The organism is Hydrogenophaga aquatica, assembly GCF_054780915.1.
In genome coordinates, this window is sequence record NZ_BAAGVK010000024.1 from 1 (window position 1) to 54604 (window position 54604).

General features: G+C 66.1%; 53 protein-coding genes (1 of these 53 cut by a window edge). 41 read left to right on the top strand and 12 right to left on the bottom strand.

All coding sequences use genetic code 11. The features are described 5' to 3' along the window. The first annotated feature begins 90 nt into the window (after window positions 1-90). The 3 genes from ACYVHH_RS16215 (at window position 91) to ACYVHH_RS16225 (ending at window position 3736) form a co-directional block, all read left to right on the top strand. Window positions 91-1350, top strand: a complete 1260-nt coding sequence (locus ACYVHH_RS16215) for a YbfB/YjiJ family MFS transporter (protein WP_460566210.1) — start codon at window positions 91-93, stop codon at window positions 1348-1350. 136 nt (window positions 1351-1486) lie between these two features. Continuing rightward, entirely contained in the window at window positions 1487-2410 is a 924-nt protein-coding gene (gene speB / locus ACYVHH_RS16220; RefSeq protein WP_460566211.1) for an agmatinase, read from the top strand. Between the two features lie 3 nt (window positions 2411-2413). Further along, on the top strand, window positions 2414-3736 hold the full coding sequence (locus tag ACYVHH_RS16225) for an NAD(P)/FAD-dependent oxidoreductase (protein WP_460566212.1): 1323 nt from the start codon (window positions 2414-2416) through the stop codon (window positions 3734-3736). A 16-nt stretch (window positions 3737-3752) separates the two neighbouring features. On the opposite strand, the gene ACYVHH_RS16230 is transcribed toward ACYVHH_RS16225, so the two are convergent. The 3 genes from ACYVHH_RS16230 to pdxR form a co-directional block, all read right to left on the bottom strand. After that, window positions 3753-4523 (bottom strand): DUF2182 domain-containing protein, encoded by a 771-nt coding sequence (locus ACYVHH_RS16230; protein ID WP_460566213.1) that lies wholly within the window; start codon window positions 4521-4523, stop codon window positions 3753-3755. Between the two features lie 36 nt (window positions 4524-4559). Continuing rightward, window positions 4560-5192 carry a DUF1326 domain-containing protein gene (locus ACYVHH_RS16235; RefSeq protein ID WP_460566214.1) on the bottom strand — a complete coding sequence of 211 codons (633 nt, stop codon included), beginning with the start codon at window positions 5190-5192 and terminating at the stop codon, window positions 4560-4562. A 103-nt stretch (window positions 5193-5295) separates the two neighbouring features. Further along, window positions 5296-6780, bottom strand: coding sequence for a MocR-like pyridoxine biosynthesis transcription factor PdxR (gene pdxR / locus ACYVHH_RS16240; protein WP_460566215.1), 1485 nt, complete (start codon window positions 6778-6780; stop codon window positions 5296-5298). A 125-nt stretch (window positions 6781-6905) separates the two neighbouring features. Here pdxR and ACYVHH_RS16245 point away from each other — a divergent pair, with 125 nt between their 5' ends. The 7 genes from ACYVHH_RS16245 to ACYVHH_RS16275 all read left to right on the top strand — a co-directional run bounded on the left by ACYVHH_RS16245 (window position 6906) and on the right by ACYVHH_RS16275 (window position 14884). Then, entirely contained in the window at window positions 6906-7712 is an 807-nt protein-coding gene (locus tag ACYVHH_RS16245) for a gamma-glutamyl-gamma-aminobutyrate hydrolase family protein (protein ID WP_460566216.1), read from the top strand. A gap of 99 nt (window positions 7713-7811) precedes the next feature. Continuing rightward, the gene (locus tag ACYVHH_RS16250; RefSeq protein ID WP_460566217.1) at window positions 7812-9191 is read left to right on the top strand and encodes a glutamine synthetase family protein; all 1380 of its coding nucleotides are present in this window, start codon (window positions 7812-7814) and stop codon (window positions 9189-9191) included. Between the two features lie 40 nt (window positions 9192-9231). After that, a complete protein-coding gene (locus ACYVHH_RS16255) occupies window positions 9232-10641 on the top strand; it encodes an aspartate aminotransferase family protein (RefSeq protein WP_460566218.1) in 1410 nt (469 codons plus the stop codon). Window positions 10642-10736: 95 nt separating this feature from the next. Then, window positions 10737-11882, top strand: coding sequence for an extracellular solute-binding protein (locus ACYVHH_RS16260; RefSeq protein ID WP_460566219.1), 1146 nt, complete (start codon window positions 10737-10739; stop codon window positions 11880-11882). 93 nt (window positions 11883-11975) lie between these two features. Then, window positions 11976-13079: an ABC transporter ATP-binding protein gene (locus tag ACYVHH_RS16265; protein ID WP_460566220.1), complete on the top strand. Its 1104-nt coding sequence runs from the start codon at window positions 11976-11978 to the stop codon at window positions 13077-13079. A gap of 27 nt (window positions 13080-13106) precedes the next feature. After that, window positions 13107-14021, top strand: a complete 915-nt coding sequence (locus ACYVHH_RS16270) for an ABC transporter permease (protein ID WP_460566221.1) — start codon at window positions 13107-13109, stop codon at window positions 14019-14021. Between the two features lie 11 nt (window positions 14022-14032). After that, window positions 14033-14884 carry an ABC transporter permease gene (locus ACYVHH_RS16275; protein WP_460566222.1) on the top strand — a complete coding sequence of 284 codons (852 nt, stop codon included), beginning with the start codon at window positions 14033-14035 and terminating at the stop codon, window positions 14882-14884. Window positions 14885-14905: 21 nt separating this feature from the next. On the opposite strand, the gene ACYVHH_RS16280 is transcribed toward ACYVHH_RS16275, so the two are convergent. Then, the gene (locus ACYVHH_RS16280; RefSeq protein WP_460566223.1) at window positions 14906-15889 is read right to left on the bottom strand and encodes a LysR substrate-binding domain-containing protein; all 984 of its coding nucleotides are present in this window, start codon (window positions 15887-15889) and stop codon (window positions 14906-14908) included. Window positions 15890-16002: 113 nt separating this feature from the next. On the opposite strand from ACYVHH_RS16280, the gene ACYVHH_RS16285 reads away from it, so the two are divergent. Continuing rightward, window positions 16003-16356: a DUF2917 domain-containing protein gene (locus ACYVHH_RS16285; RefSeq protein WP_460566224.1), complete on the top strand. Its 354-nt coding sequence runs from the start codon at window positions 16003-16005 to the stop codon at window positions 16354-16356. A gap of 9 nt (window positions 16357-16365) precedes the next feature. Here the strand turns inward: ACYVHH_RS16285 and ACYVHH_RS16290 are convergent, their stop codons facing one another. Beyond that, the gene (locus ACYVHH_RS16290; protein WP_460566225.1) at window positions 16366-17427 is read right to left on the bottom strand and encodes a S8 family peptidase; all 1062 of its coding nucleotides are present in this window, start codon (window positions 17425-17427) and stop codon (window positions 16366-16368) included. Between the two features lie 215 nt (window positions 17428-17642). On the opposite strand from ACYVHH_RS16290, the gene ACYVHH_RS16295 reads away from it, so the two are divergent. From ACYVHH_RS16295 to ACYVHH_RS16305, 3 genes are all read left to right on the top strand, one after another. Continuing rightward, the gene (locus tag ACYVHH_RS16295; protein WP_460566226.1) at window positions 17643-19124 is read left to right on the top strand and encodes an aldehyde dehydrogenase; all 1482 of its coding nucleotides are present in this window, start codon (window positions 17643-17645) and stop codon (window positions 19122-19124) included. 7 nt (window positions 19125-19131) lie between these two features. Then, window positions 19132-19842: a Crp/Fnr family transcriptional regulator gene (locus ACYVHH_RS16300; RefSeq protein ID WP_460566227.1), complete on the top strand. Its 711-nt coding sequence runs from the start codon at window positions 19132-19134 to the stop codon at window positions 19840-19842. A gap of 189 nt (window positions 19843-20031) precedes the next feature. Beyond that, entirely contained in the window at window positions 20032-21816 is a 1785-nt protein-coding gene (locus ACYVHH_RS16305; protein WP_460566228.1) for a putative bifunctional diguanylate cyclase/phosphodiesterase, read from the top strand. Here the strand turns inward: ACYVHH_RS16305 and ACYVHH_RS16310 are convergent. After that, window positions 21798-22934: an alkene reductase gene (locus tag ACYVHH_RS16310; RefSeq protein WP_460566229.1), complete on the bottom strand. Its 1137-nt coding sequence runs from the start codon at window positions 22932-22934 to the stop codon at window positions 21798-21800. The two genes, ACYVHH_RS16305 and ACYVHH_RS16310, sit on opposite strands and share 19 nt — an antisense overlap. A 97-nt stretch (window positions 22935-23031) precedes the next feature. On the opposite strand from ACYVHH_RS16310, the gene ACYVHH_RS16315 reads away from it, so the two are divergent. Further along, entirely contained in the window at window positions 23032-23781 is a 750-nt protein-coding gene (locus ACYVHH_RS16315) for a BUD32 family EKC/KEOPS complex subunit (protein ID WP_460566230.1), read from the top strand. Between the two features lie 19 nt (window positions 23782-23800). Here ACYVHH_RS16315 and ACYVHH_RS16320 read toward each other — a convergent pair whose 3' ends face one another. Both ACYVHH_RS16320 and ACYVHH_RS16325 read right to left on the bottom strand, forming a co-directional pair. After that, on the bottom strand, window positions 23801-23992 hold the full coding sequence (locus tag ACYVHH_RS16320) for a YgaP family membrane protein (protein WP_460566231.1): 192 nt from the start codon (window positions 23990-23992) through the stop codon (window positions 23801-23803). A 77-nt stretch (window positions 23993-24069) separates the two neighbouring features. After that, window positions 24070-24753: a Crp/Fnr family transcriptional regulator gene (locus tag ACYVHH_RS16325; RefSeq protein ID WP_460566232.1), complete on the bottom strand. Its 684-nt coding sequence runs from the start codon at window positions 24751-24753 to the stop codon at window positions 24070-24072. Between the two features lie 151 nt (window positions 24754-24904). Here ACYVHH_RS16325 and ACYVHH_RS16330 point away from each other — a divergent pair, with 151 nt between their 5' ends. From ACYVHH_RS16330 to ACYVHH_RS16345, 4 genes are read left to right on the top strand one after another with little or no spacing between them, the layout of a single operon-like run. Further along, a complete protein-coding gene (locus ACYVHH_RS16330; RefSeq protein ID WP_460566233.1) occupies window positions 24905-25468 on the top strand; it encodes a cytochrome b in 564 nt (187 codons plus the stop codon). Window positions 25469-25503: 35 nt separating this feature from the next. Beyond that, entirely contained in the window at window positions 25504-26079 is a 576-nt protein-coding gene (locus ACYVHH_RS16335; protein ID WP_460566234.1) for a YceI family protein, read from the top strand. A 42-nt stretch (window positions 26080-26121) separates the two neighbouring features. Next, a complete protein-coding gene (locus tag ACYVHH_RS16340; RefSeq protein ID WP_460566235.1) occupies window positions 26122-26688 on the top strand; it encodes a YceI family protein in 567 nt (188 codons plus the stop codon). A gap of 21 nt (window positions 26689-26709) precedes the next feature. Further along, window positions 26710-27021: a hypothetical protein gene (locus ACYVHH_RS16345; RefSeq protein ID WP_460566236.1), complete on the top strand. Its 312-nt coding sequence runs from the start codon at window positions 26710-26712 to the stop codon at window positions 27019-27021. Between the two features lie 3 nt (window positions 27022-27024). On the opposite strand, the gene ACYVHH_RS16350 is transcribed toward ACYVHH_RS16345, so the two are convergent. After that, a complete protein-coding gene (locus tag ACYVHH_RS16350) occupies window positions 27025-27330 on the bottom strand; it encodes a YkgJ family cysteine cluster protein (protein WP_460566237.1) in 306 nt (101 codons plus the stop codon). Window positions 27331-27438: 108 nt separating this feature from the next. Between ACYVHH_RS16350 and mnmG the strand changes: the two genes are divergently transcribed. From mnmG to ACYVHH_RS16385, 7 genes are all read left to right on the top strand, one after another. Next, window positions 27439-29445: a tRNA uridine-5-carboxymethylaminomethyl(34) synthesis enzyme MnmG gene (gene mnmG / locus ACYVHH_RS16355; RefSeq protein ID WP_460566238.1), complete on the top strand. Its 2007-nt coding sequence runs from the start codon at window positions 27439-27441 to the stop codon at window positions 29443-29445. Beyond that, the gene (rsmG, locus tag ACYVHH_RS16360) at window positions 29442-30113 is read left to right on the top strand and encodes a 16S rRNA (guanine(527)-N(7))-methyltransferase RsmG (protein ID WP_460566239.1); all 672 of its coding nucleotides are present in this window, start codon (window positions 29442-29444) and stop codon (window positions 30111-30113) included. The genes mnmG and rsmG overlap by 4 nt, the downstream gene beginning before the upstream one ends. 712 nt (window positions 30114-30825) lie before the next feature. Next, window positions 30826-31440: a LysE family transporter gene (locus ACYVHH_RS16365; protein ID WP_460566240.1), complete on the top strand. Its 615-nt coding sequence runs from the start codon at window positions 30826-30828 to the stop codon at window positions 31438-31440. A gap of 18 nt (window positions 31441-31458) precedes the next feature. After that, a complete protein-coding gene (locus tag ACYVHH_RS16370; RefSeq protein WP_460566241.1) occupies window positions 31459-32229 on the top strand; it encodes a ParA family protein in 771 nt (256 codons plus the stop codon). Window positions 32230-32236: 7 nt separating this feature from the next. Continuing rightward, on the top strand, window positions 32237-32782 hold the full coding sequence (locus ACYVHH_RS16375) for an RBBP9/YdeN family alpha/beta hydrolase (RefSeq protein ID WP_460566242.1): 546 nt from the start codon (window positions 32237-32239) through the stop codon (window positions 32780-32782). Window positions 32783-32817: 35 nt separating this feature from the next. Beyond that, on the top strand, window positions 32818-33801 hold the full coding sequence (locus ACYVHH_RS16380) for a ParB/RepB/Spo0J family partition protein (protein ID WP_460566243.1): 984 nt from the start codon (window positions 32818-32820) through the stop codon (window positions 33799-33801). Between the two features lie 19 nt (window positions 33802-33820). Beyond that, window positions 33821-34573: a class I SAM-dependent methyltransferase gene (locus tag ACYVHH_RS16385; RefSeq protein ID WP_460566244.1), complete on the top strand. Its 753-nt coding sequence runs from the start codon at window positions 33821-33823 to the stop codon at window positions 34571-34573. On the opposite strand, the gene ACYVHH_RS16390 is transcribed toward ACYVHH_RS16385, so the two are convergent. Beyond that, window positions 34564-37962, bottom strand: coding sequence for a putative bifunctional diguanylate cyclase/phosphodiesterase (locus tag ACYVHH_RS16390; RefSeq protein ID WP_460566245.1), 3399 nt, complete (start codon window positions 37960-37962; stop codon window positions 34564-34566). The two genes, ACYVHH_RS16385 and ACYVHH_RS16390, sit on opposite strands and share 10 nt — an antisense overlap. A gap of 25 nt (window positions 37963-37987) precedes the next feature. After that, a complete protein-coding gene (locus tag ACYVHH_RS16395; protein ID WP_460566246.1) occupies window positions 37988-39412 on the bottom strand; it encodes an FAD-binding oxidoreductase in 1425 nt (474 codons plus the stop codon). Between the two features lie 70 nt (window positions 39413-39482). Here ACYVHH_RS16395 and ACYVHH_RS16400 point away from each other — a divergent pair, with 70 nt between their 5' ends. Together ACYVHH_RS16400 and ACYVHH_RS16405 are read left to right on the top strand one after the other, a co-directional pair. Then, window positions 39483-40070 (top strand): cob(I)yrinic acid a,c-diamide adenosyltransferase, encoded by a 588-nt coding sequence (locus ACYVHH_RS16400; RefSeq protein ID WP_460566247.1) that lies wholly within the window; start codon window positions 39483-39485, stop codon window positions 40068-40070. Continuing rightward, on the top strand, window positions 40063-40611 hold the full coding sequence (locus ACYVHH_RS16405) for an ABC transporter ATP-binding protein (RefSeq protein WP_460566248.1): 549 nt from the start codon (window positions 40063-40065) through the stop codon (window positions 40609-40611). Before ACYVHH_RS16400 ends, ACYVHH_RS16405 begins: the two co-directional genes overlap by 8 nt. A 411-nt stretch (window positions 40612-41022) precedes the next feature. Here ACYVHH_RS16405 and ACYVHH_RS16410 read toward each other — a convergent pair whose 3' ends face one another. Next, complete coding sequence (locus tag ACYVHH_RS16410; RefSeq protein ID WP_460566249.1) at window positions 41023-42582, bottom strand: anti-phage dCTP deaminase; 1560 nt, start codon at window positions 42580-42582, stop codon at window positions 41023-41025. 320 nt (window positions 42583-42902) lie between these two features. Here ACYVHH_RS16410 and ACYVHH_RS16415 point away from each other — a divergent pair, with 320 nt between their 5' ends. From ACYVHH_RS16415 to paaE, 13 genes are all read left to right on the top strand, one after another. Continuing rightward, entirely contained in the window at window positions 42903-43238 is a 336-nt protein-coding gene (locus ACYVHH_RS16415) for a helix-turn-helix domain-containing protein (protein ID WP_460566250.1), read from the top strand. After that, window positions 43235-44497 (top strand): type II toxin-antitoxin system HipA family toxin, encoded by a 1263-nt coding sequence (locus ACYVHH_RS16420; protein ID WP_460566251.1) that lies wholly within the window; start codon window positions 43235-43237, stop codon window positions 44495-44497. The genes ACYVHH_RS16415 and ACYVHH_RS16420 overlap by 4 nt, the downstream gene beginning before the upstream one ends. Window positions 44498-44618: 121 nt before the next feature. Next, window positions 44619-44990, top strand: coding sequence for a flagellar transcriptional regulator FlhD (flhD, locus tag ACYVHH_RS16425; RefSeq protein ID WP_460566252.1), 372 nt, complete (start codon window positions 44619-44621; stop codon window positions 44988-44990). 43 nt (window positions 44991-45033) lie between these two features. Then, a complete protein-coding gene (gene paaX, locus ACYVHH_RS16430; protein ID WP_460566253.1) occupies window positions 45034-46002 on the top strand; it encodes a phenylacetic acid degradation operon negative regulatory protein PaaX in 969 nt (322 codons plus the stop codon). 174 nt (window positions 46003-46176) lie between these two features. Continuing rightward, on the top strand, window positions 46177-47844 hold the full coding sequence (gene paaN / locus ACYVHH_RS16435; RefSeq protein WP_460566254.1) for a phenylacetic acid degradation protein PaaN: 1668 nt from the start codon (window positions 46177-46179) through the stop codon (window positions 47842-47844). Between the two features lie 20 nt (window positions 47845-47864). Continuing rightward, window positions 47865-48329, top strand: a complete 465-nt coding sequence (gene paaI, locus ACYVHH_RS16440; RefSeq protein WP_460566255.1) for a hydroxyphenylacetyl-CoA thioesterase PaaI — start codon at window positions 47865-47867, stop codon at window positions 48327-48329. Between the two features lie 32 nt (window positions 48330-48361). Then, entirely contained in the window at window positions 48362-49687 is a 1326-nt protein-coding gene (paaK, locus tag ACYVHH_RS16445) for a phenylacetate--CoA ligase PaaK (protein WP_460566256.1), read from the top strand. Window positions 49688-49699: 12 nt separating this feature from the next. Continuing rightward, window positions 49700-50905, top strand: a complete 1206-nt coding sequence (gene pcaF / locus ACYVHH_RS16450; protein ID WP_460566257.1) for a 3-oxoadipyl-CoA thiolase — start codon at window positions 49700-49702, stop codon at window positions 50903-50905. Window positions 50906-50937: 32 nt separating this feature from the next. Further along, window positions 50938-51951 (top strand): 1,2-phenylacetyl-CoA epoxidase subunit PaaA, encoded by a 1014-nt coding sequence (gene paaA, locus ACYVHH_RS16455; protein WP_460566258.1) that lies wholly within the window; start codon window positions 50938-50940, stop codon window positions 51949-51951. After that, window positions 51948-52244, top strand: a complete 297-nt coding sequence (gene paaB / locus ACYVHH_RS16460; RefSeq protein ID WP_460566259.1) for a 1,2-phenylacetyl-CoA epoxidase subunit PaaB — start codon at window positions 51948-51950, stop codon at window positions 52242-52244. The genes paaA and paaB overlap by 4 nt, the downstream gene beginning before the upstream one ends. Next, window positions 52244-53041 (top strand): 1,2-phenylacetyl-CoA epoxidase subunit PaaC, encoded by a 798-nt coding sequence (gene paaC, locus ACYVHH_RS16465; protein ID WP_460566260.1) that lies wholly within the window; start codon window positions 52244-52246, stop codon window positions 53039-53041. The genes paaB and paaC overlap by 1 nt, the downstream gene beginning before the upstream one ends. Before the next feature lie 8 nt (window positions 53042-53049). Beyond that, window positions 53050-53592 carry a 1,2-phenylacetyl-CoA epoxidase subunit PaaD gene (gene paaD / locus ACYVHH_RS16470; RefSeq protein WP_460566261.1) on the top strand — a complete coding sequence of 181 codons (543 nt, stop codon included), beginning with the start codon at window positions 53050-53052 and terminating at the stop codon, window positions 53590-53592. A gap of 32 nt (window positions 53593-53624) precedes the next feature. After that, window positions 53625-54604, top strand: the 5' portion of a protein-coding gene (paaE, locus tag ACYVHH_RS16475; RefSeq protein WP_460566262.1) for a 1,2-phenylacetyl-CoA epoxidase subunit PaaE. It continues 118 nt past the right edge of the window; only the first 980 of its 1098 coding nucleotides appear in the window; the start codon lies at window positions 53625-53627; its stop codon lies off the right edge, out of view.

Genomic DNA, 54604 nt, shown 5'->3' on the forward strand with positions numbered 1-54604 from the left:
CGGCCAGTCCGTTCGCGCCAGCCATGCCGACATGACGCGAAGCGTTTCCACACAAAACGGCATAGAGCCCTTGCCGCAGAATGCGGAACCATGTCCACCTTGCCCGACAGGTCCGCTTTGACCCCCTCTTCCACCGCTGAACGTGGCGGCCTGTGGCTGGCCTTGGTGCTGTCGCTGGGGGCGGCCGTGTCGCTGGGTGTGACGCGGTTTGCCTACGGGCTGCTGCTGCCGCCCATGCGCGAGGACCTGGGCTGGAGCTACACCCTGGCCGGTGCCATGAACACCTTCAACGCCATGGGTTACCTGCTGGGCGCGCTGAGCACACCGTGGCTGATGCGCCGACTGGGCCCGGGGCGGTTGCTGCTGTGGGGCGCAGCGCTGGCCAGCGTGTTCATGGCGGGCAGCGGCTTTTTTGTGGATGCCACGCCCCTGATGGCGCAGCGTCTGTTGGCTGGGCTGGCCAGCGCCTGGGTGTTCATTGCCGGGGGCTTGCTGGCCGCGCGGCTGGGGGCGCACTGGCCACGGCGCAGCGGTTTGCTGCTGGGCTTGTATTACGGGGGCACGGGCTGGGGCATTGTGGCGTCGGCCGTGTCGGTGCCTTGGGTGCTGCAGGCCATGGCCGGGCGGCCCCACGCCTGGGCCTGGGCCTGGTGGTGGCTGGCCGGGCTGTGTGTGCTGGCCACGGTTGCGCTGGCCTGGGTGGCGGGTGCCTTGCAGCGGCATGAAACGGGGGTGACGAGTTCGTCTGCACCCGGCGGCGCGGCTGGCCTGGCCAGTGCTGCCGTTGACGCGGCTGCGCCTTCGTTGTGGCGCTTGAGCCCGGCGCTGGCGGGTTACAGCCTGTTCGGTGTGGGTTACATCGGGTACATGACTTTTGTGATCGCGTTGCTGCGCGATCAAGGCAATTCGGGCGGTGCCATCACTTTCTTCTACAGCCTCTTGGGCTTGGCGGTGGTGGCGTCGTCGCGCATCTGGGCGGGCCTGCTGGACCGGCACAAGGACGGCCAGCCCCTGGCCCGCCTGAACGCCCTGCTGGGTGTGGCCACGGTGCTGCCCGCGCTTACCTCGGCCTGGCCGGTGCTGTTGCTGTCGGGGGTGATGTTCGGCGGGGTGTTCCTGTCGGTGGTGGCGTCCACCACGGCGCTGGTGCGCCACAACCTGCCCGCGGCGCGCTGGGCGGCGGGCATCAGCGCCTTCACCATCGTGTTTGCGGCGGGGCAGATCGTTGGGCCCACGGTGGTGGGTTTCATTGCCGACGGCCCGGGCGGGCTGGAGCGCGGGTTGCTGTTTTCTGCGGTGGCCTTGTGGGTGGGCGCGGCGCTGGCCTGGCGGCAGAAGGCGCTGGGCTGAATCCCGTCTGCATCAAGCCATGGTGCTCAGTGGCCGCCACACGGATGGCGCCAATGGCACCATTCATGCGGCGATTGAGGGGGTAAGGTACGGGTCCATTCAGCCCGAATCCCAAACTGACTCAAGAGGAACCCCCATGGCCCTGGGTGAATTTGCCTACGCGCAGAACAGCAACCGCTTCCTGGCTGCTGCGCCGCTGACCGACCAACCCTTCGCCGTGGTGGGCGTGCCCTACGACGGCGCCGTGACCAACCGCCCTGGCGCCCGCTTCGGGCCGCAGGCCATGCGTGCGGCCAGCCTGATGCTGTGCGACGGCATCCACCCCGTGTTCGACGTGTCACCCCTGCCCCATCTGGGTGACGCGGGCGACATGCGCCTGCCCAACGCCTCGCCCCTGGCGGAAGTGCGTACCCACATTCAACACCAGGCCGCAGCGCTGATGGCCCGCCACCACTGCGTGTTCCTGGGGGGTGACCATTCGGTGACGCTGGCCCTGTTGCGCGCAGCCCGCCAACAGTACGGCGAACCGCTGGCGCTGGTGCACTTCGACGCCCATTGCGACACCTGGGAAGACCACTTCGGCGAGCCTTCCGGCCACGGCACCTGGACTTACGAGGCGCTGCAGGAAGGGCTGGTGAGCCCGGCGCACACGGTGCAGATCGGCATCCGCTCCAGCGGGGTGCGTGCCGCGAGGGACTACGTGCAGGACCAGGGCGGGCAGATTTTCACGGCGCGTGCGCTGCGCGGGCTGGAAGGTGCCGGGCTGGCACCCATGCTGCAGGCCATACGCGAACGCATCGGCCAGCGGCCGGTTTACCTGACGCTGGACATCGATTGCCTGGACCCTGCCTTTGCCCCCGGCACGGGCACGCCGGAGCCCGGCGGCATGACCAGTTCGCAAGTGCTTACTTTCCTGGAAGAGCTTGCTGGGCTGAACTGGGTGGGCATGGACTGCGTGGAGGTGGCCCCGGCCTACGACCACGCGGAACTGACCAGCAATGCCGCCGCCACCTTTGTGTGGACCTACCTGAGCGGGCAAGTGGCGCGGCGGGGGGGCTGAGCCATGGTGTTCAAGCCCTCGCTGCTCAAGTCCGACACACAGCTCAACCAGCGCAGCTATTACGAGGCCAGCGCAGCGCGGGGCCCTGCCCTGCCCCCTTTGCAGGGCGACACCCAGGCCGACGTGCTGGTGGTGGGCGCGGGCTTTGCGGGCCTGAGCGCGGCACTGGAACTGGCGCAGCGCGGCCTGCGCGTGGTGGTGCTGGAGGCCGACCGCATCTGCTCCGGCGCCAGCGGGCGCAACGGGGGGCAGGCCATCGTGGGCTTTGCCTCGGGCCAGGGGCCGTTCGAGCAGCAACTGGGCCGCGACGACGCCCGCCGCGCCTGGGACATGTCGCTGCAGGCGCTGGACCTTATCGACCAGCGCATTGCGCAGCACAGCATCGATTGCGACCAGGTGAAGGGCTACCTCTACGTGGCCGATTCGCCGGGCAAGGCCAAGACCCTGCTGGCCGACCTGGAGGCGCAGGAGCGAGACTACGGCCTGCGTTGCGAGGTGGCCACCGGGGCCGAGGTGCAGCGTTTCATCGGTTCAAAGCGTTATCACGCCGCGGGGTACGAACGGCTGTCGGGCCACCTGCACCCGCTCAAGTACGGCCTGGGGCTGGCGCGCGCGGCGCAGGGCCTGGGGGTGACCATCCACGAACACACGCCGGTGCGATCGCTGGCGCAGACCAGCGGCGGCGTGGTGGCGCACACGGCGCAAGGCACGGTGCGCGCCAGCCACGCGGTGGTGGCGGGCAACTGCACCCTGGCCGAACACGGGCCCGGCGTGCTGCCGCAAGTCCATCCGCGCATCATGCCGGTGGGCACCTACATCATCGGCACGGCGCCGCTGGCGCCCGAGCTGTGCCAGCGGCTCATCCCCAACCGTGCGGCGGTGTGTGACAACAACTTCGTGCTGGACTACTTCCGCTTCAGCGCCGACTTGCGGCTGCTGTTTGGCGGCCGCGTGAGCTACACCACCATGACGCCGCCGCGCCTGCCGGCGGTGATGCAGCAGCGCATGGCGGCCATCTTCCCGGAACTGGCGAGCGTGCCGGTGGAGTTTGTTTGGGGTGGCTTCGTGGACATCAGCATGAACCGCGCGCCAGACTTCGGGCGCGTGGGCAACAACATCTATTACCTGCAAGGCTTCAGCGGCCACGGTGTGGCGCTCACGGGCCTGGCGGGCCAGCTGGTGGCCGAGGCCGTGGCGGGCCAGGCCGGGCGTTTCGACGTGTTCGCGCGGCTGAAGCACCACAACTTTCCCGGCGGGCCCATGCTGCGCACGCCCGTGCTGGCGCTGGGCATGCTGTGGCACCGGCTGCGCGACGTGATGGGTTGAAGGGGTGTATGGCGCGTCAGGCAAACCCGGGCCACCACAGCAGTGCCATGCCCCACAGCAGCAAACCCGTACCAGCGGCCCGGCGGACCCAGGGCTGGTTAGGGCCGACTTTTTCGGCAAGCACGTACAGCGCGATTCCTGCTACCCAGGCCAGGTTCATCAAGCCGCCGACAAAGAGCAGCAGCATCAGCACCCAACAGCAGCCCAGGCAGTAACCGCCATGGCGCCAGCCCATCCAAAGCGCACCACGCGGGCCGTTGCGCCAGTGCGTCAGCACGAACGCCAGTGGCTCGTGGCAATGCTCCAGGCACGCACGTTTCAGCGGGGTCCACTGGTACACCCCCGCTGCGGCGAAGACGGCGGCGGCCAGGCCCACACTGGTCAGCTCCATCATGGGAGACAGCAGGGCCATGCGCTCCAAGGCGAACTGAAGCGCCGTGGCGGCGATGCCGAAGCCGCCCCACGCCAGCAGATACCCCGCAGTGAATGCCGCCGTTGCCAGCCCGGCCCGGGGTTGGCGGCCCGCAATGCCGGCATGGATCAGGATCACCGGCAGCGCGCCCGGCAGCATCATGGCCACCATCATCACCCACCACATGGCGAGCATGACCAAGGCGTGCGTCAGCGTCCAGGGGCCGCTGCTCATGGGCATCAGCATGCCGCCCATGTCCTCCAGGGTGCCGGCGCCGTTCCAGAGGTAGGCCCAGGCCCCGCCTTCCACCAGCAGCAGGCCGACCAGGACCAGGGCGCGCTCATGCCTGGAGACGTGCCGGAGCAGGCTGTCCACTTGTGCCGCCTGTAGAGGGCGTGGATAGCGGGCGCGTCAGGCGACGACGCCTTCGGGTGTCTGCGTCACGTGGGCCAGGGTGCTGTGGCTGCCGTGGGTTTCGAAGGGAATGGCGCCGGTGCTGCGGATGTCGGCCGAAGCCATCTCTCCCTCAATGTGTTCGAACCCCTCCGGCAGCACCACCTTGGCGCGGTGGGGCGCCCCCGTGACCGGGTTGCGTATCGGTTCGACCTCGGTTTCCAGCCAGCCGGGGATGCGAACACGGGCAAGGCGCGCTTCCTTGTCGAACTCGAAGGAGATGGGTGCGAACACGGGCTCGTGGTGCTTGGACACAATGAGGCTGAAGATGTGAAACAGCGTGCCTTCCGCCGAGTTCTGTCCGGAAAGGATGGCAAACAGAGCTTCGCGCTGTTCGCTGGTAGCGGTTTCATCGACGATCAATTGGGCCTCGCCGTTGCCCTCATGCAGTGGGCCGGGGAAGGCCACGGTGACGAAAAAGCTCAACCCGTCGAGTCGCACGTTGTTGACGTGGCCTTGGGTGATGCGCATCCCCACCAGGCCCTTGCACCAGCCGTGGGTAGGCGGTGCGTTGAAGTCACAGGGGCAGCCGTACGCGCAGCTGCAGTTCTTGATCCATTCGCCTTCCAGGCGCCAGTCAGCGTGAGCCATGGCGACTTCTCCTTCGATGGGAAGTTTCGGCCTTGGGCCGAGAACCGGCCAACCCGTTGAATCGACCGGGGGGCCCATCATTCTGAACTTTCGGCAGGTGAAGTCAAGTTGCGCGGACGGCGCCTTCTGGCAGGGCTGTCTGCACCACCCGCGCCAGGACGGGGCCATGCCGCTTGATGGTCTCTGGCGCGGCGTACCCGTAGCCGATGGCCAGCCCGCGCAAGTCCTGCCGCTGCAGGCAGTAGGCTGACAGCGGCCGCACGGTCAGGCCCTCGCGGGCGGCCTGCGCGGCAATGGCCCGGTCATCCGCATGCCCAGGCAGCCGCAGGCACAGGTGCAACCCCTGCGCCGCGCCGTGGATGCGCCCCACCCCGCTGCTCAGCACGGGGGCCAGCGCATCCACCAGCAGCTGGCGGCGTTCGGCGTAGGTCTGGCGGGCGCGGCGCAGGGCGCTGGCAAAGTGGCCCATCTCAATGAATTCAGCCAGCGCTGCCTGCAGCGGCATCTGACCCGGTCGGTTCAGGTCGTAGTGCGCCTGCTTGAAGGCGTGTATCAGCGTCTTGGGCACCACCAGGTAACCCAGTTTCAGCCCCGGGTACAGCACTTTCGAGAACGTGCCCATGTAGAGCACCCTGCCCTCCTCGTCCAGCCCTTCCAGCGACGAGATGGGCGGCCCGCTGAAGCGGAACTCGCTGTCATAGTCGTCTTCCAGCACCCAGGCGTTGCAGCGGCTCGCGCTGGCCAGCAACTGTTGCCGCCGCGCCAGCGACATCACCGCGCCCGTGGGGTACTGGTGTGAAGGTGTCACGTAGATGAGCCGGGGCGGCTGCTGTTCGTCTGCCTCGCCGGGGGCGATGCCTTCGTCGTCCACCGCCACGGGGTGGATGGCCAGGCCCGTGGCCGTGAAGGCCTTGACCGCACCCCAGTAGGCCGGGTCTTCCAGCCACACCGTGTCGCCATGGTCGGCCAGCAGGTGCGCACACAACTCCAGCGACTGCTGCGTGCCGCTGGTGATGAGGACCTGATCGGCGTCCAGCCGCACGCTGCGGAAGACGCGCAGGTAATCGGCCACCGCGCGGCGCAGCGGGCCGTAGCCACCCGAGTCGTTGTAGTCCAGCATCTCGGGGTAGGCCGCGCGCCAGTGCTTGTTCTGCAGGCGCTGCCACAGGGCCACGGGGAAGGCGCTGAAGTCCGCCGCGCCCGGCACGAAAGGCTGGATTTCGAGGTCGCTGGCCCGGTGGCGTTGGGTGAGTGCCTCGCCCCGGGCCGACAGGCGTGCCGCAGGCACCGCCATGGGCGCCCACTGGCGCGTGGCGCGCTGGGGCACGTGGTCGTGCACGTAGGTGCCGCTGCCCACATGGCTCACCAGATAGCCTTCCACCGTCAACTGGCCCAGGGCGGCTACCACCGTGTTGCGCGACAGCGCCAGGTCGTGCGCCAGGTCGCGGCTGGAGGGCAGCCGGTCGCCCGCCACCAGCTTGCCGTCGAGCAGCGCATGCCGCAGCGCCTCGTACAGGCGGCGGTGCAAGGGCAGCTCGCCGGTTTCGCCCAGTCGGGCCATCTCGGCCAGGAGGTATTCGGACAGCATGGCGCGTTTCCTGCGTGGGTGGTGGGGCCAGTTGGTGTCTGATTGGCACCATGGTCTTGCCCCAAATGGCCCCCATTTTGAACCAATTTAACCGGCAGAATGGTTTTCAACACATGGAGACCCGAATGACTACCCACCCGTGCATGGTCTGGCTGCCCGCCGACCACCGCCTCCTGGGCGACCACGGTCACCAGATGCCCTACTTGCTGCTTGGCGACAAATACGCGCGTGCAGTGAAAGTGGGCGCTCACGCACAGCCAGTCATGTTCCCGCTGGCCGACGCCGCCCAGGTGCCGCAACTGCTGTCCCTGGTCGATGGCGTGATGCTCACCGGCTCGCCCTCCAACGTGCACCCCTCGCACTTCGACGAGGAGGTGCACAACCCTGCCCTGCCGCTCGACCCCGAGCGCGATTCGCTCACCCTCACCCTGGTGCGGGCCTGCGTTGAAGGCGGTGTGCCGTTGCTCGGCATCTGCCGGGGCTTCCAGGAAATCAACGTGGCCATGGGCGGCAGCCTGCACCAGACGGTGCACGCCGTGCCTGGCCTGATGGACCACCGCGAGCCCGACGGCGTGCCGCCCGACCAGCAGTACGCTCCCAGCCACGAGATCAACATCGTGCCCGGCAGTGCCATGGAACAGTGGGCCGGTGGTACCCGGGTCATGGTCAATTCCCTGCACGGCCAGGGAGTGGGCCGCCTGGCGCCGGGCTTGCGTGCTCTGGCGCATGCACCCGACGGCCTGGTGGAAGCCTTCGAGGTGGAAGGTGCGCGCACTTTCGCCTGCGCCGTGCAGTGGCACCCCGAGTGGCGCTGCTGGGAAAACCCCTTCTACAGCGCCATCTTCCGTGCCTTCGGCGACGCCGTGCGGCAGCGCCAGCAGGTGCGCATGCGCGACGACCGCAACTACGCCACCGCTCCCGACAAACCCTGACCGCCTGGACGTGCCCCCGGCGGCAAGGCCGCGCGGGGGGAGACAACACCCAGGGATTCGTCACAGAATCCCCCCAGGACACCACCAAAGGGATACCGTATGAGCGACAGCAGCAACTCCCCCATTCCGCAGAACTTCAACGAACTGGAACACTGGCTCAACCAACGCCGCGTCACCGAAATCGAATGCCTGGTGCCCGACCTCACGGGCGTGGCGCGCGGCAAGATCCTGCCGCGCGAGAAGTTCACCGAAGACCGCGGCATGCGCCTGCCCCAGGCCATCGTGGGCATGGGCGTGACCGGCGAATTCCCCGAGAGCGGCCCCTACTACGACGTGGTGGACCCCACCGACCGCGACATGCAGCTGCGCCCCGACCCCACCACGGTGCGCATCGTGCCTTGGGCGGCTGACCCCACGGCGCAGGTCATCCACGACTGTTTCGACCACAGCGGCAAGCTGGTGCCATTTGCGCCGCGCAGCGTGCTGCGCCACGTTTGCGACCTGTACGCCCAGATGGGCCTGGAGCCCGTGGTGGCGCCAGAGCTGGAGTTCTACCTCACGGCGCGCAACACCGACAGCAACATCCCGCTCAAGCCGCCCATCGGCCGCAGCGGCCGTGCCGAAACGTCGCGCCAGGCCTACTCCATCGACGCCGTCAACGAGTTCGACCCCCTGTTCGAGGACATCTACGACTTCTGCGACAAGATGGAGCTGAACGTGGACACGCTGATCCACGAGGTCGGCGCGGGCCAGATGGAGATCAACTTCTTCCACGCTCACCCGCTCGGCCTGGCCGACGAGGTCTTCTTCTTCAAGCGCACCGTGCGCGAAGTGGCCCTGCGCCACGACATGTACGCCACCTTCATGGCCAAGCCCATCGCCGGTGAGCCGGGCAGCGCCATGCACATCCACCAGAGCATCGTGGACAAGGAAACCGGGCGCAACATCTTCAGCAACCCGGACGGCACGCCCTCCGAGGCCTTCTTCCACTTCATTGGCGGCCTGCAGCGCTACGTGCCCGCGGCCATGGCCCTGGTGGCGCCTTATGTGAACAGCTACCGCCGCCTCACGCGCCACACCGCCGCGCCCATCAACATCGAATGGGGGCACGACAACCGCACGGTCGGCATCCGCTCGCCCATCGCCAGCCCGCAGGCGCGCCGCATCGAGAACCGCGTCATCGGCGCCGACGCCAACCCCTACGTTGCCCTGTCCATGACGCTGGCCTGCGGCTACCTGGGCCTGAAGAACAAGATCAAGCCCAAGCCCGAGATGAAGGGCGACGCCTACCTCTCGCCCTACAGCCTGCCGCGCAGCCTGGGCGAGGCGCTGGACTGGCTGCGCCGCGAGACCGACCTCCACGAAGTGCTGGGCGAAGCCTTCGTGACCATCTACACCGAGATCAAGGAACTCGAATTCGAGGAGTTCATGAAAGTGATCTCGCCCTGGGAGCGCGAGCACCTGCTGCTGCACGTGTGACCGCGCCGCCCCATCAGCCCCTGACCGAACGGAGACCCGCATGAATGCACCCACCGACCCCAAGCACCTGAGCACCGCGGAGCTGCAGGCCCTGGACAGCGCCCATTTCATCCACCCGTTCACCGACCACCAGGGGCTGGCGGCCAAGGGTGCGCGTGTCATCACCCACGCCGACGGCATCTACGTGTGGGACAGCGAGGACAAGAAGATCCTGGACGCCATGAGCGGGCTGTGGTGCGTGAACGCCGGTTATGGGCGCAAGGCCCTGGCCGATGCTGCCTACCAGCAGATGATGAAGCTGCCTTTCTACAACAGCTTCTTCCAGACCACCAACGAACCCGCCGTGCGCCTGGCGGCCAGGCTCGCTTCGCTGGCCCCCAGTGTGGACGGCCGCAAGTTCGAGCACGTGTTCTTCAGCTCCAGCGGCTCCGAAAGCAACGACACCAACGTGCGCATGGTGCGCCGTTACTGGGACCTGCTCGGCCAGCCACAGCGCAAGGTCATCATCAGCCGGCACAACGCCTACCACGGCTCCACCATGGCTGGCGCATCGCTGGGCGGCATGAGTGGCATGCACGCCCAGGGGGACTTGCCCATCCCCAACATCGTGCACATTGACCAGCCCTACTATTACGAAAAGGCCTTGCCCGGTGAAACGCCCGAGGCCTTCGGCGTGCGCGCCGCTCGCTGGCTGGAAGAGGAAATCCTGGCCATCGGCCCCGAGAAGGTGGCCGCCTTCATCGCCGAGCCGGTGCAGGGTGCGGGCGGCGTGATCATCCCCCCCGCCACCTACTGGCCCGAAATCCAGCGCATCGTCGACAAGTACGGCATCCTGCTCATCAGTGACGAGGTCATCTGCGCCTTCGGCCGGCTGGGCCACTGGTTCGCCTACGAGAAGTTCGGCTACAAGCCCGACCTGATCACCTTTGCCAAGGCGGTGACCAGCGGCTACATCCCCCTGGGCGGCGTGATGGTGGGCGACCGCGTGGCCCAGGTGCTGATTGAAAAAGGCGGCGAGTTCAACCACGGCTACACCTACAGCGGCCACCCCGTGGCCTGCGCGGTGGCACTGGCCAACCTGGACGTGATGGAGCAGGAGAACCTGCCCGGCCGCGTGCGCGACGACATCGGCCCCTACCTGGCGCAGCGTTTTGCCGAGCTCAAGGAGCACCCCCTGGTGGGCGATGCTGAAACCTGCGGCTTCGTGGCCGGGTTGGTGCTGGTGAAGGACAAGGCCACCCGCCAGCACTTCCCCGAGGAGCTGGCCGTGGGCATGATCTGCCGTGGCCACTGCTTCGGCAACGGGCTCATCATGCGCGCCGTGGGCGACCGCATGATCATCGCGCCGCCGCTGACCATGACCCGCGCGCAGGTGGACGAGATGATGGGGCTGATCCGTCAGGCGCTGGATCTGACGCTGGCCGATCTGAAGCGGCTTGGTCATTGCTGACGCGCTTGAATACAATCGACCGTGGTCTGGAAATTGCTAAGTTTCCACCGCGTACTTCCAACTTTTTTCAACCCAACATTGGAGTGTCGAGGATCATGAAAAAGCAGGTTTTGGTTTTGGCAGTGTCGGCCATGCTGCTGGCCGCATGCGGCAAGAAAGAGGAGCCGGTTGCTGCAGCACCGGAGCCCGCTCCCGCGCCTACAGCCCCGGCTGAGGAAAAGGTCCTCAACATCTACAACTGGCCGGACTACATCCCCGAGGGCATGATCGCCGCCTTCGAGCAGGAGACCGGCATCAAGGTCAACTACGACACCTTCGAGACCAACGAGGCCCTGCACGCCAAGCTGGTGGCAGGCAACTCGGGCTATGACATCGTCGTGCCCGGCACGGTGTTCGCCAAGCCGCAGATCGAAGGCGGCCTGCTGCAGCCCCTGGACAAGGCCAAGATCCCCAACCTGGCCAACCTGGACGGCGAGTTCATGAAGACCATGTCCAAGGCCGACCCGGACAACAAGCACCTGGTGCCGTGGGCCTGGGGCTTCACCACCGTGGGCGTCAACAAGACCAAGGTGGAAAAGGCCCTGGGCAAGACCCCCATGCCTGAAAACGCCTGGGATCTCGTGTTCAAGCCCGAGTACACGAGCAAGCTGAAGTCCTGCGGCATCGCCTACCTGGACTCCCCCACCGAGATCATGCCGGTGGCGCTGCACTACATCGGCAAGGACGCCTACTCCAACGACCCGGCCGACTACAAGGCCGCCAACGAGATGCTGGCCAAGGTGCGCAAGGACATCCGCCTGTTCAGCTCCACCATGATCGACGACATCGCTGGCGGCAAGGCCTGCGTGGCGATCGGCTGGTCCGGTGACATCAACATCGCCGCCGAGCGCGCCAAGGAGAACGGCTCCAAGGACGTGATCGAAGCGCTGCTGCCCAGCACCGGCGCGCTGATCTTCATCGACGCCATGGGCATCACCAAGGACGCCAAGCACCCCGGCAACGCGCACGCCTTTATCGACTTCTACCTGCGTGCCGAGAACGCCGCCGCCATGGCCAACGAGATGAGCTACCCCACCGGGAACAAGGCTGCGCTTGACAAGATCAACCCCGAGATCGCTGGCAACAAGACCATCTTCGTCGAGAGCGATTACATGGGCAAGATGATCCCGCCGAGCAGCTTCACCAACGAAGCGCGCGAAGCCCTGGCTTCTGCCTACAACACCTTCAAGCAGGGCAAGTAAGTCCAGTCCGGCTTGATCACCACCGGGGGCTGTTTGTACGCACCGTATGAACAGCCCCTTTTTGTTACCTGTGCACACTGACAAGGACCGACCATGACTGAGGCGGGCGTGAAAGAGGGTTACCTGGTCACCGAGAAGCTGGTCAAGCGCTTCGACGAGGCGCTGGCCGTGGACGAGGTGTCCCTCTCCATCGGGCGGGGCGAGATTTTTGCCCTGCTGGGCAGTTCCGGTTGTGGCAAGTCCACCTTGCTGCGCATGCTGGCCGGGTTCGAAACGCCGACCTCCGGCCGCATCATGCTCGGCGGCCAGGATGTGGCTGGCCTGCCGCCCTACGAGCGCCCCATCAACATGATGTTCCAGTCCTACGCGCTGTTCCCGCACCTGGACATCTGGGAGAACATTGCCTTCGGCCTCAAGCGCGAAGGCTTGCCCAAGGCCGAGATCCAGCAGCGCGTGGGCGAGATGCTGGACCTGGTGCAGCTGGGCCAGTTTGCCAAGCGCAAGCCGCACCAGCTCTCGGGCGGCCAGCAGCAGCGCGTGGCCCTGGCGCGCAGCCTGGCCAAGAAACCCAAGCTGCTGCTGCTCGACGAGCCCCTGGGCGCGCTCGACAAGAAGTTGCGCGAGCAGACCCAGTTCGAACTGGTCAACATCATCGAGAAGGTGGGTGTGACCTGCGTGATGGTGACGCACGACCAGGAAGAGGCCATGACCATGGCCAGCCGCATTGCCGTCATGAGCAAGGGGCGCGTGCTGCAGGTGGGCTCGCCCGAGGAAGTCTACGAGCACCCCTCCAGCCGGTTCGTGGCAGATTTCATCGGCAACGTCAACCTGTTCGATGGCAAGCTCACCACCGACGAGCCTGACCACTGCGCCGTCACCACCGCCATCGGCGAGATGCACGTGGGCCATGGCGTGAGCGGGGCGCTGAACATGCCGGTGGCGCTGGCCGTGCGCCCGGAGAAGATCGAAATCTCCAAGGAGCGGCCCCGCGACGTGAACTGCAACCTGTTCACCGGCCGTGTGAAGGAAATCGCCTACTTCGGCTCCTACAACACCTACATCGTGGTCGCGGCCGACGGCAAGCGCGTCAAGATCACCGAGGCCAACACCTCCCGCCACGAGCTGTCGGACATCACCTGGGAAGACAACGTCTTCTTCTGGTGGCACGACAAGGCCGGCATCGTGCTGCGCGACTGAATGCCCCCGGCAACCTAGGAGCACAGCATGGCCATCACCAGACTTTCCATGCCCGGCAGGCGCTTCGTGATCGGGGTGCCCTACGCCTGGCTGTTCGTCTTTTTCTTCCTGCCCTTCCTGATCCTGCTGTACATCAGCTTCGTGGACATGGGCAACGACATCCACCCCTTCAAGCCGCTGTGGGACCCGGATACCGGCGTGCTCAAGCTGAAGTACGAGAACTACTGGACCATCTTCCGCCGCGAGGGCGGGGAGCTGTTCCAGACGCTCTACGTCGACGCCTACCTGCGCTCCATCTGGTACGCGCTGTGCACGGCGCTGCTGTGCCTGCTGCTGGGCTATCCGTTCGCGTACTTCATTGCACGCTCGCCCGCCAGCATTCGCCCCGCGCTGCTGCTGATGGTGATGCTGCCGTTCTGGACGTCCTTCCTGCTGCGTGTGTATGCGTGGAAGGGCATCCTGGCCGACCAGGGCGTGCTCAACCGCGCCCTGATGGCGGTGGGGCTGGTGAGCGAGCCGGTGCACATGCTCTACACCAACGTGTCCATGCTGGTGGGCATGACCTACGTGTACCTGCCCTTCATGGTGCTGCCGCTGTACGCCAACCTGGTGAAGATGGATTTCCGTCTGCTGGAGGCCGCCTACGACCTGGGCGCCTCGCCGTTCAAGGCCTTCTGGCTGGTCACGGTGCCGCTGTCCAAGGCGGGCATCATCGCTGGCTTCATGCTGGTGTTCATTCCGTCGCTGGGTGAGTTCGTCATCCCGTCGCTGCTGGGCGGGCCCGAGAACCTGATGATCGGCCGCGTGGTGTGGGACGAGATGTTCACCAGCAACAACTGGCCCCGCGCCACCGCGCTGGCGGTGGTGATGATCGCGCTCATCGTGGTGCCGCTGTCGCTGTACTACCACTACAGCGGCAGACAGGCCGAAGCCCGTTCCTGAAAGCTGACACCATGAAATCTTTCCTGGAAAAGCACTTCGGCAAGTTGTGGATGGCGGTGGTCTTCCTGTTCCTGTACCTGCCGCTGTTCTTCATGATCCTGTTCTCGTTCAACAGCACGCGGCAGGATGCGCGCTTCACCGGCTTCTCGCTGCGCTGGTACGAAGCCCTGATGCGCGACACCAAGATCGTCGAGGGCTTCTGGCTTTCGCTCAAGGTGGCGGCTGTCACCGGGGTGATGTCCGCCGTGCTGGGCACCTTCGCGGCCTTCGTGCTGGTGCGTTACCGCCGCTTCATCGGACGCACGGTGTTCTCTGGCATGGTCAACGCGCCGCTGGTCATGCCCGAGGTGATCATCGGTCTGTCGCTGCTGCTGCTGATGGTGGGGGCGCAGAACGTGTTCGGCTGGCCGCAGCGGGGCATGCTGACCATCATCCTGGGCCACACGCTGCTGGGCATGGCCTACGGCATGGTGGTGGTGCAAAGCCGCCTGCTGGAGATGGACCGCCGCATCGAGGAAGCCGCCATGGACCTGGGTGCCCGCCCGCACCAGGTGTTCTTCCTGGTCACGCTGCCCAACATCTTTCAGGCCATCCTGGCGGCGTTCCTGCTGTCGTTCACGCTGTCGTTCGACGACGTGGTGATCTCGGAATTCCTCTCGGGCCCAGGTGTCAACACGCTGCCGCAGGTCATCTTCGGCTACGCGCGGCGGGGCATCAACCCCACCATCTACGCGGCGGCCACCATCCTCATCGTCACCGTCACGGTGGTCATCGTCAGCTACGCGGTGTGGGTGGCGCGCACCACGCGCAAGCGCGAGCGCGAGATGGCGGCGGCGGCGCGGCAGGAGCTTAAGGCGCTTTAAATGCCGCTTCAACCCGTGTCGTCAGCCCGCGTCGCCAATGGCGGCCCGGGTGCGTTCGGCCTCGCGCAGAAGCCAGTCGCAAAAGGCTTTCACCTCCGGGCGGGGAGGGCTGTTGGGTGCGGGCACCAGCCAGTAGGCAAAGGGTGAATCCAGCCGCGCGCCGGGCAGGGGCTCCACCAGGTCCCCGCTGGCCAGGCTTTCTGCCACCAGCGGCAGGCGGGCCAGCGCCACGCCCTGGCCGGTAAGCGCAGCCTGCACGATCTGGTTGGCGTAGTTGAAGTACAGCCAGCGCTGGGGCGCCAGGCCTTGGCGCGCGTTGCTCGTGCTGGCATCGGTGGGCTGGCCGTACTGGTCCAGCCAGCGTTGCCAGCTCAACCATTCCTGGTGCACGGGGTGCGTGTCGCCTGCATCAATCAAGGTCACATGTTCCAGGTCTTGGGCCGACGCCAGCGGGTGTTCCCGCAGCAGCCAGGGGCTGGCTACGGGGGTGAGCTGCTCGCCAAAGAGCCTCACCGCGCCGGTGGGCGCGGAGGTGGGCACGGTGTAGCGCAGCGCCAGGTCCACGTCAGACGTGGCCAGGTCCAGCGTCGCGTCGCTGGCGTCAATGCGGATGTCGATGTCCGGGTGCTCGCGCTGAAAAGCCTCCAGCCGGGGAATGAGCCACATCGACGCGAATGACGCCCAGGTGGTGATGGCCACCGTGCGTCGGCCTGCGCGCTGGCGTATCTGCCGCACCGCGCCGTCGATGCGCTCCAGCGCAGCGCCGGTGGCGCGCAGCAGCGTCAGCCCTGCACCCGTCAGCTCCACGGCACGTGTGTGACGCAGGAACAGTGGGCTGCCCACGTCCTCCTCCAGTGCCTGGATCTGGCGGCTCACCGCGCTTTGCGTGAGGAACAGCTCTTCGGCAGCGGCGCGAAAGTTCAGGTGCCGGGCCACCGCCTCGAAGGCGCGCAGGTGGCCCACCGGGATGGGGCGGGAGCGGACTGAGCGCGGACCAGTGGACATGCCACAACCTCCAATTGATGCGTATATGGAATCAATAGATTACCGCAGTTTCATTGGACTCAGAGGCAAGAGCGATAGATCATTCCTCTACGTTGTCATCACTGGAGAGCGCCATGTTCAACCCGTCCTTCGATCCGGTCCCGGTCGTTTCCTCGCTGTGGGGCCGCGCGCTGCGCGCGCAGGCATCGCACAAGTCCCGCGTGACGGCGGGGTGTTTTCGCCTGGAGCCAGGCCGCGCCATCACCCTGGCGCCCACGCGCCCCGGCCGCCTGCGCATTGCCCAGGGTAGCGTTTGGGCGACACTGGGTGGCCCGTACGACGGGTCGCTCAACGACCGGGGCGACCTGTTCCTGGCGCCCGGCGAAACGCTGAACGTGCCCGCCGGGGCCCGGCTGGTGATGGAGCCGCTGGTTCTGCGGGGCGAGGGTGGGCCAGTGTGGTTTGACTGGAGCTTTGAGGTGTCTTGAGCGCGCGCCTCACAGGCTGCCGTCATCAAACCGCCCGTAGGCCGGATTTTCCTTGCGCATGTTGCCCGCCGCAGGCAAGTCTGCCGACAGCAGGGCGGGGATGTCCAGCACACCCCGCCCGTATTTGCCGGTGATGTGGCCGGGCCAGCTGCCCGGCTTGGCGGTGTTCATGGCCAGGTACTTGAACGCCTTGGGTATTTGCCAGAGCCCTGCCAGGCCATAGCGTTGCTTCAGCGTGGCCAGACCATGCCAGGCCAGCCAAAGCGCGGCCGCACCCGAGCAGCACGCCGTGGCGTAGGACGTGCCATCCCCGGTGCCCGGCGCCATCCTGGTGGCGGTCTGGCCAGGGGGCAGATTCTCCGCACGCACGCGGCGTATCTTGTCGGCCGGGCCGCACAGGTCAACGTAGATGCCTGTCGCGGCACTTCGCCAAGGTTTCAACCCTGGCCCGACACCCCCCATGGTGACGCAGCGGTTGAAGCGCCCGGGGTAGGGGACCTCTTTCCACACCTGCCCTGCGGCACACACCACAATCAAGCCCGCTTCGTAGGCGTCGTCCAGCGCTGCAGCCAGCGATCTGGAAGGGCGCAATGCGCCCAAGGCGATGTTGACCACATGGCAGTCTGATGCAATCGCTTCGCGGATGGCATCGCGGATGTGGTGCTGCACGTGGTCGGCGATCACCGAATCGGTGACGCGGTAGGGAATGATCTGCACCCCTGGCGCCACCCCATAGAAGGGGCCGCCGGGGGCCTCGGGGTAGAACCCGGCAATCGTCGCGCTGATGCGGGTGCCGTGTCCCGGGAAGCCGGGCAGGAACGGGTCGCGCGGGCCGTCCTGGTCGTGGGCACCGCTCCAGAAGTCCTTCCCCTGGCTGGGGAACACGTACGTGCTGCTGCCGTTGTCCCACCCCAGCGCCGCGTGTTCGGTGTAGCCGGTGTCGATGTGTGCAACGCGCACGTCGGCCCATGGCAGGCGGGTGGTCGCGCCCTTTTGGGTCACGAACATGCTCCAGGCGTCTGAAGCACCCACGCCCCGGTGATCAAGGTGCCAGTCGTAGGAGTCGGCCATGGGGGCAGCCTTTGCTGAAGGGTTTAACGGATGTTGCACCAGGCGCGTCTTGCCCTGGCTCAAATTTCGGAAAGCACCTGATGGGGGGAGAGTTTCTCGGGCTGCATGCATGTCACTCCACCGGCCCCCCGCCCCCAGCCTAAAGTGGCTGGTTCCTGTCTCATCTTTCGGGGTTACCATGGGTCCAATTGCAGCCTTTGCCTGGAGCCCGCCCCATGACAACCCCCACCACCAGCCCCAAGTTCGACGGCCGTGCCGTCATCAACGGCGAGCGTGTGGCCGCGCGCAGCGGCCACACCTTCCACTGCATATCGCCCGTGGACGGCCGCGTGCTCACCGACGTGGCGCGCTGCGACGAGGCCGACATTGACGCCGCCGTGCGCGCGGGACGAGCCGCTTTTGAAGACCGTCGCTGGGCGGGCAAGGCGCCGGCGCAGCGCAAGCGCGTGATGCAGAAGTTTGCCGACCTGCTGCTGGCCCATGCCGACGAGCTGGCCCTGACCGAAACGCTGGACATGGGCAAACCGGTGAAGTACGCCCGCGCGGTGGACGTGAACAGCGCGGCCAACTGCATACGCTGGTACGGCGAGGCGGTGGACAAGGTCTACGACGAGATCGCCCCCACGCCCGACACGGCGCTGGCGCTCATCACCCGCGAGCCGGTGGGCGTGGTCGGCATCATCGTGCCGTGGAACTACCCCATGATCATGGCGGCGTGGAAGATCGCCCCCGCGCTGGCCGTGGGCAACTCGGTGGTGCTCAAGCCGTCTGAAAAGAGCCCGCTCACCGCGCTGCGCCTGGCCGAGCTGGCGCTGGAGGCGGGCATTCCGCCCGGCGTGTTCAACGTGGTGCCCGGCTACGGCCCCGAAGCGGGCAGCCCCCTGGCGCTGCACATGGACGTGGACTGCATTGCCTTCACCGGCAGCACGCGCGTGGGCAAGCAGATCCACGTGATGGCGGGGCAGAGCAACCTCAAGCGCGCGTGGACGGAGCTGGGCGGCAAGTCGCCCAACATCGTCTTTGCCGACTGCCCCGACCTGGACCGTGCGGTCGAGGCCGCCGTGGGCAGCATCTTCTTCAACCAGGGCGAAAGCTGCAACGCGCCGTCGCGCCTGTTCGTGGAAGCGTCCATCAAGGAGGCCTTCCTGGAAAAAGCCCTGGCCAAGGTGCCCGCCTACCAGCCCGCCAACCCGCTGGACAAAAACACCGTGATGGGTGCGCTGGTGGACACCACCCAGCTCAACACGGTGATGCGCTACATCGAATCCGGCAAGGCCGAAGGTGCCAAGCTGCTGGCGGGCGGCGAAGCGGTGGAGCCCGTGGCGGGCGGCTGCTACGTGCAGCCCACCATCTTTGACGGCGTGAACAACACGATGACGATTGCCCGCGAAGAAATCTTCGGCCCGGTGTTGAGCGTGCTGTCTTTCACCGACGCGGCAGACGTGGTGCGCCAGGCCAACCAGAGTGTGTATGGCCTGCAGGCGGCGGTGTGGACGCGCGACATCAACAAGGCCCACGGCGTGGCGCGTGCCCTGCGCGCGGGCACGGTGCACGTGAACCAGTACGACGAAGACGACATCACCGTGCCCTTTGGCGGTTTCAAGCAGAGCGGGGTGGGGCGCGACAAGTCGCTGCACGCCTTTGACAAGTACACCGAAACCAAAACCACCTGGATCCGGATCGACAGCCCGTTATGATGGCCGGATGAGTCCACTCCCGGCCCAGTCCCCCAACACGACCCGTGCGCTTGAGCACCGGGGGTGTGACGGTTGCGTCGGCCGGACACATTGCCCCTTCAGCGTGTTGCCCGCGAAACTGCTGGCCGCCTCACCAGTGGTGGAGCGCGCCTTTCAGAAGGGCGACGTGCTGCAGGTGCAGGGCGAGGTGGAGTCGGTCTTTCGTGTCGTCAAGGTGGGGTCGTTCCTGCTGAAGCGGCGCGGGCCGGACCGTTGCGTGCGCCCCGTGGCCCTGCTGGGCAGCGGTTACATGCTGGGGCTGTTCGCCTTGGCGAGCGGCGGCAACAACGTCACCTGCGTGGCCACTTCAGGCGGGCGTTGGTGCGAGCTGGGGGTGGACACGCTCACCCAGGCCTACCTGGGCCACGCCGAATTCCGCTCCCGCATTGCCGAGGTGTACGGCCGCACCTTTGCCCGTGTGGCCGACTGGTCCCATGTCACGCGCATACGCGGCATCGTGGGCCAGGTGGCCGGGGCCTTGCTGCTGCTGATGCAGACCCAGCGCAGCGAGGTGGTGCAGCTCCCCGGGCAGGCCGAACTGGCCGAGCTGCTGGGCACCCGCCGTGAAACGGTGGCGCGGGTGCTGGGCCAGCTGGAGAGCCAGGGGGCCCTGGTGCGGCGTGACCGTCGCCACTGCGAGTTGCGTGAGCCGGCGCTGCTGGCCCTGGTCGGCGCATAGCAGCTGCCGACCCAGTGTGACGTGCGTCACATTCTCTTGCAGTCATCGCAGTAAAAACCCTAGGTCATCCATCCCCCGGCGAGGCCTTGCGCCCAAAATGGCCCCGGTGTCGTGAGATGTGGGCCGAAGGGGGGTCTGGTCGAACGACGGAAGTTGCCATATCCCGATCAAGCCCACGATGGACCTGTCATGAACAATGACGCAGCAGTCTTCGCGTCCCAGATACCTGCCACGCTGATCGATTCGGCCGAGCGCCTGTTGCAGACGGAGCGCGCCGTTCTGGAGCGCGCGGTCATCGACGCTGCACCGGATGGCATCCTGCTGGTCAACCGAGAGGGCTCGATACTGATGGCCAACGCCGCCATGGAGTCGATCTCTGGCCACGCCAAGGGGCAGCTGGTTGGGCAGTCCATCAGCATGTTGTTGCCGCCGCACATGCGGGCCCGGCACGATCAGATGATGCATGGCTTCTTTGCCCACCCGTCCCGCAGGGCGATGGGGATGGTTGGCAACCTGCACCTGCACCGCCAGGACGGCAGTTCCCTGCCGGTGGACATTGCGCTGGGCCACTGCCACATGGGCGACGAACCCTGCGCGGTGGTCTTCCTGCGCGACATTTCCAGCGTTCGGCGGCTGGAGCAGCAGATGCAGTTCCAGGCCACGCATGACGCGTTGACCGGACTGGCCAACCGCTGGCAGTTCATGCAGCAGCTGATGTACGCAATGGCCCAGTCGGCACGCCGCCAGCGCGGCATGGCGCTGCTGCTGCTCGATCTGGACGACTTCAAGGCCATCAACGACGGGCATGGCCATGCCGCTGGTGACCAGGTGCTGGTGGAGACGGCGCGGCGCATCCGCAGCGTGCTGCGCGCGGGCGATTTCCTGGCCCGTCTGGGGGGCGACGAGTTCACCGTGCTGCTGTCCGAGATCTCTCACCCGAGCGACGTGGACTTGGTGGCGCAGAAACTGCTCGCCGTCCTGGGGCAGCCCATCCGCGTGCACGATTACGAGGTGCAGCCGGGTGCGTCCATCGGCGTGGCGTGCTTCCCCGGTGACGCCAGCGACACGGAAACCCTCATGCGCTACGCCGACATGGCGATGTACCAGGCGAAGGAGGCCGGGCGAAACACCTATGCCGTCTACCGGCCCGAGATGGGCCAGCGGCTGGAAGAGCGCCTGCTGCTGCACGACCGTCTGAAGGTGGCATTGAAGGAGGGGCACCTGCGCCTGCACTACCAGCCCCAGGTGGACGTGCGCAGCGGCAATGTGGTGTCGGTCGAAGCCCTGTTGCGTTGGCACGACCCGGTGCTGGGCGACGTGGGGCCGGACCGCTTCATTCCGGTGGCCGAATCCACGGGCCTGATCCTGGCACTGGGGGAATGGGTGCTGGAGACCGCCTGCCGCCAGCAGGCCGCCTGGGCGGAGCAGGGGCTTCACCTGCAGGTGGCGGTGAACCTGTCGGCAAGGCAGTTCCGCCAGCCCAAATTGAGTGAGCGCCTGGCACAACTGATCGCACAGACCGGGGTGGAGCCGCAGCACATCGAGCTGGAGATCACCGAATCCGAAGCCATGGCCGAGCCCGAGCAGGCCGCCTCAGTCCTCAGCCAGCTGGCCGACCTGGGCGTGCGCCTGGCGCTGGACGATTTCGGTACCGGACATTCTTCACTGTCGTACCTGAAGGTGCTGCCCATCCAGCGCATCAAGATCGACCGTGAGTTCGTGCGCCACGTGCCCCAGCAGGCAAGCGATGCCACGCTGGTGCGCGCGGTCATCGCTCTGGCGCACACCCTGGGCTTGGAGGTGGTGGCCGAGGGCGTGGAGTCTTACGAGCAGCTGGCCTTCCTGAGGGCCTACAACTGCCAGGCCTACCAAGGCTGGCTGACCGCCAAGGCCATGCCCGCCGACGAGCTGGGCGAATGGCTGGAGGCCAGGCGGGCCAAGGCCGGCTGGCGGCTTCAGGCCATCGCCGGATAGTCGGTGTAGCCGCGCTCGCCACCGCCGTAGAAGGTGGTGCGGTCGGGGGCGTTCAGCGTGGCGCCTTCGCGCAGGCGGCGTGTCAGGTCGGGGTTGGCGATCATGGACTTGCCAAAGGCCACCAGGTCCGCGCCTTCACCCAGCACACCGTTGGCCAGTGCGCCGTCGTAGCCGTTGTTCACCATCCAGGCGCCGCGTCCGCCAGCGTCGCGGTAGGCCAGGCGCAGGGCGTTGTAGTCGAAGGGTTGTTCACCTTGCTGGTAGTCGCGCGCGCCGCCGGTCTGCCCCTCGATCACGTGCACGTAGGCCAGGTTCAGCGGGGCCAGCTGGCGTGCCACGTGTTCAAACAGCGGTTGCGGTGCAGGGTCGTAGGCGTCGTTGGCCGGGGTCACGGGCGACAGGCGTATGCCCACCCGCTCACCGCCGATGTCTTCGCACACGGCCTGCATGACTTCCAGCAGCAGCCGGGCGCGGTTTTCGATCGGGCCGCCGTAGGCGTCGTCGCGCTGGTTGGAGCCGCTGCGCAGGAACTGGTCCAGCAGGTAGCCGTTGGCCGCATGGATTTCGATGCCGTCAAAGCCCGCTTCAACCGCGTTGCGCGCCGCCTGGCGGAAGCTTTGCACGATGCCCGGCAGTTCGTCCAGACGCAGAGCGCGAGGTTCGGACGTGTCCACGAAACTGCCCACGCGCTGGCCGTTCTCTTCGCGGATCAGGTAGGTCTTGGCGTTGGCGCGAATGGCCGATGGCGCCACGGGCGGCTGGCCGCCCGGCTGCAGGTCCACGTGGGAAATGCGGCCCACATGCCACAGTTGCACCACGATGTGCCCGCCCTCGCGGTGCACGGCCTCTGTCACGGTCTGCCAGGCCTGCACCTGTTGCGGTGTGTGGATGCCGGGCGTGTCGGCATAGCCGTGGCCCTCGGGGCAGATGGGCGTGGCTTCGGTGATGATGAGGCCCGCGCCCTGGTCCCGGCGGGCACGCTGGGCGTAGTACGTGGCCATCAGTGGTGTCGGTACCTGGCCAGGGGCGCGGTTGCGGGTCAGGGGCGCCATCACCACGCGGTTCGGCAGGGTCCAGGCGCCCACCTGGATGGGGTCGAAAAGGGTAGGGGTTTGCATGCGTACGATCATAGGCACGCCATGGATGGCTGTGCTGTCATGGGGGCGTCAAGGGTGTGGTATGCGTGCGCCTCCTGCATAATCGGTCGCCTTGCCCATGACTTCCGTCAACACACCACCCACGCGTCCGCTCAGCTGGACCAAGTCTGCCCGCCGGCCCTTGCGCAGCTGGCGCAAGTCGTTGGCTATCTGGGTGTTTTCACGTTTTGTGGGGGTGGCGGTGCCCTGGGCCGCGGTGCGCCAGGCCGACGGCGCCAGGCTGCTGGCCTACGAGCACCAGCGGCTGCTGGCGCTGGCCGCGGCTGGCGAAAAGGTGCCCCCGGTGCTGGCTTTTGACGGCACGGCCCTGGTGACGGGGGACATCGGCCCCACGCTGGACGAGTGTCTGGCCACCTTGACGCCGGAGGCCCGGCTGCGGTTGCTGGCTGCTGCCAGCGCCGACCTGGCGGCGTTCCACGCACGCGGCCAGTGGCATGGCGGCGCCCAGGCCCGCAACATGACGTGGGACGGCGAGCACTTTGCCCGGCTGGATTTTGAGGAGCAGCTTTGCCCGGCCTTGCCGCTGGCCACAGTGCAGGGCTACGACATGCTGCAGCTGGTGTTTTCGCTGGCGCGCACCCTGGCCGATCTGGGGCCGCAGGCCGTGCACACCGTCCTGCAGGCTTATGCCAAGGCTGGTCCGCCCATCGATCTGAGGGCCTTCCTGCGGCCCTTGTTGCCCCGCTTGGCGCGGGTGTCGCGCTGGGCCGCCTGGTCACGCCGCCTGGACGGCTCGCGCGAGGTCAAGCGCCTGCGCACCGTGCTGGCGGGCATGCAGGCGTTTGTGGACGAATCGCTCCCGGCCTGAGGGCGGTCCGCCAAGTGGCTCACTGCCTGGTCTTGCAGGTGTTCCAGCCAAAGATGGCATAGGGCGGACACCAGCCAACCAGCCCGGTGAGCAGCGGCACCACGCCAATGTAGCCCCACAGGCCCACGGTGCCCGTGGCTGCCAGGGCAATGAGGACGATACCGGCGACGATGCGCAGGATGCGGTCGATGCCGCCGACGTTCTTGGTCATGGTCTTCTCCTTGAGGAAACGTTGAAGCGTTGAACCTGGATTGGACCGTTTCCCTGCGGGTTCTTCTGTGACCGAGGTCACACAGCCGGTGTGACCAGGGTTTCCTGCTGGCCGGGGTGGCCGGTGGCCAGCGCTCGCAGGGCCGCGCTGTCGCGGATGGTGATGCATTCGCGAGAGAGTTCAACCATGCCTTCGCGCTCGAAGCGGCGCAGCAGGCGCGTCACGATCTCGCGCACGGTGCCGAGCTCGTCGGCCAGCGCCTGGTGCGTGGTGTGCACCTGGGGGCCGTGTCCCAGCAGGGCACCGGCCAGGCGGCTGTCCAGGCGCTGAAAGGCCACGGACTCGATCAGCGCCGTCAGGTCGGCCATGCGCGCGGCGAACAGTCCGAGCACGAAGTCGCGGAAGGGCTCGTGGGCCATGGCCTGGCGGAACAGCGGCGGTGGCAGCAGCACCAGTTCGGTGGACGATGTCGTCACCCCACGCGCCGACAGAGCCTGTCCGGCAAACAGGCTGGCGGACGACACCAGGCACATCTCCCCGGCCTGCACGCGGTACAGCTCCAGTTCCCGCCCGCCCGGGCTGCCGCGCGAAACGCGTACCTCGCCCGCCAGCACCATGGGAAAGCCCTGGCAGGCGTCGTTCTCGCGGAACAGCGGTGTGCCGGCAGGCACACCGTGACAGGGCAGCGCGGCAACCTGGTCTTCCAGGCCAGCCAGGGCAGGGTAGGCGGCGAGCAGCCGTTCCGGGTGGGGAGCTTGCATATCTTTCATTGTAGGCAGGGAACCTGTGGCCCTCCGGGGCGTCATATGTCGTGACTTTTGACGTTTAGGGGGCATTGAATTCAAAAAATTAGAACGTTGAGTTCAAGCCACCCGGGAGTCGTGCCCGGCGCAGCTCCCTAAACTTTCGCCCATGTCCTCCTCTCCATCCTCTACCGGCAAGTACCACCCGGTCGCCGTGCTGATGCACTGGTTGCTGGGCCTGGTCCTGATCGGGCTGTTCGCCGTTGGCCTGTACATGGTTGACCTGCCGTTCTCGCCGCAGCGCCTCAAGCTCTACAACTGGCACAAGTGGGCCGGTGTGGTGGTGCTGACGCTATCGCTGCTGCGCCTGCTGTGGCGCCTTGCCAAGCGCCCGCCTGCCTTGCCTGACGCGGTGCTGCGCACCATGCCCGCCTGGCAGCGCACTGCGCACCATGCCACTCATGCTGGCCTGTACCTGCTGTTCTTTGCCGTGCCCCTGCTGGGCTGGGCCTACAGCTCGGCGGCGGGTTTTCCCATTGTCCTCTTCGGCGTGCTGCCCCTGCCTGATTTTGTGCCTGTGAGTCCGGAACTGGCCGAGCTCATCAAGCCCTGGCACGGCTGGGCCGCCTACGCCATGGCAGCCCTGGTGGTGTTGCACGTGGCGGGCGCCCTCAAGCACGCCATTGTCGACCGCGACGGACTGCTTTCCCGCATGTCGCTGGGCCGCGCCTGACACCCCGTTTTCTGATTTAACAAGGAATGTTTCACATGAAACCATCGCATTGGCTGGCCGGTGCCAGCCTCCTGGCCGCCGTGGCCGCGCCTGCGTGGGCGCAGCAACAACTGGTGCCCGCGCAGAGCGAAATCGTCTTCGTCAGCCGCCAGATGGGCGTGCCCGTGGAAGGGCGCTTCCGCAAGTTTGAGGCGCAAGTCGCGTTCGACCCTGCCAAGCCCGCATCCAGCAAGATTGCCTTCACCGTGGACGTGGCCAGCGCCACCCTGGGCGTGCGCGAGACCGACGCCGAGCTGCCCAAGCCCGTGTGGTTCAACACTGCACGCTTCCCGCAGGCCACCTTCCAGTCCAGCAGTGTCAAGGCGCTGGGGCAGGGCAAGTTCGAGGTGGCGGGCAAGCTCACCATCAAGGGTGCCAGCAGCGACGTGGTCGTGCCCGTCACGCTGGCCCAGCCGTCAGGTCCGTCTGGCGTCACCACCGCCACGGGCAGCTTTCCCATCAAACGCCTGACCTTCAAGATCGGCGAAAACGAGTGGTCGGACACCTCCATGGTGGCTGACGACGTGCAGGTCCGCTTCAAGATCGCCCTCAACGGCGTCGGCAAGCTCTGATTTTTCCTTTCCCCTCAACCTTCAACTCACGGAGTTTCATCCATGCGCAAGACCCTGGCCGCCATCGCCGCCGCAACCCTGTCCCTCGGTGCCGCCCACGCTGCCGACTACGCCGTCGATCCGACCCACACCTTCGTGACCTTCGAGATCGGCCACTTCGGCACGTCCACCAACCGTGGCCGCTTCGACAAGAAGGAAGGCACCATCCAGTTCGACCGCGCGGCCAAGACCGGCAAGGTGGACATCACCATCGACATCGCTTCCATCAACACCGGCACGGCGGCTTTCGACAAGCACCTGCAGAGCGCTGACCTGTTCGATGCTGCCAAGCACCCCAAGGCTCGCTTCGTGTCCGACAAGCTGGTGTTCAACGGCGACAAGGTGGCCGAGGTGCAGGGCCAGCTGACGCTGCTGGGCAAGACCCAGCCCGTGACGCTGAAGGCCAGCCAGTTCAACTGCTACGACAACCCCATGCTCAAGCGCGAAGTGTGTGGGGGCGACTTCGAAACCACCATCGACCGCACCGCTTTCGGCATGAACTACGGCGTGGACTGGGGCTTCCCGAAGAACGTGCGCCTGGTGATCCAGGCCGAAGCCGTCAAGCAGTGATGGCCATGGGTTGAACGAGGTATGCTCGCCGTCACCATGACGCTGAGCTACCTCGATTTCGACCGCAGTGAAGACACGCTGGGCACCGTCACCTTCGATGCGATGGCCAGCGTGCGGTCTGATGCCCAAGCCGCCGTGCGCGCAGAGATCGATGCGGTGTTGGCTTGGGCGCAGGCTGCCTTCCCCGGCATGCAGGGCCCGGTGGAAGAAGGCGCGGTCTGGGACTTTGACCGCAGCGAGCAGGACGACGACGGGCGCGTGCTGCTGACCCTCACACTTTCAGGCAATGCCGGTTTTGCCGAAGCCTTTGAGCGGCGCTTTGGGCTGGGGTGAATATCAAGCCCCCGGGGAGGTGTCCCGCTCCAGCCGCCTGAGGTAATGCAGGGCGTGCCCCCGCGTTGGCCCGCACATCTCGAACGACGGCTGCAGGCCAGAGCACACCGCAGGGCGTTCGGGTAACCCGAAAAGCTGGCAGCGCAGGTCGGTGTCCAGGTGCGGGCAGGGTACACCCGCTGGCTTTCCCTGGGGCAGGCCGGGCAGCGGGCTGCTGATCGACGGCTCGATGCAGCAGGCAGCGCAGCCGCTGCGGCAGCTCCAGCGGTGAATGCCTTGGTCGGGAAAGGGGGCGGACATGGCAGGCATTGTCACGCAAAACAGGCCATTCAAGTAAAATCAAGGGTTTACCGGCGCCCGTTGCGCTGGTTTCTTGTTTTGGGCCCCCGCGCGCCGGCCCCACGGATACCCCCTGCCATGTTGTACCCCCAGGAATTTGATGTGATCGTCGTTGGCGGCGGCCACGCCGGGACGGAGGCCGCCCTGGCCGCTGCCCGCATGGGTTGCCAGACCCTGCTGCTCAGCCACAACATCGAGACGTTGGGGCAGATGAGCTGCAACCCATCCATCGGTGGCATCGGCAAGGGCCACCTGGTCAAAGAGGTGGACGCGCTGGGCGGTGCCATGGGCATTGCCACGGACGAAGGCGGCATCCAGTTCCGCATCCTTAACAGTTCCAAGGGCCCAGCGGTGCGCGCCACCCGCGCCCAGGCCGACCGCATCCTGTACAAGGCCGCCATCCGCCGCCGTCTGGAGAACCAGCCCAACCTGACGCTGTTCCAGCAGGCCGTGGACGACCTGATGGTGGAAGGCGACAAGGTGGTGGGCACTGTCACCCAGGTGGGCATCCGCTTCCGGGGCCGTGCCGTGGTGCTCACGGCAGGCACCTTCCTGGATGGCAAGATCCACGTCGGGTTGAACAACTATTCCGGTGGCCGCGCGGGCGACCCGCCAGCGGTGAGTCTGTCGGCCCGGTTGAAGGAGCTGAAGCTGCCGCAGGGCCGCCTGAAGACGGGCACCCCGCCGCGCCTGGACGGCCGCACCATCGACTTTTCCAAGTGCACCGAACAGCCGGGTGACGGCATGCCCGGTTCCGATACGGCCGACCGCCCAGTGCCGGTGTTCAGCTTCATGGGCCGCGCCGACATGCATCCGCGCCAGTTGCCCTGCTGGATCACCCACACCAACGAGCGCACGCACGAAATCATCCGCTCCGGCTTTGACCGCAGCCCCATGTTCACGGGCAAGATCGAAGGGGTGGGGCCGCGCTACTGCCCCAGCGTGGAAGACAAGATCAACCGCTTTGCCGACAAGGACAGCCACCAGATCTTCCTGGAGCCCGAAGGTCTGACCACCAACGAGTTCTACCCCAACGGTATTTCCACCAGCCTGCCGTTCGACATCCAGTACGCCCTGGTGCGCAGCATTCCCGGGCTGGAGAACGCGCACATCCTGCGCCCGGGTTACGCCATCGAGTATGACTACTTCGACCCGCGCGAACTGAAGAGCAGCTTCGAGACCAAGGCCATCCACGGCCTGTTCTTTGCCGGGCAGATCAACGGCACCACCGGCTACGAAGAGGCTGCGGCGCAGGGCCTGTTCGCGGGCGTCAACGCCGCTCTGCAGGTGCGGGGTGAAGGGCCGTGGTGCCCGCAGCGCGACGAAGCCTACTTGGGCGTGTTGGTGGATGACCTGATCACCAAGGGTGTGACCGAACCCTACCGCATGTTCACCAGCAGGGCCGAGTTCCGTCTGCAACTGCGCGAAGACAATGCCGACATGCGCCTGACCGAAGCTGGCCGCCGCATGGGCCTGGTCGACGACGAGCGTTGGGATGCCTTCAACCGCAAGCGCGATGCTGTTTCACGTGAAACAGAGCGCCTGAAGTCCACCTGGGTGAATCCACGCATCCTCTCTGCCGCCGAGGCGGAGCGCGTCCTGGGCAAGGCCATTGAGCGGGAGTACAACCTGTTCGACCTGCTGCGCCGCCCCGGTGTGGCCTATGCGGATTTGATGTCCATGGAAGGCGGGCGTTTCCAGCCCGTGGTGAAAGAGGGCGCCAAGAACGCCGCAGTGTCTGTTTCACGTGAAACGCTTGGTGACCTGTACGAGCCGGTGCTGGAGCAAGTGGAGATTGCCGCCAAGTACGCGGGCTACATCGACCGCCAGCGCGACGAGGTGGAGCGCGCCGCCTATTACGAAAACCTGAAGCTGCCTGCCGACCTGGATTACATGCAGGTGGCGGCGCTGAGCATTGAAGCACGACAGAAGCTGAACAAGCATCGCCCCGAGACGCTGGGCCAGGCATCCCGCATCTCGGGCATCACGCCTGCAACCATCTCGTTGTTGCTGATTCACCTGAAGCGCGGCAAGTTCAAAGGCTTCAACGGCCCTGCCGATGCCGACGAGGCGGTGGCGGCATGACGCACCCACTGGAAGCCGGGCTGCGCGCTGGCGTGGCCAGCCTTGGGCTGGAACTGACGGAAGCCCAGCTCCAGACGCTGCTGGCCTACCAGGACTGGGTAGCCAAGTGGAACCGCGTCTATAACCTCACGGCCCTGCGTGATCCGCAGGAGATGCTGACCCACCACCTGCTGGACAGTCTGGCAGTGGTGCAGTCGTTGCGGCGGCATCTGGCGCAACACCTGGCTCAAAGGGATGCCCAGCCGCGCTTGCTGGATGTGGGTTCCGGTGCCGGTTTGCCTGGCGTGGTGCTTGCCATCACTTGCCCTGAACTGGACGTGAGCTGTGTGGACACGGTGGCCAAGAAGGCGCTGTTCATTCAACAGGTGGCTGCGGCCCTGCGCTTGCCCAACCTGCATGGGGTGCATGCCCGGGTGGAGTCCTTGACGCAACCTTTTGACGTGGTGACGTCGCGGGCGTTTGCGTCGCTGGTGGACTTTACGCAGTGGTCGGCCGGGGCGCTGGCAGAGCAGGGTGTTTGGATGGCCATGAAGGGCAAGGTGCCGCAGGACGAGATGGCTGCTTTGCCTGCCGGGGTGGAAGTGTTTCACGTGGAACCGTTGACCGTACCGGGGCTGGATGCGGAGCGGTGCATTGTGTGGATGCGGCGGCCGGCTCGGGCTGCTTGACCGCTTATTGCATGTACCTCGCTTGCTGCGGCAGGCCTGGCCCTGCGGGGGCTCATACTGTGACGGTCGGCGCCTTTGGCGCCGACTCCGCTGCGCCCACCTGCCTGGGGCCGGTGCGGCGGAACTCGCTGCGCGCTTGCAGCGCTCCGCTCAAACAGCCGCCGCAAGTCAGTTACGAAGCGCGCTAAAGCGCGCCCGGCCCCAGACAGGTGGCCACAGCCGCCACAGAAATCGCCCCCACAGGGCCAGGCCTGCCGCAGCTACCAAGAACGTTGGAACGCAACCGTTGGTGTGCCAGCAGTGCTTCTGTCAAGGCGTGTGTGCCCAGGGGCTGGCGCGCCTTGCGAGGTGCCGAGAAGCGCAGAGGCCGTGGCCAGCGCGCGTGAGCGCGCTTCGTCATCTAGCTTGCGGCGGCTGTTTGAGCGCAGTGAGCAAAGCGAACGAAGCGAGTTCCGCCGCGTGGCCACGGCATCGAGCATCGCAGGGAAGCCGGTGCTGCGCACCGGCCGCCTCGTTGAAGCGCCAGCCCCTGGGCGCACACGCCTTGAGCCGTCAACAACTCGCGGCAAACACCCCCAAGCCACGCAAGCGCATACCGCAGCGCAAACCTCACCGCCAACACCCGAACGAAAGCACGTAAACTCAGACCCTGCGCTGTCGCCCCGCCGCACGAGGGAGGGTGACGTTCCCCACGAGAGAAAGAACCCCCATCATGTTCGGTGTGGCCGACTACGGCGCCTTCGTCGCCGCCATCATCCTTTTCCTCGCCATCCCTGGCCCGGGTAACCTGGCCCTCGTCACGTCCACCAGCAAGGGCAGGGTGGCCGGTGGCCTGGCCGCCACCATGGGCGTCATCGCTGGTGATCAGGTGCTCATGTGGATGGCCGTGGCTGGCGTGGCCACCATGCTCGCCGCCTACCCCGCTGCCTTCCACGCCGTGCAATGGCTGGGCGCCGCTTACCTGGCCTGGCTGGGCTTCAAGTTGCTCACCGCCAAGCCCGGTGACGCCCCCGTGCTGCAGATCAAGCCGCGCCAATATTTTCGCCAGGCCTTCACCATCACCCTGCTCAACCCCAAGGCCATCGTCTTCTACATGGCCTTCTTCCCGCTGTTCGTGGACCCGGCCCGCCACCAGGGCCTGCTCACCTTCGGTGTGATGGCCGCCACCATCGCCGCGCTCACCTTCCTGTACGGGCTGATTGTTGTGCTGCTCACGCATCACCTGGCCGAACGCCTGCGTGCCAACCCGCGCGTTACCGGCTGGCTCAACAAGCTCGCGGGTATCTTCCTCATCGGCTTTGGCGTCAAGCTGGCCTTGTCCAAATAACCACAACCTTCTGCGCACATGGCCAAGATCTTCTGCATCGCCAACCAGAAAGGCGGCGTCGGCAAAACCACCACCACGGTCAACCTGGCGGCCGGGCTGGCCAAGGTGGGCCAGCGCGTGCTGATGATCGACCTTGACCCCCAGGGCAACGCCACCATGGGCTCGGGCATCAACAAGCGCGATCTCAAGCTCAGCGTGTACGACGTGCTGCTTGGGTCGGCCAGCGTGGCCGAGGCGGCGGTACGGTCCGAGAGCTGCGGTTACCACGTGCTGGGTGCCAACCGCGAGCTGGCCGGTGCCGAGGTGGAACTGGTGGAGTTGGAGCAGCGCGAAAAGCGCCTGAAGCAGGGCCTGGCCGACGTGGACGCCGACTACGACTTCGTCCTCATCGACTGTCCGCCCTCCCTGTCCATGCTCACCCTCAACGGCTTGTGCGCGGCCAACGGCGTGATCGTGCCCATGCAGTGCGAGTACTTTGCGCTGGAAGGGCTGGCCGATCTGGTCAACACCATCAAGCAGGTGCATGCCAACCTGAACCGCGACCTCAAGGTGATTGGCCTATTGCGCGTGATGTTTGACCCCCGCATCACCCTGCAGCAGCAGGTGAGCGACCAGTTGAAAGAGCGCTTCGGCGACAAGGTGTTCGACACCGTGATCCCGCGCAACGTGCGGCTGGCCGAGGCACCCAGTTACGGCCTGCCCGGCGTGGTGTTCGACCCGGCCGCGCGTGGCAGCAAGGCCTTCGTGGACTTTGCCAAGGAAATGGTCGAACGCATCCAGCGCTTGTGAGTCGGCCATGAAAGCACAGGTATTGACACTGCCCGGCTGGCAAAGCAGCGGGCCCGAACATTGGCAAAGCCGCTGGGAAGCCCTGCACGGCTTCCAGCGGGTGGAGCAGCACGACTGGATGACCCCCCGCCGGGGCGACTGGCTGGCGCGGCTGGAAGAGGTGGTGGTGGACAGCCCCGCGCCGGTGGTGCTGGTGGCGCACAGCCTGGGCTGCATCCTCACCGCCGCGTGGGCGAGTTTTTCGCGCCACACCCACCGCGTGCGCGGTGCCCTGCTGGTGGCGCCCGGCGACGTGGAGCACCCCGACCTGGCGCCCATGCTGCCGGGCTGGGCGCCCATCGTACGCCAACCGCTACCGTTCCCCAGCACCTTGCTGGGCAGCCGCAACGACCCCTATTGCCGCTTCGAGCGGGCCGAAGGCTTGGCCCGCGACTGGGGCAGCCATTTCATCGACATGGGTGAGCGCGGGCATATCAACGCTGAATCCGGCCTGGGCGACTGGCCCGAAGGGCTGGCGTTGATCCAGCCTTGGCTGGATATTCATACAGACTGAAGCCGCTCACCAAGGACACACAGGAAACCCCACACATGGTCACCAAAAAACCCAAAGGACTCGGTCGCGGCCTGGAAGCGCTGCTGGGCCCCCGCCTGGACGACGCCACCAGCCTGGACAGCCTGACGGCGGACGTGCCGTCCACCCTGGCGCTGACCGACCTGGTGCCCGGCACCTACCAGCCGCGCACGCGCATGGACGAGGGCGCGCTGTACGAGCTGGCCGAAAGCATCAAGGCCCAGGGCATCATGCAGCCCATTCTGGTGCGGCGCCTGGACGACGCCGAGGGCGAGCGCCGCCTGGCGGCCTTGCAAGCCCAGCAGGGGCTGCCGACCACGCCGCGTGGCGCGCGTCCGGTGTACGAGATCATTGCCGGGGAGCGGCGCTTCCGCGCGTCCCGCCTGGCGGGGCTGGAAAGCGTGCCCGTGCTGGTGCGCGACGTGCCCAACGAGTCCGCCGCCGCCATGGCGCTGATCGAAAACATCCAGCGCGAAGACCTGAACCCTCTGGAAGAAGCTCAGGGTTTGCAACGCCTGGTGCGTGAGTTTGGACTCACTCACGAACAGGCAGCACAGGCCGTGGGGCGTTCGCGCAGCGCCGCCAGCAACCTGCTGCGCCTGCTCAACCTGGCCGAGCCGGTGCAGACCATGCTGATGGCTGGCGACATCGACATGGGCCATGCGCGTGCCCTGCTGTCGCTGGACAAGGCGGCGCAGATCACCGCAGCCAACCAGATCAGCGCCAAGGCCATGTCGGTGCGCGAGGCCGAGAACCTGGTGAAGAAGCTGGGTGCGGAGTTTGCGCTCACTCCGCAAAAGCCGAAGAAGGAAAAGTCGCGCGACATCCGCCGGGTGGAGGAAGAGCTGTCCGACCTGCTGACTGCTGAGGTGGAAGTGCGCGTGAAAAAGCGCGTCAAGCGCCACGGCCGTGTCGAGGACATGGGCGAGCTGGCCATCCAGTTCGGTTCGCTGGACGAACTCAACGGCCTGATCGAACGGCTGCGCAGTCTGGCCGGCTGACCCCGTTCATCCACCGTCCATGCCCGGGTACATTCAGCGCGTGACCTGGCCGCTGCCCGCCTTGCTGGTGTGGCTGGCTGCCTGGGGCTGGTTCACGCTGATGCAGCGCCTGGGGCTGGCACCTGCGCTGGCCGGTACGTTGGCCACGGCGCTGGGTGTGCTGGGCAGCCTGTGGGGCGGCACGCCCTCGCGGCGCCTCATCATTGCCCTGGGTTTCCCACTATCGTGGGTGTTCGACGCGGGCCTGGGCGCGGTGCCCGCCTGGGTGTGGCTGCTGCCGGCCGCGTTGTTCCTGGTGCTGTACCCGCCCAGGGCGTGGCGGGACGCGCCGATCTTCCCCACCCCGGAGGACGCCTTCGACGGCCTGCGCGAGGTGGTGCCCCTGCCACCGGCGGCGCTGGTGCTGGACGCCGGCTGTGGCCTGGGCCATGGCCTGCAGGCGCTGGAGCGTGCCTTCCCTGATGCGCGCCTGGCCGGCATTGAGCGCAGCTGGCCGCTGCGGCTGGCCTGTGGTTGGCGTTGCCCCACGGCGCGCGTGCGCCAGGGCGACTTCTGGCAGGAAAACTGGGCGGCTTACGAACTGGTCTACCTGTTCCAGCGGCCCGAGACCATGCCCCGTGCCGCCGACAAGGCCGCCGCAGAGATGCGTCCCGGCACCTGGCTGGCCAGTCTGGAGTTTCCGGTGCCGCACTGGCAGCCCACCCACCGCTGGGACTGCCCCGACGGCCGCCCGCTCTGGCTCTACCAGATGCCCGCTGACGCTCAGATCTGATCCGGGGCTGCTGCTGGGGCCGGTGCCTGCGGTTCGGCCACACCCGTGACGCGTTCGATCACACTGCCAGCCGGTTCCGGCCTGCCAAAGAGGTAGCCCTGCATCAGCACCCCTGGGTGCCGGTTGAAGAAGGCAGCCTGTTCCGGCTCCTCCACGCCCTCTGCCACCACACGCAGCTGCAGGTGGCGGGCGACCGAAAGAATGGCCTCCACCAGCGCGGCATCGCTCGGGTCCTGCGGGGCGTCCTGCACGAAGCTGCGGTCGATCTTCAGTTCGTGGATCGGCAGGTCCTTCAGGTATGACAGCGACGAGTAGCCCGTGCCGAAGTCGTCGATCGAGAAGCGCACGCCGTGCTGGTTCAGCGCCTTCATGCGCTCGATCACGTCGTCAATTTCCTCCATCACCACGCCTTCGGTGATTTCCAGAATCAGGTCCTCGGGTTGGGCGCCGGTACTGGCCAGCAGGGCCAGCAGCTCGCTCACGAAGTTGCCTTGGTGGAACTGGTGGGGGCTGATGTTCACGGCAATCGGCAGGCGGCGCCCCTCGCGGTGCAGCAGGCCAAGCCACTGGCACACCTCGCGCAGCACCCACTGGCCCAGCTGGTCGATGAGGCCGCTTTCTTCTGCCACGGGAATGAAGAGGGCGGGCGCCACCAAGCCTCTTTCGGGGTGTTGCCAGCGCACCAGGGCCTCCGCGCTCACGACCTTGCCCTGGGCGTCCACCTGCGGCTGCAGGAACAGGCGCAGTTCCCCGGCCGCCATGCCGCGCCGCAGGTCCTGTTCGATGGCGAAGCGCTGGCCCACGGCCTGGCCCATGGTCGCGTCGAAGAACGCCGTCTGGCCGCCGCCTCCGTGCTTGGCGCGGTTGAGCGCCGTGTCTGCCCGGCGCAGCACTTCGCTGGGGGTGTCGCTGTAATGGTGGGGCAGCAGCGTGATGCCCACGCTCACCGTGACGTTGACATTGTTGCCGTCGGGCAGTGTGAAAGGCTGGTGCAGGGATTCGTGCAGCACCTCGGCCAGGCGCAGCGCATCGGCTGCGAAGGCGCTTTCATCGGTTTCGGTGCTCCGCATCAGCAGGGCAAATTCGTCACCGCCCAGGTGGGCCAGCATGTTCCCGGGGGGCACCAGCCCCGACAGGCGCTGAGACATGCGCTGCAGCAGCCTGTCACCCGCAGCGTGGCCCAGCGCGTCGTTGAGGGTCTTGAAACGGTCGATGTTGATGAGCAGCAGGGCGCTGAGCTTGTGGCCGCGCTTGTCTGCGCCGAGCGCGTCGGCCAGCTCGTTGAGCAGGTGGCGCCGGTTGGGCAGGCCGGTGAGCAGGTCGAACCACGACAACTGGTGTGCCATGTCTTCGGCGTGCCGCTGGGCGGTGATGTCCAGCTGCACGGCCAGGTAGTGCGTCACCTTGCCTGCGGCGTTGCGAACCGGGGCAACGGTGATGTTCTGCACGTATTCGTGCCCGTTCCGGTGCCGGTTGATCAATTCCCCGGTCCAGGTCTGCCCGGCCTGCAGGCTGTGCCACATGGTCTTGTAGACCTCCGGCGGCGTCTTGCCCGACTGCAACAGCCGCGGGTTCTGACCGATCACTTCGTCCCGGCTGTAGCCGGTGATGCGCTCGAACGCCGGGTTGACGTATTCGATGCGGTTGTCCAGGCTGGTGATGACGACACCTGCGGGGCTCTGTTCCGTGGCCTGCGACAGCTGGGTGATCTTCGCTTCAGCCTCCTTGCGGGCCGTGATGTCGCGTGTCACACCCTGAAGCTGCAGCGTCTCGCCCCGCGCGTTGGTGATGAAGGTCGAAACGACTTCCGTGAAAACTGTGTGCCCGTCCCGGTGCAGCTGCTCGATCTCGGTGGTCTGGGTGCGTGCCGATTCGTCGCCAGCCTTCAGCGCGGCCAGGCGTTCGGTGATCAGCCGGTGGGCCAGGGCGGCCGACTCGGGTGTCAGCATGTCGTCGATGCTTTGCTGCAGCGCTTCGGCAACCGTGTACCCCCTTTGTTTCTGGATCGATGGGCTGAAGTAGACGAAGCGCATGGTCGGCAGGTCCAGCAGCCACACGACGTCGGTGCCGTTTTCTGCGAGCAGGCGGTAGCGGGTTTCGCTTTCGGCAAGCCGCTCCCGTGTGCTTTCAAGCAGCTCAATGTGGCGCGACGAGCGCCGCAGCTCCAGGCGCTGCACGTACAGGTACACCCCCACACCCATGGCAAAGAATGCCAGCAGGCCGATCAGCGCAATGCGTAGGCCTGCGGTCACGGCATCGCTCATCAGCTCGTCGCGGTCCTGCTTGACGAGCACCCACCAGTCGGTCATGCCCACGCGCTGGGCCACGGCCAAGGTTCGCCGGCCAGCGTAGTCCGTCCCTTCGATCAACTGGCCGGGATTCGCGGCCCCGCGGACAGCCCTGGCGGAAGGCAAGTCGCTGTTGAGGGGGAAGCGCTGGCGCAGGACGGCGTCGGGCGCGTGGCGCATGGGGCTCAGGGCGATCAGTTCGTCACCCTCCTGCCGGAACAGAATGGACTCGGCGCTCTGGTGCGGTACGGGCCAGCTTTGCAGGGCAGGGTGGAAATGAATGGGCGGGTCTACGTGCAGTACCACCACCGCAGGGTGGTCGCCGTCCAGGGCGAAGGGGGCCAGGAAGGCCAGGCGCACGGTGCCGCTGGCGTCCAGCCAGGGGCCCACCCGCTGGGGCAGTCCGGACTCCAGCGCAGCGTTCACGCCTTCTCGCAGCTGGCTGTCCAGGGCGGTGTCGGGTTTGGCGGGGTACCACACCTCGTGGCCGTCCAGGTCGACAACCGCCGCGCGGCTGAAGTGAACGCTGGAGACGAACAGGCGCAGCCGCTGCTGCAGGTCGAACAGGTGGCTGGTGGCCCCGGTGTCGTGCCAGTGCAGCCAGTGCTCAAGCAGATCGGGGCTGTTCTGCACCAGCAGGGTGTTGCCCATGCGTTCCTGGTGCCAGTCCCACAGCTGCTGGGCCTTGGCGTCGGCCACGGCCCGCAACTGGGCGCCTGCCGTCTCGCGTTCCGCGTCGAACCGGCCCGCAATGCTCAGCCAAGCCACCCCAAATACCGTCACGCCCAGCAGCACAACGGCGGGCCAGGGCGCAATCCGCTGCTTTTCCGGATGGCTGGACGGCTCGTAGAGTTCAGAAAGGTCCTGCCCTTTCGGTAGCAGCAACAGGTAGAGCAGGATGGACGTGACCGCCACGAACAGCCAGCCCTTGACGGTGCTGACCACCATGCGCTGGCCGGGCTCCTGGATCAGCCCTTCGACGACCTTGTCAGACAGCAGAATCCACAACGCCGAGAAGCAGGCGTAGAGCAGGACGACGGACAGTGCCTGCAGCCCTCGCTCCTTGCGGAACGTCGGCTCGCGTGTGTCGGGTCGTCGCATGTAGTGCTGGCGTGGCGGCAGGGAGTCAGCCGACGAAGATCTTGCCGGGGTTCATGATGTTGTCGGGGTCCAGTGCCTGTTTGATGGTGCGCATCATGGCAATGGTGCCGTCACCCGCCTCGGTGCGCAAGAAGCCCATCTTGTGCAGGCCCACGCCGTGCTCACCGGTGCAGGTGCCTTCCAGCGCCAGGGCGCGGCTCACCAGCTTGTGGTTCAGTTCCTCGGCCACGCGGCGCTCGTCCTCGCTGTCGGGGTCGATCAGGTAGCCGAAGTGGAAGTTGCCGTCGCCCACGTGGCCCACCAGGAAGTAGGGCAGGCCGGAGGCGTCGGCCTCCACCACGGAGTCGAGCAGGCAGTCGGCCAGGCGGCTGATGGGCACGCAGGTGTCGGTGGAGATGGCGCGGCAGCCCGGCTTGCTTTGAATAGCGGCAAAGTAGGCGTTGTGGCGCGCCGTCCACAGGCGGGTGCGTTCCTCGGGCGTGGTGGCCCACTGGAAGGCCTGGCCGCCGTGTTCGCTGGCAATCTCCTGCACCAGCTCGGCCTGTTCCTGCACGCTGGCGGGCGAGCCGTGGAACTCCATCAGCAGCATGGGTTCTTCGCGCAGGCCCAGCTTGGCGTAGGCGTTGACCATGGCCACGGTCTTGCCGTCCAGCAGTTCGCAGCGGGCAATGGGAATGCCCATCTGGATGATCTGGATGGTGGTGCGCACGGCGGCCTCGATGCTCGGGAACGAGCAGATGGCTGCCGAGATGGCTTCGGGCAGCGGGTAGAGCTTGAGCGTGACCTCGGTGATCACGCCCAGCGTACCTTCGGAGCCCACGAACAGGCGGGTCAGGTCGTAGCCCGCGCTGCTCTTCTTGGCGCGGTTGCCGGTGCGTGTGACCAGGCCTTGCGCGGTCACCACCTCCAGCGCCAGCACGTTTTCGCGCATGGTGCCGTAGCGCACGGCGTTGGTGCCGCTGGCGCGGGTGGCCGCCATGCCGCCAATGGAGGCGTCGGCACCGGGGTCTATGGGGAAGAACAAGCCCTGGTCCTTCACGGCCTCGTTCACGGCCTTGCGCGTGACGCCGGGCTGCACGGTCACGGTCAGGTCTTCGGCGTTGACCGACAGCACCTGGTTCATGCGGCTCACGTCAATGCTGATACCGCCCTGCACAGCCAGCAGGTGCCCCTCCAGCGACGAACCCACGCCGAAGGGAATGACCGGCACCTTGTATTGGGCCGCCAGCGTGACGGCGTCGGCCACGTCCTGTGTGGATTCGGCGAACACCACGGCAGCCGGGGGCGGCACGGTGGTGAAGGCGGATTCGTCGCGCCCATGCTGCTCGCGCACCGCCAACGCCGTGGAGCAATTGGCGCCGAAGCGCTGGCGCAGCGCCTCGATGAAGGCATCGGGCACGTTGCGCTGGTGAACTTCGGGCAGCAGGTGAGGGGGCAAAGGCGCGTTCATGTGTGATGTACAGGGGTCTGCGTGAGAATAAGGCCCATTATCTTCAACCACAGAGGGATGCAAAGACCCCATGGGCAACAGACTTTCACAAATTGCCACCCGTACCGGAGACGCGGGCACCACCGGCCTGGGCAACAACCAGCGCGTGAGCAAGAACAGCCTGCGCGTGCACGCCATGGGCGACGTGGACGAACTCAACTCCCACATCGGCCTGCTGCTGTGCGAGGAACTGCCCGCCGACGTGCGCGAACTGCTGGTGGAGATACAGCACCAGCTCTTCAACCTGGGGGGCGAATTGAGCATTCCGGGCTTTGAGCTGCTGAAGCCCGAAGCCGTGCTGGCGCTGGACGAGGCCCTGGCCACGCACAACGAACGCCTGCCGCGCCTGCAGGAGTTCATTCTGCCCGCCGGCACCCGGGCCGCCGCCCAGGCCCACGTGTGCCGCACCGTGGCGCGCCGCGCCGAACGCGCGGTGGTGGCGCTAGGCAATGAAGAAGCCATCCACGAAGCACCACGCCAGTACCTCAACCGCCTGAGCGACCTGATGTTCGTGCTGGCGCGCGTGCTCAACCGCATGAACGGTGGCGACGACGTCTATTGGAAAAGCGAGCGCATGAAACAGCAAGGTGACGACGAGGCGGAGCTGGGCCATGCCTGAACGCCTTTGGGACGGTCAGGGCAACCCACCCTGGCCCGTGGGCCCGGGCGTGACCCTGGTGTGCGGCGGCGACGGCGTGGGCAAGACCACGCTGCTGCGCCGCCTGGCCGACTGGCACCAGCGCGCGGGCAGCGGCCTGCTGTACTGGGAAGACCCGGCCCGCGACGGTGAGGACCGCACCACGCCGCGCCAGCACTTTGCGCAGGTGGGCGAGCGTTACCCCGCCTTTGACGCGGCCCTGCTGGACGACCTGGTGCAAGGCTTTGCGCTGGAAGAACACCTGGACAAGGGCATGTACATGCTCTCCACCGGCTCGCGCCGCAAGGTGTGGCTGGCGGCGGGTTTTGCCTCGGGGGCGGAGCTGATGCTGATTGACCAGCCCTTTGCCGCGCTGGACATTCCATCGCAGCGGCTGCTGGCGGAGCTGTTGCAGGAGGCTGCCGGGCACCCCAAGCGGGCCTGGTGGGTGGCGGACTACGAGGCGCCAGCTGGGGTGGCCTTGGCGCGGGTGATTGATTTGGGGGATACGCCTGGGTGGTGAGGGGTGCGCTGGTCAATGGCTAAAAACGATTGTTTTTGCGGGCGCTCATTCGACATTGCGAAGCAAACTGAGTACTGCTTTGTCAGCGCTCGGCCTCGGGGGAAAATCTGCAAACCAATCTTGAACGATAAAGCTACTTGAAGTGTCGAACTCGACTAGTAATCCGTTCGAGCAGCTTGGTGTCCCTTGCCTCTTCTTCGCGGGCGCGACGCAGACGGAGATGTGAGGTGAAGCAGACGATTGAAGCAGACTCCTGAGCACTAGGGGCCGCGAGGGTTTGCTCACTCGGCTTACGCTCACCTTCAAAGTTCAACTCCAACTGCTCATCGGACGCGCGGGTCATAGAAGGCTCCGGGCCTGTTTCAGGCAGTAAAGAATCAACAACAAACGAGCTTTCGCTCCCACAGAGTTCTATTTTAGAGTGCTAATGGCGATGCCTTCAAGCGACGAAACGGCTTCCATGGTGATGGCAGTGACTGGACGCGCAGCCTTCTTGCGCATTATTCCTGTAGTCCTGTCCTTGCGGTCATTGCCCTCAAAAAACTTCAGGAAGCGCGACGGCGCAACGCCATCGAACGGCACAATGCGAACCTTCAAGGTGTTCGTCTCTTGTTCGGTTATCGCATCTTCATGGAGCTTGGTCGCCAAGCTCTTGCGGTAGGGCTCCAAGAAGTAGACTTCACGCACACCTGCCGCAACGATGTGTCGCGCACATGAATGACATGGGTAGGTGGTGACAAATAGCTTGCCACCGCGTACCTTAGAGCCATGCTGTGCCCCTGCATTTAAGAGGGCATGCATTTCAGCATGGACAGCGCGCGAGAACTCAATCAGGCTGCGAAGCTGAGAGTCATGTCGAATGAGCATTACTGCTTCATCGGCTTTGTCTTCGTCCACAATGCCTTTGGAGATCATCTTGTCGATGACGGTCCGTGCGATCAAGTCTTTCTCTTCATCATTGAAGCACTTCCCACCGTCCTTGTTGTAGCAACGATGATCATCATCGGCCGACGCACGCAAGTCTTGAATCTCGTAGAGACCACCAAATGCTCGAGGGACATCATTCCATCCCGTGGCGATCAGTTCCCCGCTCGAGCTTGTTAACGCAGCTCCTACTTGACGGGACAGGCAGGCAGAGTTCATGGCAGCAGACGATGCCGCGTACATGGCACGTTCCGCAACCGTCGGCGTGATGATTCTGGTGCCAAGCATCAAGTCCAAAAACCGACGAACGCGTGATGTCAACTGGGAATCTGTCCCCGCGTCAACCCTCAGGAAAAAGTCGGAATGTGGAAAAGTATCTTGGACTTGCTGTCCGTGATCCTGCTCTTCGCCGGAATCACGGTTGATCAGCGTGTGAATCTGCTCCGGCTTAGAAATCTTTTTCTGAAGTCGTGCGACTCGTAGTTCGATGGGTGCATAGACACCAACGACATGCAGCATATCACCATACACAAAGCGAAGCAGTTCGAGCTCCTCTTCGTTTTTGATCGAGTCGATGATGTGACAGGTCCATGCGATCGGAGTAGGTATGACTACGTCGCTCGGGTCATCAGGAAAAAGCTTCGGCTGGTGATTGACATCCGCGTGTCCATCACTCTTCCTCTGACGCGTGAGGGAAATGCGGCGTATGGCGCGCTGTACTAGGATGGCACGCCCATGCTCTTCACGGAGATTATTCCCGGCTTTGATAAGTGTGGCGATGTCTGCATCGCGGGGCAGATTAGCCATCTCCCGAATTTCATCGCTGAGCGTGATGATGTCAACATGCTCGTAGCCGTAGTCCTGTCCGCGAAGCAAATCGTGAAATATTTTGGCTACATCGTGTAGCGGTGTACCTAGCGGGCCGCACAAGGCCACCACGATCTCGGGCGTATGGGTGCCTTTGATGCGATCTTTTGCTGTCTTGTCGTCTTGATCATTGGCCGCGCCTACTCCAGGCACCGCCTTCAGTGCGGGAACTGCACTCATACTGCCACACTCTCTTCCCTTTTGGCCCTATTTGACTTTCATGCTACACGAAGTGGTCGCTCGAACATAGGCCCAAAAGCTTGGACAAGTCTCGCCGTTGGGTTGTATTCGGCGTGGCATGAGAAAGGCACTTTCGTTTGGTGCATTCATGCCATTCCTTTCGAGTTGGCGACTACAGATGCTCTAGCGGACGTGACGCTCTGCCGATCGCCAGAAAAGGCTCATTATGTCCCTGAAGGCGTACACCTCTTTGTTTCTAGATTGACAAATACAGATTACAATCCAATAGAAATTTGTTCTATGTATTGACCATTTCATACATGCCCAAACCCAGCGAATCGCACGAGTTCCTTCCCCCTGCCGTCGAAAAGCAGCTGCGCGACCTCGGCCAGAACCTTGAGATCGCACGCAAGCGCCGGGGGGAGTCGCGTGCGGCCTGGTCCCTGCGCCTGGGTGTGACGCCGCCCACGCTGCTGCGCATGGAGCGGGGCGACCCCAAGGTGTCGATGGGGGCGTATGCAACGGCCCTTTGGCTCATCGGGCGGGCTGACGAGATCAGCCAACTGGCGGCACCGCACTTGGACTACGCGGCGGCCGATGCCGAGGCAAGAAAGGCCTTGGCGCCCAAGCGGTCGAGCAGCCGAGGCAGGCCATGAGCGCAAAAAACTATATCCCCCAGGACCGCATGCATGTGTTCTGGCTGCAAAACCCGGCAGCGCCACGCCTGGTTGGCTCGCTCGACCTGAACCCCCGGCTCAAGGGCGCGAATTTTCAGTACAGCAGCAGTTGGCTCGAACACGGCTTCTCGCTGAGCCCGGACTTGCCTCTGCGGCCGGGTGAGTTCTTGCCCGAGCCAGAGCACCTGCCGGGTGCCGTTGACGATGCGCGCCCTGACCGCTGGGGTGAGCGGGTCATTCGGCAGATCGACGCGCCCAAGCGGCTGTCGATTCTGGAATACCTGTTCTTTGCTGGTGATGACCGGTTTGGCGCGCTGGGTGTGTCGCTGCAAGAGGACCGGTATGTGCCATGCGACCGCGACCCGGCGCCACACCTGGGTGAAGTGGCGGCGATCTACGAACTGGTGCAGGCTATAGAGGCAGGCCAGCAGATTGACGAAAACCGGGCGCGACTGATTCGCCCCGGCGCCACGCTGGGCGGCGCCAAGCCCAAGGCGCTGGTCAACATCGACGGGCAAGTCTGCATCGTCAAGTTCCCCGAGCGCGACGAGGCGATGGACGTGGGGCTGGTGGAGCACGCCACGATGACCCTGGCGCACAGGGCTGGCCTGGTCCCCGCCAAGACCTGGCCCATAGACCTTGGCGGATCACGCGGGCATGCGGTGGCGGTGCAGCGGTTCGACCGCGTTCATGGGGGCGCACTGCAGCAAAACAGGCGTTTGCATGCCATGTCGTTGAGGACGGCCATTCGTGCGATGGGAGGCGAATTCAGCTACGCGGAATTTGCGCTCTACCTGCGCCGCTACGCCCCGGCGCATGAAGCGCAGCACATGGCGGCCACGCTCTACAGGCGCATGGTGTTCAACATCCTCATGGACAACACCGATGACCACGAGAAGAACCACGCGCTGGTTTTTGACGCTGGGCACCAGCCCCATCTGGCGCCAGCTTTCGACCTGCTGCCTTCGTGCCAGAACCTGGGTTACCAGCAGATAGGCGTGGGCGCGCGTGGCAGCGAGTCCACGCTGGAAAACGCCATGAGCGAATACAAGGCCTTCCGCCTGACGCCAGCGCAGGCGCGGCAGCACATTTGCGAAGTTGCCGGTGTGGTGGCTGGCTGGCGCAGTCACTTTGAGTCGGTGGGTGTGACCACAAAAGACATTGAACTGCTCAGCGCAAGCATCGACAGGCCCTTTCTGCGGGAACAGCGCACAGAGGCCGCCAGGAAAGCTGTGTAGGCATTTCGCTGACAAGCCCCTTCCACCGCGCCGACACGCCGAACAGCCGCTTTCCGACTCCAGAAAAACAGGCGGGATTTCACAATCCTTTTCAACGCATCGACTTTTCTGGAGTGTGAGCATGACCACCGCAACCGCCGCCGACACCGCACGTACCGCCCCCTCGGTCCAGGCCGAGCAGCTGCTCGCCGAGATCCGTGAAGCCAACCTCACCTACCTGATGCTGGCGCAGCAGCTGATCCGCCAGGACAAGGCCGAGGCTGTGTTCCGCCTGGGCATCAGCGAATCGTCTGCCGAGCTGATCGCGGCGCTGTCCCCCGCGCAGGTGCTCAAGCTCAGCTCCACCAACACGCTGCTGTGCAGCTTCCGCGCCGACGACGAGATGGTGTGGGGCCTGCTGACCAGCAGCCACGCCCCCAACCGCGTGGGCAATGACGTGACCCAGCGCCTGCACGCGGGCATTCTGATGGCGGGCCGCCTGGCGGCCGCCTGAGCCCCCTGCACCGCTTCGGGGCGTTGCCGCTACCATAGCGGCCATGTCCCGTCCCGCCGTGCCACCGTCGGTCCAGCAGCGCCTGGACGACTTCCGCCAGCTCAGCCGCATGCAGGCGGGTTCGCTCATCCTCTCGGTCTTTGGTGACGCCGTGCTGCCGCGTGGCGGTTGCCTGTGGCTGGGCAGCCTCATCGGGCTGCTGGAACCCCTGGGCCTGAACGAGCGGCTCATCCGCACCACGGTGTTCCGGCTGGTCAAGGACGAATGGCTGACCACCAGGGCGCACGGCCGCCGCACCGACTACATGCTCACGCCCGGCGGCCGCCGCCGGTTCGAGGAAGCGTCCCGGCAGATCTACGCCGCCCAGGCGCCTGCCTGGGACCGGCGCTGGCGCCTGGTTCTGGTGGTGGGTGAGCTGGAAGCCAGGCAGCGCGAACGCCTGCGCCGCGCCCTGTTCTGGCAAGGGTTTGGCGACCTGGGCTCTGGCGGGTTCGTTCACCCCAGCGCCGACCTGGAAACCGTGTTCGATGCCCTGGTCACCGACGGCATGGGCGACCTGCTGCCGGGGCTGATGCCCCTGGTGGCCATACAGCCCCAATTGCATCGCAGCGCGTGCGACGGCGACATGGTCCGCCGCGCGTGGAACCTGCAAGGGCTGGCCGGGGACTACAGCGCTTTCGTCGAGCGCTACCAGCCCATTCTGGACGACCTGCGCCGCACGGATGGCGGCGCGCTTGGCGGTGCCGAGGCCTTCCAGGCCCGCACGCTGTTGATCCACGACTTCCGCAGGCTCTTGCTGCGGGACCCGGAGCTGCCTGCGGTGCTGTTGCCCGCCGATTGGCCCGGGCAGCAGGCACGTACCCTCTGCAAGGCCCTCTACGGCCTGCTACTGGCACCCTCCGAACGCCACCTTGACCAGCACCTGCAGCTGGCCTGCGGCGACGTGCCCCCCGCTGGCCGTGTTCTGAACAACCGCTTCCAGGTGCCCGACAGCGCTGCCTTGCCAGCCTGAGCGCCACCCCTTTTTCCCCGCCGTTCCCTCCGCCAGCCCCGCCATTGACAGCCGTGGCTGGGGTGCGCTGCTGCCTGGGCCCTAGGGTAATCCCCGCTTTACAGACCTGCCGGGCTCGAATGATACTTTTAAGACGGTTTTGTTTTGAATTGTGTATCGCATTTGAGTCCCTTCATGTCCCATCCCCTGTTTGAAAAGCACCGCAGCATCCTGGACGGCGCCTTGCACGCCATTGCCACGCGGGGCTACTGGTCCCCCTACAGCGAAATGCCCAGCCCCAAGGTGTACGGCGAAACCGCCGCCGCCGATGGCAAGGCCGCTTTCGAAGCCCACCTGGGGGGCGCTTTTGAACTGGGGCAGCCTGGCCAGACCGGCTGGGGCGGCCGCGAGACTTCGCCCTATGGTGTGGCGCTGGACGTGCGCTACCCCGTGTGCGACCACGAAGCGCTGGTGGCCGCAGGCCAGGCCGCGATGAAGGGCTGGCAGGCCGTGGGCGCGGCGGGCCGCACCGGCGTGTGCCTGGAAATGCTGGACCGCCTGCACCGCCAGAGCTTCGAGATGGGCCACGCCGTGATGATGACCACGGGGCAGGGCTGGATGATGGCCTTCCAGGCCGGAGCCGCCCACGCGCTCGACCGGGGCCTGGAGGCGGTGGCTTACGCCTGGCGCGAACAGAGCTTCGTGCCCGCCGAAACCGTGTGGGAGAAGCCGCAAGGCAAGAACCCGCCACTGGTGATGAAAAAACACTACGAGCTGGTGGGCCGGGGCGTGGCGCTGGTCATCGGCTGCGGCACCTTTCCCACCTGGAATACCTACCCCGGCCTGTTTGCCGCGCTGGCCACGGGCAACGCCGTCATCGTCAAGCCGCACGGCAACGCCATCCTGCCGGCGGCCATCACGGTGCGCACGCTGCGCGCGGTGCTGGCAGACAACGGCCTCGACCCCAACCTCGTCACGCTCTGCGTTGCGGAACAGCGCAGCGTGACCCAGGCGCTGGCCACCCACCCTGGGGTGAAGTCGGTCGATTTCACGGGCAGCAACGTGTTCGGCCAGTGGCTGATCGAACATTGCCGCCAGGCCCAGGTGTACGCCGAGCTGGCGGGGGTCAACAACATCGTCATCGAATCCACCGGCGCCTACCGTGCCATGCTGGGCAACCTGGCGTTCACGCTGTCGCTGTACTCCGGGCAGATGTGCACGACCTCGCAGGTGCTCATCGTGCCGGCGCAGGGCATTGCCACCGATGAAGGCCACAAGAGCTACGACGACGTTTGCGCCGACCTGGCCGCCGCCGTGCAGAAGTTCCTGGCCAAGCCGGAAGTTGCCTGTGCGGTGCTGGGCGCCATACAGTCCGAGGCGACGCTGGCGCGGGTTGAAGAAGCCAACGGCGGTGCGCTGGGGCGGGTGGTGCTGGCGTCGCAGAAGCTGGACAACGCCGAGTACCCGCAGGCCCAGGTGCGCACGCCCGTGCTGTTGGCTTGCGATGCCGCCGACGAATCCGCCTACATGGAAGAGCGCTTCGGCCCCATCAGCTTCGTCGTGAAGGCGGCGGACACCGCTGCGGCAATCGCCCTGTCGGAGCGCATCGTCACCACGCACGGCGCCCTCACGGTGGGGCTGTATTCCACGCGGGACGACGTCATCGACGCCATGACCGAAGCCACCTGGCGCGGCAAGGTGGCCCTGTCCATCAACCTGACGGGCGGCGTGTTCGTGAACCAGTCGGCCGCGTACTCTGACTTTCATGGCACCGGCGGCAACCCGGCGGCCAATGCCTCGTACTGCGACTCGGCTTTCGTGGCCAACCGCTTCCGCGTGGTGCAACGCCGCGCCCACGCCTGATTGATACGCCCAGCGAAACCATGAGCAACCCTTCCGACACCCCGAACGATCCGCAGGCCCTGGCCGAAGCCGTGGCGCAGGCCATGTGGTCGCGAGACAACGCCACCAACGCACTGGGCATGCGCATCGAGGCCATCGGCCCCGGCACCGCCACACTGACGATGACCGTGCGCCCCGACATGGTCAACGGGCACCACATTTGCCACGGCGGGTTGATATTCACTCTGGCCGACAGCGCGTTCGCCTACGCCTGCAACAGCCACAACCACAACACGGTGGCATCTGCCTGCCACATCGACTTCCTGGCCCCCGCGCGTGAAGGCGACGTGCTGGAGGCCGAGGCGGTGGAGCGTTCGGCTGCCGGGCGCACGGGGGTGTACGACATCACGGTGCGGGTGCGCGGCGGGCGGACGGTGGCGCTCTTTCGCGGCAAGAGTTACCGTATCAGCGGCGAAGTGATCGCCGGCCTGGCACAGACCCGTTGAACGGGCGCGCCGCACCCCACAGGAGACAACGAATGACCGTGAAGCAGCCCCGGCCTGGCGAGCTCGACCCGATCGAGACCGCCAGCCGCGACGAAATCGCCGCCCTGCAGCTGCAGCGCCTGAAATGGACGCTGCAACATGCCTACGACAACGTGCCGCACTACCGCCGCAAGTTCGACGAGAAGGGTGTGCACCCCGACGACCTGAAAACGCTGGCCGACCTGGCGAAGTTTCCCTTCACCACCAAGGCCGACCTGCGCGACAACTACCCTTTCAACATGTTCGCCGTGCCGCGCGAGCAGGTGGTGCGCGTGCACGCCTCGTCCGGCACCACGGGCAAGCCCACGGTGGTGGGTTACACCCGCAACGATATCGACACCTGGGCCAACCTGGGGGCGCGTTCCATCCGCGCAGCGGGTGGGCGCGCTGGCGACATCTGCCACGTGGCCTACGGCTACGGCCTGTTCACCGGGGGGCTGGGCGCGCACTACGGCGCCGAGCGCCTGGGCTGCACGGTGGTGCCCATGTCGGGCGGGCAGACGGAAAAGCAGGTCCAGCTCATCAGGGACTTCAAGCCCGACATCATCATGGTCACGCCCTCGTACTCGCTGGTGATCGCCGAGGAGTTCGAGCGGCTGGGCGTTGCGCCGCAGGACATCTCGCTCAAGGTGGGCATCTTCGGTGCCGAGCCGTGGGGCGAGGGCATGCGCGCCGAGATCGAGCGCAAGCTGGGCCTGGACGCCGTGGATATCTATGGCCTGTCCGAGGTGATGGGCCCTGGCGTGGCCAGCGAGTGCATCGAAACCAAGGACGGCCCGGTCATCTGGGAAGACCATTTCTACCCCGAGATCATCAACCCCGAAACCGGCGAGCCCGTGGCCGATGGCGAGGAGGGCGAGCTGGTGTTCACCTCGCTGTCCAAGGAAGCCATGCCGGTGATCCGTTACCGCACCCGCGACCTGACGCGCCTGCTGCCGCCCACGGCGCGCAGCTTCCGGCGCATGGGGCGCATCACCGGGCGCACCGACGACATGCTCATCATCCGCGGCGTGAACGTCTTTCCCACGCAGATCGAGGAACAGATCCTGCGCGAGAAGCGCCTGTCGGGCAACTACCTGATCGTCGTCACGCGTGACGGGCACCTGGACAACGTCGAGATCCGCTGCGAGCTGCAGCGCGAATGCACGGGCCGTCTGGCGCCTGCCGAAGTGCAGGCGATGGCTGGCGAGCTTCAGCACCACATCAAGACGTTGATCGGCATCTCCACCAAGGTGAGCATCCTGGACTGCGATACTCTGCCGCGCACGCAGACGGGCAAGGCCCGCCGCGTGCAGGATGACCGCCCCCGACAACGCTGAGGAAACACTTACATGACCCAAGCATTCATCTGCGACGCCGTTCGCACCCCCATTGGCCGCTATGGCGGCAGCCTTTCCGGCGTGCGCGCCGACGACCTGGGCGCGCTGCCGCTCAAGGCGCTCATGGAGCGCAACACCGCCGTGGACTGGGAGGCGGTGGACGACGTCGTCTTCGGCTGTGCCAACCAGGCCGGCGAGGACAACCGCAACGTGGCGCGCATGAGCAGCCTGCTGGCGGGCCTGCCCGTGGGCGTGCCCGGCTCCACCATCAACCGCCTGTGCGGCTCCGGCATGGACGCCGTGGGCACCGCCGCGCGCAGCATCAAGGCGGGCGAGACGCAGCTCATGATCGCCGGTGGCGTTGAAAGCATGAGCCGCGCCCCCTTCGTCATGCCCAAGGCCGACACCGCCTTCAGCCGCAGCAACGCGGTGTACGACACCACCATCGGCTGGCGCTTCGTCAACCCGGTGATGCACAAGCTCTTCGGCACCGATTCCATGCCCCAGACCGCCGACAACGTGGCGGCGGACTTTGGCATTGCCCGCGCCGACCAGGACGCCTTTGCCCTGCGCTCGCAACAGCGCTGGGCTGCCGCGCACGCCGCAGGCCGCTTTGCCGACGAACTGGTGGCCGTGACGCTGCCGTGCAAGAAGGGTGACCCCGTGGTGTTCAGCGCCGACGAGCACCCGCGCCCCGAGACCACGCTGGAGCAGCTGGCCAAGCTCAAGGGCGTCAACGGCCCGGACCTGACCGTGACCGCGGGCAACGCCTCCGGCGTGAACGACGGCGCCTGCGCGCTGCTGCTGGCGTCCGAAGGCGCTGCCCGCCAGTACGGCCTGACGCCGCGCGCCCGCATCGTGGGCATGGCCACGGCTGGCGTGCCGCCGCGCATCATGGGCATGGGCCCGGCCCCCGCCGTGCGCAAGGTGCTGGCCCAGACCGGCCTGACGCTGGCGCAGATGGACGTGATAGAACTCAACGAGGCCTTCGCGGCGCAAGGCCTGGCCGTGCTGCGCGACCTGGGCCTGCCCGACGACGGCGAGCACATCAACCCCAACGGCGGCGCCATTGCCATGGGCCACCCGCTGGGCATGAGCGGTGCGCGCCTGGTGACCACCGCCACCTACGAACTCGCCCGCCGTGGCGGCCGCTACGCGCTGTGCACCATGTGCATTGGCGTGGGGCAGGGCATTGCCATGGTCATAGAGCGGGTCTGACTTCCGACCTTTCCTTCCACAGGAGTGACGCCATGTACACCCAATCCTTCAGCGTTCCAGACGCCGACGGCCAGACCCCCCTCAAGGCCGTTGCGCGGGCCGAGCCCGAAGAGCTGATGGCGCGTTTCGACGCGCGCATCGACGCCGACGGCCGCATCGAGCCGCAGGACTGGATGCCCGACGCCTACCGCAAGACGCTGGTGCGCCAGATCAGCCAGCATGCGCACAGCGAGATCGTCGGCATGCTGCCCGAAGGCAACTGGATCAGCCGCGCGCCCAGCCTCAAGCGCAAGGCCATCCTCATTGCCAAGGTGCAGGACGAGGGTGGACATGGCCTCTATCTCTACAGCGCCGCCGAGACCCTGGGCACCAGCCGTGACCAGATGCTCGACGCCCTGCACAGCGGCCGCGCCAAGTACAGCTCCATCTTCAACTACCCCACGCTCAACTGGGCCGACGTGGGTGTGATCGGCTGGCTGGTGGACGGCGCGGCCATCATGAACCAGATACCGCTGTGCCGCTGCAGCTACGGCCCGTACGCCCGCGCCATGGTGCGCATCTGCAAGGAAGAAAGCTTCCACCAGCGCCAGGGTTACGAGGCGCTGCTGGTGATGATGAAAGGCAGCCAGGCCCAGCGCGACATGGTGCAGGACGCCGTGAACCGCTGGTGGTGGAAGTGCCTGGCCATGTTCGGCCCGCCCGACGCCGACAGCCCCAACAGCGCGCAGGGCATGCGCTGGGGCATCAAGCGCATCAGCAACGACGACCTGCGCCAGAAGTTCATTGACGCCACCGTGCCCCAGGCGCAGGTGCTGGGCGTGACCCTGCCCGACCCCGACCTGAAGTGGAACGAGGCGCGCGGCCACTACGACCACGGACAGATCGACTGGGACGAGTTCTGGAGCACCGTCAACGGCAACGGACCGTGCAACAAGGAACGCCTGGCCACACGCGTCAAGGCACACAACGACGGCCAGTGGGTGCGTGACGCAGCCCTGGCCCATGCCCGCAAACAGCAGCAACGCACCATGAAGGAGGCCGCATGAACACACCCGCACTGAAAGACTGGCCGTTGTGGGAAGTCTTTGTCCGCAGCAAGCAGGGCCTGGAGCACAAGCACTGCGGCAGCCTGCACGCCAGCGACGCGCAGCACGCCCTGCAGATGGCACGCGACGTCTACACCCGGCGCCAGGAAGGCGTGAGCATCTGGGTGGTGCCGAGCAAGGCCATTACCGCCAGCGCCCCCGACGAGAAAGGGGAGTTCTTCGAGCCGGCGGCCGACAAGATCTACCGCCACCCGACCTTCTACGACATTCCCGAAGAAGTGGGGCACATGTGATGAGCACCGTTGCGCAGGACATCGTCGCTGACTATCTGCTGCACCTGGCCGACAACGCCGTGGTGCTGGGGCAGCGCAACGCCGAATGGTGCGGCCACGGCCCCATCATCGAGGAAGACATCGCCATGGCCAACATCAGCCTGGACCTGATCGGCCAGGCGCGCCTGCTGTACCAGGTGGTGGCCGAGCGTCAAGGCGGCGGCGCCACCGAGGACTCGCTGGCTTACTTCCGCGACGCCACGGAGTTCCGCAATTACACGCTGCTGGAACTGCCGCACCACGGCGCGCTGGTGGGCTACGCCAAGGCCGACATGGACTACGCCACCACCATCGTGCGCAACTTCCTGTACAGCGCACTGATGGTGCTGCTGTGGGACAGGCTGCAGTCCTCCAGCCACGAACAGCTGGCCGCCATTGCCGCCAAGTCCCTCAAGGAAACCCGTTACCACCTCCGGCATTCGCACGACTGGCTGGTGCGCATGGGCGATGGCACCGACGAGTCGCACGCCCGCGTGCAGGCCGCGCTGGACCACCTGATGCCCTACACCCAGGAATTCTGGGCGGGCAACGAGCTGGAAGCCGAAGCTGCCAGCAGTGGCCTGGGCGTGGACGTGGCGGCGCTGCGTCCGCAGTGGGAAGCCATCGTGGACGAATCGCTGGCCGAAGCCACGTTGCGCCGTTCGCCAGCCACAGGGTACGTCACGCAGGGCAAGAACGGGTTGCATTCCGAGCACCTGGGCTACCTGCTGGCCGAGATGCAGAGCCTGGCGCGCGCACACCCCGGCGCGCAGTGGTGAGACTGGACATGGCAAGCCCGGACACCGCCGCTGGCATGAACCCGGTTGACCTGGTCTGGGCGGCGCTCGACAGCCTGTCCGATCCCGAGATCCCGGTCGTCACGCTGCGCGAGATGGGCATCCTGCGCGATGTCCGTCCTGCGGACCAGCCCGGGGCCGTGGAGGTCGTCATCACGCCGACCTACAGCGGCTGCCCCGCGATGGGCCAGATCGAGGACGACGTGCGCGAAGTCCTGCGCCGGGTGAAAGTGCCGGGCCGGGTGGTGACGCAGCTGGCCCCGGCGTGGACCACCGACTGGATGAGCGAGGCCGCGCGTGAGAAGCTGCGCGCCTACGGCATCGCGCCGCCGCAGGGCATGTGTGCGAGTGCCAGCGCCGCGCAGCCCCTGCGGTTCGTGGCCGGGGCCGCCGCCCGGTCGCCTGCGGTGCCGTGCCCGCGCTGCGGTTCCGCCAACACCGTGGAAAAGTCCCACTTCGGGTCCACGGCATGCAAGGCGCTCTACCAGTGCCTCGACTGCCGCGAACCCTTCGACCATTTCAAGCCGTATTGAAGCCCTCAAGCTGTTGCGAAAGAGATCCGTCCATGTCTGCTCCCCGTTTTCATGAACTGCGTGTCAAGCGAGTCACCCCCGAGGCGGCCGGCTCCGTGGCCATCACTTTCGATGTCCCGCGCGATGCGCGCGAGGCTTTCGATTTCCAGCCAGGCCAGTTCCTGACCCTTCGTGCCCAGCTCGAGGGGCAGGACCTCCGGCGCAACTATTCCATCAGCAGCCCCCGCAGCCGCTTCCTGCGCGACGGTGAACTGGAGATCGGCATCCGCCCGGTCGAGGGCGGCTTGTTCTCCAACTGGGCGGCCCAGGGCATCCACGTGGGAGACAGGCTCAGCGTCATGCCGCCGGACGGCCGCTTCACGATCAAGAAGCAGCGCGCCATCCACCGGGTGGGCTTCGCGGCGGGCTCCGGCATCACGCCCATCCTTTCCATTGCCGCCACCACGCTGGAAGAGCAGCCGGGGGCCAAGTTCACCCTGGTCTATGGCAACCGGCGCATGTCCAGCGTGATGTTCAACGAAGCGCTGCAGGATTTGAAGGACCGCTACCCCGACCGCTTCACCATGATCCACGTGCTGTCGCGCCAGGCGCAGGAAGTGGATCTGCTGCAGGGCCGCATCGATCGCGAGAAGGTACTCGCCATCATGGACGCGCTCCTGCCCGCCAAGAGCATGGACGAGGTGTTCATCTGTGGCCCCGAGGCCATGATCGAAGCCACCCGGCAGGCCCTGCTGGAAGCCGGGGTGCCGGAAAGCCGCGTCTACACCGAGCGTTTCACCACCGGCGCAGCCATGGCGGCCAAGGTGCAGTCCGACACCGACGCCGCTGCCCGGCGCGCACCGGCAGGCAAGTCGGTCCAGCTCACGGTGTTGCTGGACGGCAAGCAGCATGAAGTGGCGCTGGCATCCGGCGAGCACGTGCTGGACGCCGCCCTGAATGCCGGCCTGGACCTGCCCTATTCCTGCAAGTCGGGTGTGTGCTGCACCTGCCGTGCCAAGGTGATGGAAGGCAG

Bases quoted from the DNA above. Each gene is read 5' to 3' on its own strand.
- ACYVHH_RS16235 (WP_460566214.1), bottom strand. From the start codon at position 5,192: ATGGCTCACGCTGACTGGCGCCTGGAAGGCGAATGGATCAAGAACTGC.
- ACYVHH_RS16365 (WP_460566240.1), top strand. From the start codon at position 30,826: ATGTTCGGTGTGGCCGACTACGGCGCCTTCGTCGCCGCCATCATCCTT.
- ACYVHH_RS16390 (WP_460566245.1), bottom strand. From the start codon at position 37,962: ATGCGACGACCCGACACACGCGAGCCGACGTTCCGCAAGGAGCGAGGG.
- ACYVHH_RS16340 (WP_460566235.1), top strand. From the start codon at position 26,122: ATGCGCAAGACCCTGGCCGCCATCGCCGCCGCAACCCTGTCCCTCGGT.
- ACYVHH_RS16300 (WP_460566227.1), top strand. From the start codon at position 19,132: ATGAGTCCACTCCCGGCCCAGTCCCCCAACACGACCCGTGCGCTTGAG.
- paaX (WP_460566253.1), top strand. From the start codon at position 45,034: ATGTCCCGTCCCGCCGTGCCACCGTCGGTCCAGCAGCGCCTGGACGAC.
- ACYVHH_RS16225 (WP_460566212.1), top strand. From the start codon at position 2,414: ATGGTGTTCAAGCCCTCGCTGCTCAAGTCCGACACACAGCTCAACCAG.
- ACYVHH_RS16400 (WP_460566247.1), top strand. From the start codon at position 39,483: ATGGGCAACAGACTTTCACAAATTGCCACCCGTACCGGAGACGCGGGC.
- ACYVHH_RS16395 (WP_460566246.1), bottom strand. From the start codon at position 39,412: ATGAACGCGCCTTTGCCCCCTCACCTGCTGCCCGAAGTTCACCAGCGC.
- ACYVHH_RS16255 (WP_460566218.1), top strand. From the start codon at position 9,232: ATGAATGCACCCACCGACCCCAAGCACCTGAGCACCGCGGAGCTGCAG.
- ACYVHH_RS16265 (WP_460566220.1), top strand. From the start codon at position 11,976: ATGACTGAGGCGGGCGTGAAAGAGGGTTACCTGGTCACCGAGAAGCTG.
- ACYVHH_RS16245 (WP_460566216.1), top strand. From the start codon at position 6,906: ATGACTACCCACCCGTGCATGGTCTGGCTGCCCGCCGACCACCGCCTC.
- ACYVHH_RS16315 (WP_460566230.1), top strand. From the start codon at position 23,032: ATGACTTCCGTCAACACACCACCCACGCGTCCGCTCAGCTGGACCAAG.
- ACYVHH_RS16215 (WP_460566210.1), top strand. From the start codon at position 91: ATGTCCACCTTGCCCGACAGGTCCGCTTTGACCCCCTCTTCCACCGCT.
- paaI (WP_460566255.1), top strand. From the start codon at position 47,865: ATGAGCAACCCTTCCGACACCCCGAACGATCCGCAGGCCCTGGCCGAA.
- ACYVHH_RS16375 (WP_460566242.1), top strand. From the start codon at position 32,237: ATGAAAGCACAGGTATTGACACTGCCCGGCTGGCAAAGCAGCGGGCCC.
- mnmG (WP_460566238.1), top strand. From the start codon at position 27,439: ATGTTGTACCCCCAGGAATTTGATGTGATCGTCGTTGGCGGCGGCCAC.
- paaB (WP_460566259.1), top strand. From the start codon at position 51,948: ATGAACACACCCGCACTGAAAGACTGGCCGTTGTGGGAAGTCTTTGTC.
- ACYVHH_RS16260 (WP_460566219.1), top strand. From the start codon at position 10,737: ATGAAAAAGCAGGTTTTGGTTTTGGCAGTGTCGGCCATGCTGCTGGCC.
- pcaF (WP_460566257.1), top strand. From the start codon at position 49,700: ATGACCCAAGCATTCATCTGCGACGCCGTTCGCACCCCCATTGGCCGC.
- ACYVHH_RS16305 (WP_460566228.1), top strand. From the start codon at position 20,032: ATGAACAATGACGCAGCAGTCTTCGCGTCCCAGATACCTGCCACGCTG.
- ACYVHH_RS16290 (WP_460566225.1), bottom strand. From the start codon at position 17,427: ATGGCCGACTCCTACGACTGGCACCTTGATCACCGGGGCGTGGGTGCT.
- ACYVHH_RS16385 (WP_460566244.1), top strand. From the start codon at position 33,821: ATGCCCGGGTACATTCAGCGCGTGACCTGGCCGCTGCCCGCCTTGCTG.
- ACYVHH_RS16295 (WP_460566226.1), top strand. From the start codon at position 17,643: ATGACAACCCCCACCACCAGCCCCAAGTTCGACGGCCGTGCCGTCATC.
- ACYVHH_RS16415 (WP_460566250.1), top strand. From the start codon at position 42,903: ATGCCCAAACCCAGCGAATCGCACGAGTTCCTTCCCCCTGCCGTCGAA.
- paaD (WP_460566261.1), top strand. From the start codon at position 53,050: ATGGCAAGCCCGGACACCGCCGCTGGCATGAACCCGGTTGACCTGGTC.
- ACYVHH_RS16370 (WP_460566241.1), top strand. From the start codon at position 31,459: ATGGCCAAGATCTTCTGCATCGCCAACCAGAAAGGCGGCGTCGGCAAA.
- ACYVHH_RS16335 (WP_460566234.1), top strand. From the start codon at position 25,504: ATGAAACCATCGCATTGGCTGGCCGGTGCCAGCCTCCTGGCCGCCGTG.
- paaK (WP_460566256.1), top strand. From the start codon at position 48,362: ATGACCGTGAAGCAGCCCCGGCCTGGCGAGCTCGACCCGATCGAGACC.
- ACYVHH_RS16405 (WP_460566248.1), top strand. From the start codon at position 40,063: ATGCCTGAACGCCTTTGGGACGGTCAGGGCAACCCACCCTGGCCCGTG.
- ACYVHH_RS16380 (WP_460566243.1), top strand. From the start codon at position 32,818: ATGGTCACCAAAAAACCCAAAGGACTCGGTCGCGGCCTGGAAGCGCTG.
- ACYVHH_RS16345 (WP_460566236.1), top strand. From the start codon at position 26,710: ATGCTCGCCGTCACCATGACGCTGAGCTACCTCGATTTCGACCGCAGT.
- ACYVHH_RS16310 (WP_460566229.1), bottom strand. From the start codon at position 22,934: ATGCAAACCCCTACCCTTTTCGACCCCATCCAGGTGGGCGCCTGGACC.
- paaA (WP_460566258.1), top strand. From the start codon at position 50,938: ATGTACACCCAATCCTTCAGCGTTCCAGACGCCGACGGCCAGACCCCC.
- rsmG (WP_460566239.1), top strand. From the start codon at position 29,442: ATGACGCACCCACTGGAAGCCGGGCTGCGCGCTGGCGTGGCCAGCCTT.
- ACYVHH_RS16320 (WP_460566231.1), bottom strand. From the start codon at position 23,992: ATGACCAAGAACGTCGGCGGCATCGACCGCATCCTGCGCATCGTCGCC.
- ACYVHH_RS16325 (WP_460566232.1), bottom strand. From the start codon at position 24,753: ATGCAAGCTCCCCACCCGGAACGGCTGCTCGCCGCCTACCCTGCCCTG.
- ACYVHH_RS16350 (WP_460566237.1), bottom strand. From the start codon at position 27,330: ATGCCTGCCATGTCCGCCCCCTTTCCCGACCAAGGCATTCACCGCTGG.
- ACYVHH_RS16410 (WP_460566249.1), bottom strand. From the start codon at position 42,582: ATGAGTGCAGTTCCCGCACTGAAGGCGGTGCCTGGAGTAGGCGCGGCC.
- ACYVHH_RS16285 (WP_460566224.1), top strand. From the start codon at position 16,003: ATGTTCAACCCGTCCTTCGATCCGGTCCCGGTCGTTTCCTCGCTGTGG.
- paaN (WP_460566254.1), top strand. From the start codon at position 46,177: ATGTCCCATCCCCTGTTTGAAAAGCACCGCAGCATCCTGGACGGCGCC.
- paaC (WP_460566260.1), top strand. From the start codon at position 52,244: ATGAGCACCGTTGCGCAGGACATCGTCGCTGACTATCTGCTGCACCTG.
- ACYVHH_RS16420 (WP_460566251.1), top strand. From the start codon at position 43,235: ATGAGCGCAAAAAACTATATCCCCCAGGACCGCATGCATGTGTTCTGG.
- flhD (WP_460566252.1), top strand. From the start codon at position 44,619: ATGACCACCGCAACCGCCGCCGACACCGCACGTACCGCCCCCTCGGTC.
- ACYVHH_RS16280 (WP_460566223.1), bottom strand. From the start codon at position 15,889: ATGTCCACTGGTCCGCGCTCAGTCCGCTCCCGCCCCATCCCGGTGGGC.
- speB (WP_460566211.1), top strand. From the start codon at position 1,487: ATGGCCCTGGGTGAATTTGCCTACGCGCAGAACAGCAACCGCTTCCTG.
- ACYVHH_RS16275 (WP_460566222.1), top strand. From the start codon at position 14,033: ATGAAATCTTTCCTGGAAAAGCACTTCGGCAAGTTGTGGATGGCGGTG.
- ACYVHH_RS16330 (WP_460566233.1), top strand. From the start codon at position 24,905: ATGTCCTCCTCTCCATCCTCTACCGGCAAGTACCACCCGGTCGCCGTG.
- ACYVHH_RS16250 (WP_460566217.1), top strand. From the start codon at position 7,812: ATGAGCGACAGCAGCAACTCCCCCATTCCGCAGAACTTCAACGAACTG.
- ACYVHH_RS16270 (WP_460566221.1), top strand. From the start codon at position 13,107: ATGGCCATCACCAGACTTTCCATGCCCGGCAGGCGCTTCGTGATCGGG.
- pdxR (WP_460566215.1), bottom strand. From the start codon at position 6,780: ATGCTGTCCGAATACCTCCTGGCCGAGATGGCCCGACTGGGCGAAACC.